This window comes from Paraplanobispora takensis, from assembly GCF_016863195.1.
Taxonomy (GTDB): domain Bacteria; phylum Actinomycetota; class Actinomycetes; order Streptosporangiales; family Streptosporangiaceae; genus Planobispora; species Planobispora takensis.
This window is the reverse complement of the sequence record NZ_BOOK01000040.1, coordinates 56,705-113,034: the sequence shown is the minus strand read 5'-3', so window position 1 is coordinate 113,034 and position 56,330 is coordinate 56,705. Positions and strand designations below refer to the sequence as shown.

Annotated in this window: 51 protein-coding genes (2 of these 51 running past the window's edge); 29 read left to right on the top strand and 22 right to left on the bottom strand. The window is 72.3% G+C overall.

What is annotated here, in order from left to right:
* A protein-coding gene (locus Pta02_RS28045; protein ID WP_203877951.1) for a WD40 repeat domain-containing serine/threonine-protein kinase crosses the window boundary here: on the bottom strand, positions 1 to 2,217 show its 5' portion. It extends 1,254 nt beyond the left edge of the window; 2,217 of the gene's 3,471 nt are visible here — the first part of the coding sequence; the start codon lies at positions 2,215 to 2,217; its stop codon lies beyond the left edge, outside the window.
* A gap of 267 nt (positions 2,218 to 2,484) precedes the next feature.
* Positions 2,485 to 2,757, bottom strand: coding sequence for a hypothetical protein (locus Pta02_RS28040; RefSeq protein WP_203877950.1), 273 nt, complete (start codon positions 2,755 to 2,757; stop codon positions 2,485 to 2,487).
* Positions 2,758 to 2,874: 117 nt separating this feature from the next.
* Here Pta02_RS28040 and Pta02_RS28035 point away from each other — a divergent pair, with 117 nt between their 5' ends.
* From Pta02_RS28035 to Pta02_RS28015, 5 genes are all read left to right on the top strand, one after another.
* The gene (locus Pta02_RS28035; protein WP_203877949.1) at positions 2,875 to 3,267 is read left to right on the top strand and encodes a ChaB family protein; all 393 of its coding nucleotides are present in this window, start codon (positions 2,875 to 2,877) and stop codon (positions 3,265 to 3,267) included.
* A 141-nt stretch (positions 3,268 to 3,408) separates the two neighbouring features.
* Entirely contained in the window at positions 3,409 to 5,067 is a 1,659-nt protein-coding gene (locus Pta02_RS28030) for a catalase (RefSeq protein ID WP_203877948.1), read from the top strand.
* 368 nt (positions 5,068 to 5,435) lie between these two features.
* On the top strand, positions 5,436 to 6,857 hold the full coding sequence (locus tag Pta02_RS28025; RefSeq protein ID WP_203877947.1) for an extracellular solute-binding protein: 1,422 nt from the start codon (positions 5,436 to 5,438) through the stop codon (positions 6,855 to 6,857).
* A 55-nt stretch (positions 6,858 to 6,912) separates the two neighbouring features.
* Positions 6,913 to 7,956 (top strand): carbohydrate ABC transporter permease, encoded by a 1,044-nt coding sequence (locus Pta02_RS28020; RefSeq protein ID WP_203877946.1) that lies wholly within the window; start codon positions 6,913 to 6,915, stop codon positions 7,954 to 7,956.
* Positions 7,953 to 8,864, top strand: coding sequence for a carbohydrate ABC transporter permease (locus tag Pta02_RS28015; protein ID WP_203877945.1), 912 nt, complete (start codon positions 7,953 to 7,955; stop codon positions 8,862 to 8,864). The genes Pta02_RS28020 and Pta02_RS28015 overlap by 4 nt, the downstream gene beginning before the upstream one ends.
* Before the next feature lie 135 nt (positions 8,865 to 8,999).
* Here the strand turns inward: Pta02_RS28015 and Pta02_RS28010 are convergent, their stop codons facing one another.
* On the bottom strand, positions 9,000 to 9,416 hold the full coding sequence (locus Pta02_RS28010) for a CBS domain-containing protein (protein WP_203877944.1): 417 nt from the start codon (positions 9,414 to 9,416) through the stop codon (positions 9,000 to 9,002).
* A gap of 100 nt (positions 9,417 to 9,516) precedes the next feature.
* Here Pta02_RS28010 and Pta02_RS28005 point away from each other — a divergent pair, with 100 nt between their 5' ends.
* Both Pta02_RS28005 and Pta02_RS28000 read left to right on the top strand, forming a co-directional pair.
* Complete coding sequence (locus tag Pta02_RS28005) at positions 9,517 to 10,059, top strand: cysteine hydrolase family protein (protein WP_203877943.1); 543 nt, start codon at positions 9,517 to 9,519, stop codon at positions 10,057 to 10,059.
* Positions 10,060 to 10,089: 30 nt separating this feature from the next.
* On the top strand, positions 10,090 to 11,556 hold the full coding sequence (locus Pta02_RS28000) for a DUF2254 family protein (protein WP_307837506.1): 1,467 nt from the start codon (positions 10,090 to 10,092) through the stop codon (positions 11,554 to 11,556).
* A gap of 160 nt (positions 11,557 to 11,716) precedes the next feature.
* On the opposite strand, the gene Pta02_RS27995 is transcribed toward Pta02_RS28000, so the two are convergent.
* From Pta02_RS27995 to Pta02_RS27980, 4 genes are all read right to left on the bottom strand, one after another.
* A complete protein-coding gene (locus Pta02_RS27995; RefSeq protein ID WP_203877941.1) occupies positions 11,717 to 12,391 on the bottom strand; it encodes a DUF6766 family protein in 675 nt (224 codons plus the stop codon).
* Between the two features lie 93 nt (positions 12,392 to 12,484).
* Positions 12,485 to 12,874 carry a hypothetical protein gene (locus Pta02_RS27990; RefSeq protein WP_203877940.1) on the bottom strand — a complete coding sequence of 130 codons (390 nt, stop codon included), beginning with the start codon at positions 12,872 to 12,874 and terminating at the stop codon, positions 12,485 to 12,487.
* 56 nt (positions 12,875 to 12,930) lie between these two features.
* Complete coding sequence (locus Pta02_RS27985; RefSeq protein WP_239131276.1) at positions 12,931 to 13,890, bottom strand: glycosyltransferase; 960 nt, start codon at positions 13,888 to 13,890, stop codon at positions 12,931 to 12,933.
* Positions 13,887 to 14,459 (bottom strand): D-glycero-alpha-D-manno-heptose-1,7-bisphosphate 7-phosphatase, encoded by a 573-nt coding sequence (locus tag Pta02_RS27980; RefSeq protein WP_203877939.1) that lies wholly within the window; start codon positions 14,457 to 14,459, stop codon positions 13,887 to 13,889. The genes Pta02_RS27985 and Pta02_RS27980 overlap by 4 nt, the downstream gene beginning before the upstream one ends.
* 195 nt (positions 14,460 to 14,654) lie before the next feature.
* Here Pta02_RS27980 and Pta02_RS27975 point away from each other — a divergent pair, with 195 nt between their 5' ends.
* The 10 genes from Pta02_RS27975 (at position 14,655) to Pta02_RS27930 (ending at position 26,002) form a co-directional block, all read left to right on the top strand.
* Positions 14,655 to 16,295, top strand: coding sequence for a carbamoyltransferase family protein (locus tag Pta02_RS27975; protein ID WP_203877938.1), 1,641 nt, complete (start codon positions 14,655 to 14,657; stop codon positions 16,293 to 16,295).
* Positions 16,292 to 17,302, top strand: coding sequence for a glycosyltransferase family 2 protein (locus tag Pta02_RS27970; RefSeq protein WP_203877937.1), 1,011 nt, complete (start codon positions 16,292 to 16,294; stop codon positions 17,300 to 17,302). Before Pta02_RS27975 ends, Pta02_RS27970 begins: the two co-directional genes overlap by 4 nt.
* Positions 17,299 to 18,333: a glycosyltransferase family 9 protein gene (locus Pta02_RS27965; protein WP_203877936.1), complete on the top strand. Its 1,035-nt coding sequence runs from the start codon at positions 17,299 to 17,301 to the stop codon at positions 18,331 to 18,333. Before Pta02_RS27970 ends, Pta02_RS27965 begins: the two co-directional genes overlap by 4 nt.
* Complete coding sequence (locus tag Pta02_RS27960) at positions 18,330 to 19,538, top strand: glycosyltransferase (protein WP_203877935.1); 1,209 nt, start codon at positions 18,330 to 18,332, stop codon at positions 19,536 to 19,538. The genes Pta02_RS27965 and Pta02_RS27960 overlap by 4 nt, the downstream gene beginning before the upstream one ends.
* Positions 19,539 to 19,541: 3 nt before the next feature.
* Entirely contained in the window at positions 19,542 to 20,207 is a 666-nt protein-coding gene (locus Pta02_RS27955; protein WP_203877934.1) for a D-sedoheptulose-7-phosphate isomerase, read from the top strand.
* Complete coding sequence (rfaE2, locus tag Pta02_RS27950) at positions 20,204 to 21,709, top strand: D-glycero-beta-D-manno-heptose 1-phosphate adenylyltransferase (protein WP_203877933.1); 1,506 nt, start codon at positions 20,204 to 20,206, stop codon at positions 21,707 to 21,709. Before Pta02_RS27955 ends, rfaE2 begins: the two co-directional genes overlap by 4 nt.
* A gap of 87 nt (positions 21,710 to 21,796) precedes the next feature.
* The gene (locus Pta02_RS27945) at positions 21,797 to 22,477 is read left to right on the top strand and encodes an SDR family oxidoreductase (protein ID WP_203877932.1); all 681 of its coding nucleotides are present in this window, start codon (positions 21,797 to 21,799) and stop codon (positions 22,475 to 22,477) included.
* A 37-nt stretch (positions 22,478 to 22,514) separates the two neighbouring features.
* Positions 22,515 to 23,507 (top strand): glycosyltransferase family 9 protein, encoded by a 993-nt coding sequence (locus Pta02_RS27940; protein WP_203877931.1) that lies wholly within the window; start codon positions 22,515 to 22,517, stop codon positions 23,505 to 23,507.
* Positions 23,507 to 24,475 carry a UDP-glucuronic acid decarboxylase family protein gene (locus Pta02_RS27935; protein WP_203877930.1) on the top strand — a complete coding sequence of 323 codons (969 nt, stop codon included), beginning with the start codon at positions 23,507 to 23,509 and terminating at the stop codon, positions 24,473 to 24,475. The genes Pta02_RS27940 and Pta02_RS27935 overlap by 1 nt, the downstream gene beginning before the upstream one ends.
* A gap of 165 nt (positions 24,476 to 24,640) precedes the next feature.
* The gene (locus Pta02_RS27930; protein ID WP_203877929.1) at positions 24,641 to 26,002 is read left to right on the top strand and encodes an FG-GAP repeat domain-containing protein; all 1,362 of its coding nucleotides are present in this window, start codon (positions 24,641 to 24,643) and stop codon (positions 26,000 to 26,002) included.
* Between the two features lie 63 nt (positions 26,003 to 26,065).
* Here Pta02_RS27930 and Pta02_RS27925 read toward each other — a convergent pair whose 3' ends face one another.
* Positions 26,066 to 26,965: a DUF72 domain-containing protein gene (locus Pta02_RS27925; protein ID WP_203877928.1), complete on the bottom strand. Its 900-nt coding sequence runs from the start codon at positions 26,963 to 26,965 to the stop codon at positions 26,066 to 26,068.
* A 137-nt stretch (positions 26,966 to 27,102) separates the two neighbouring features.
* Here Pta02_RS27925 and Pta02_RS27920 point away from each other — a divergent pair, with 137 nt between their 5' ends.
* Positions 27,103 to 27,549 (top strand): DUF4383 domain-containing protein, encoded by a 447-nt coding sequence (locus tag Pta02_RS27920; RefSeq protein ID WP_203877927.1) that lies wholly within the window; start codon positions 27,103 to 27,105, stop codon positions 27,547 to 27,549.
* Positions 27,550 to 27,632: 83 nt separating this feature from the next.
* Here Pta02_RS27920 and Pta02_RS27915 read toward each other — a convergent pair whose 3' ends face one another.
* From Pta02_RS27915 to Pta02_RS27905, 3 genes are all read right to left on the bottom strand, one after another.
* Positions 27,633 to 29,702 (bottom strand): catalase, encoded by a 2,070-nt coding sequence (locus Pta02_RS27915; RefSeq protein ID WP_203877926.1) that lies wholly within the window; start codon positions 29,700 to 29,702, stop codon positions 27,633 to 27,635.
* Positions 29,703 to 29,801: 99 nt separating this feature from the next.
* Entirely contained in the window at positions 29,802 to 30,851 is a 1,050-nt protein-coding gene (locus tag Pta02_RS27910; RefSeq protein WP_203877925.1) for an NAD-dependent epimerase/dehydratase family protein, read from the bottom strand.
* Between the two features lie 97 nt (positions 30,852 to 30,948).
* A complete protein-coding gene (locus Pta02_RS27905; RefSeq protein ID WP_203877924.1) occupies positions 30,949 to 31,320 on the bottom strand; it encodes an STAS domain-containing protein in 372 nt (123 codons plus the stop codon).
* Positions 31,321 to 31,600: 280 nt separating this feature from the next.
* Between Pta02_RS27905 and Pta02_RS27900 the strand changes: the two genes are divergently transcribed.
* The 3 genes from Pta02_RS27900 to Pta02_RS27890 all read left to right on the top strand — a co-directional run bounded on the left by Pta02_RS27900 (position 31,601) and on the right by Pta02_RS27890 (position 34,342).
* The gene (locus tag Pta02_RS27900; RefSeq protein WP_203877923.1) at positions 31,601 to 32,554 is read left to right on the top strand and encodes a TIGR03557 family F420-dependent LLM class oxidoreductase; all 954 of its coding nucleotides are present in this window, start codon (positions 31,601 to 31,603) and stop codon (positions 32,552 to 32,554) included.
* A gap of 62 nt (positions 32,555 to 32,616) precedes the next feature.
* Complete coding sequence (locus Pta02_RS27895; RefSeq protein ID WP_203877922.1) at positions 32,617 to 33,798, top strand: zinc-dependent alcohol dehydrogenase; 1,182 nt, start codon at positions 32,617 to 32,619, stop codon at positions 33,796 to 33,798.
* A 70-nt stretch (positions 33,799 to 33,868) separates the two neighbouring features.
* Positions 33,869 to 34,342 carry a hemerythrin domain-containing protein gene (locus Pta02_RS27890; RefSeq protein ID WP_203877921.1) on the top strand — a complete coding sequence of 158 codons (474 nt, stop codon included), beginning with the start codon at positions 33,869 to 33,871 and terminating at the stop codon, positions 34,340 to 34,342.
* A gap of 114 nt (positions 34,343 to 34,456) precedes the next feature.
* Here Pta02_RS27890 and Pta02_RS27885 read toward each other — a convergent pair whose 3' ends face one another.
* Together Pta02_RS27885 and Pta02_RS27880 are read right to left on the bottom strand one after the other, a co-directional pair.
* A complete protein-coding gene (locus Pta02_RS27885; RefSeq protein WP_203877920.1) occupies positions 34,457 to 35,719 on the bottom strand; it encodes a GAF domain-containing sensor histidine kinase in 1,263 nt (420 codons plus the stop codon).
* Positions 35,720 to 35,845: 126 nt separating this feature from the next.
* Positions 35,846 to 36,589 (bottom strand): DUF2470 domain-containing protein, encoded by a 744-nt coding sequence (locus Pta02_RS27880; protein WP_203877919.1) that lies wholly within the window; start codon positions 36,587 to 36,589, stop codon positions 35,846 to 35,848.
* 87 nt (positions 36,590 to 36,676) lie between these two features.
* On the opposite strand from Pta02_RS27880, the gene rpsD reads away from it, so the two are divergent.
* Entirely contained in the window at positions 36,677 to 37,291 is a 615-nt protein-coding gene (gene rpsD, locus Pta02_RS27875; protein WP_203877918.1) for a 30S ribosomal protein S4, read from the top strand.
* Positions 37,292 to 37,310: 19 nt separating this feature from the next.
* Here the strand turns inward: rpsD and Pta02_RS27870 are convergent, their stop codons facing one another.
* From Pta02_RS27870 to Pta02_RS27860, 3 genes are all read right to left on the bottom strand, one after another.
* Positions 37,311 to 38,189, bottom strand: coding sequence for an ion transporter (locus tag Pta02_RS27870; RefSeq protein WP_203877917.1), 879 nt, complete (start codon positions 38,187 to 38,189; stop codon positions 37,311 to 37,313).
* 80 nt (positions 38,190 to 38,269) lie between these two features.
* A complete protein-coding gene (locus tag Pta02_RS27865) occupies positions 38,270 to 38,758 on the bottom strand; it encodes a nitroreductase family deazaflavin-dependent oxidoreductase (RefSeq protein WP_203877916.1) in 489 nt (162 codons plus the stop codon).
* A gap of 174 nt (positions 38,759 to 38,932) precedes the next feature.
* A complete protein-coding gene (locus tag Pta02_RS27860; RefSeq protein WP_203877915.1) occupies positions 38,933 to 39,586 on the bottom strand; it encodes a TetR/AcrR family transcriptional regulator in 654 nt (217 codons plus the stop codon).
* A 74-nt stretch (positions 39,587 to 39,660) separates the two neighbouring features.
* Here Pta02_RS27860 and Pta02_RS27855 point away from each other — a divergent pair, with 74 nt between their 5' ends.
* The 3 genes from Pta02_RS27855 to Pta02_RS27845 all read left to right on the top strand — a co-directional run bounded on the left by Pta02_RS27855 (position 39,661) and on the right by Pta02_RS27845 (position 42,213).
* A complete protein-coding gene (locus tag Pta02_RS27855) occupies positions 39,661 to 40,551 on the top strand; it encodes an ABC transporter ATP-binding protein (RefSeq protein WP_203877914.1) in 891 nt (296 codons plus the stop codon).
* Entirely contained in the window at positions 40,548 to 41,279 is a 732-nt protein-coding gene (locus tag Pta02_RS27850) for an ABC transporter permease (RefSeq protein ID WP_203877913.1), read from the top strand. Before Pta02_RS27855 ends, Pta02_RS27850 begins: the two co-directional genes overlap by 4 nt.
* Before the next feature lie 82 nt (positions 41,280 to 41,361).
* Positions 41,362 to 42,213, top strand: a complete 852-nt coding sequence (locus tag Pta02_RS27845; RefSeq protein WP_203877912.1) for a hypothetical protein — start codon at positions 41,362 to 41,364, stop codon at positions 42,211 to 42,213.
* A gap of 29 nt (positions 42,214 to 42,242) precedes the next feature.
* On the opposite strand, the gene Pta02_RS27840 is transcribed toward Pta02_RS27845, so the two are convergent.
* Together Pta02_RS27840 and Pta02_RS27835 are read right to left on the bottom strand one after the other, a co-directional pair.
* A complete protein-coding gene (locus tag Pta02_RS27840) occupies positions 42,243 to 42,476 on the bottom strand; it encodes a hypothetical protein (RefSeq protein WP_203877911.1) in 234 nt (77 codons plus the stop codon).
* A 10-nt stretch (positions 42,477 to 42,486) separates the two neighbouring features.
* Positions 42,487 to 43,839, bottom strand: coding sequence for a S8 family serine peptidase (locus tag Pta02_RS27835; RefSeq protein WP_203877910.1), 1,353 nt, complete (start codon positions 43,837 to 43,839; stop codon positions 42,487 to 42,489).
* A gap of 171 nt (positions 43,840 to 44,010) precedes the next feature.
* Between Pta02_RS27835 and Pta02_RS27830 the strand changes: the two genes are divergently transcribed.
* Positions 44,011 to 46,059, top strand: a complete 2,049-nt coding sequence (locus tag Pta02_RS27830) for a spermine/spermidine synthase domain-containing protein (protein WP_203877909.1) — start codon at positions 44,011 to 44,013, stop codon at positions 46,057 to 46,059.
* 111 nt (positions 46,060 to 46,170) lie between these two features.
* Here Pta02_RS27830 and Pta02_RS27825 read toward each other — a convergent pair whose 3' ends face one another.
* A complete protein-coding gene (locus Pta02_RS27825; RefSeq protein WP_239131279.1) occupies positions 46,171 to 48,222 on the bottom strand; it encodes an LCP family protein in 2,052 nt (683 codons plus the stop codon).
* 148 nt (positions 48,223 to 48,370) lie between these two features.
* Positions 48,371 to 49,369 (bottom strand): neutral zinc metallopeptidase, encoded by a 999-nt coding sequence (locus tag Pta02_RS27820; protein ID WP_239131275.1) that lies wholly within the window; start codon positions 49,367 to 49,369, stop codon positions 48,371 to 48,373.
* Positions 49,370 to 50,299: 930 nt separating this feature from the next.
* On the opposite strand from Pta02_RS27820, the gene Pta02_RS27815 reads away from it, so the two are divergent.
* From Pta02_RS27815 to Pta02_RS27805, 3 genes are all read left to right on the top strand, one after another.
* Complete coding sequence (locus Pta02_RS27815; protein ID WP_203877907.1) at positions 50,300 to 51,169, top strand: LysR family transcriptional regulator; 870 nt, start codon at positions 50,300 to 50,302, stop codon at positions 51,167 to 51,169.
* 84 nt (positions 51,170 to 51,253) lie between these two features.
* Positions 51,254 to 52,120 carry a dihydropteroate synthase gene (gene folP / locus Pta02_RS27810; RefSeq protein WP_203877906.1) on the top strand — a complete coding sequence of 289 codons (867 nt, stop codon included), beginning with the start codon at positions 51,254 to 51,256 and terminating at the stop codon, positions 52,118 to 52,120.
* The gene (locus Pta02_RS27805; RefSeq protein WP_203877905.1) at positions 52,113 to 52,775 is read left to right on the top strand and encodes a potassium channel family protein; all 663 of its coding nucleotides are present in this window, start codon (positions 52,113 to 52,115) and stop codon (positions 52,773 to 52,775) included. The genes folP and Pta02_RS27805 overlap by 8 nt, the downstream gene beginning before the upstream one ends.
* A gap of 214 nt (positions 52,776 to 52,989) precedes the next feature.
* Here Pta02_RS27805 and Pta02_RS27800 read toward each other — a convergent pair whose 3' ends face one another.
* Together Pta02_RS27800 and Pta02_RS27795 are read right to left on the bottom strand one after the other, a co-directional pair.
* On the bottom strand, positions 52,990 to 54,774 hold the full coding sequence (locus Pta02_RS27800) for a S8 family peptidase (protein ID WP_203877904.1): 1,785 nt from the start codon (positions 54,772 to 54,774) through the stop codon (positions 52,990 to 52,992).
* 162 nt (positions 54,775 to 54,936) lie between these two features.
* A protein-coding gene (locus Pta02_RS27795) for a pyridoxal phosphate-dependent decarboxylase family protein (RefSeq protein ID WP_203877903.1) crosses the window boundary here: on the bottom strand, positions 54,937 to 56,330 show its 3' portion. Its footprint extends 25 nt past the window's final position; only the last 1,394 of its 1,419 coding nucleotides appear in the window; its start codon lies beyond the right edge, outside the window — the gene reads right to left on this strand; the stop codon is at positions 54,937 to 54,939.

Here is a 56,330-nt window from a genome sequence, read left to right as displayed (position 1 = left end):
GCCGTCGGCCACCGCGAGGGTCCCGCCGTCGGGGCTGAAGGCGGCCGCATATCCCTTCGCCGGGTCCGCGCCCCCCGGCGGGGTGAGCGGTCCCCGCCGGTCGCGGAGCCGGTACCTCCCGTTCTGGAGGATCTCGACCATGGTGCGGCCGTCGTCGGACACCTTCAGGTCGAACAGGTCGAGGTCCGACCTGACGAGCGGCGGGGCCTGGGCGTCGGTGAGATCCCACACCTCCCACTCGCCGGGGACCCTCAGCGCGACCAGCGCGGTGCCCGTCCGGTTGAAGGAGAGCCGGAGGGCGCCCTTCCCGAACCAGTCGGTCCGGCGCCCGGTGGTGAGGTCCCAGACGTCGATGGACGTCTTCGTGCCCACCGCGAGCCTCCTGCCGTCCGGGCTCAGGGCGATCGAGCGGGCTCCGCGGCCGACGCCGTCGGCACCGCCGAGCCGCCCGCCACCGGGGACCCTCATCAGTGTCGCCGTGCCGCCGTCGAGCGTGACCAGCGAGGTGCCGTCGGCGCCGAGGTCATAGTGGGTCTCGCCGTCCGGCTTGGGAGGAATGAACACGTCGATCTCCCGCTGGGCCAGCGCGCTGTAGAGCGCGCCCACCGCCGCGGGCTCCTGCGGGGCGAGCTTCCAGGCGGCCACGCTGAGCAGCATCGCCTCCCGCGGCCTGCTCGCCCGCAGGCCGTCGGCGAGGCGGGCGGTCCGCACGGCCGCGTTGAGGTCCCGCCGGCGCGCGTCGGAGCCGCCGCGCACCACCGCCACCCCCGTGGCGGTCAGGGCCGCCATCGTGAGGACGGCGACGCCCGCCTTGAGCTGCCGGCGGCGCCGGTCCTGGAGCCGCTCGTGGGCGGCGGAGGCGTCGAGGAAAGAACGTTCCAGGAGGTTGAGGGTGAGGAAGCCGCCGCCCGCCTGCTCCGCCCACGCCAGCGCCGTGCGCAGGGCCGTACCCCGGTAGAGGTCCGCAGGCCGGCGGCCGTTCTCCGTCCAGGTCCTCGCGGCCTCGCTCAGCGGTCCGTGGACGCGCAGGTCCTCCCGGCCGGTCTCGATCCACTCGCGCATCCGGGGCCAGGCGCGCAGCAGCGCGGCGCTGGCCACGCTCAAGGTGTCGCCGTCGCGGACCAGCAGCCCCTCGGAGACGAAGTCGTGCAGCACGCGTTCCACGCTCAGCGGGTCCAGGGCGCCGCCGACCAGGTCGTCCCGGCGCGCCTTGCGGAGCGCGTCGTCCGCGCCGTCGCCGGGCAGCACCAGACGCAGCAGGAGCTTGGGAACGAGGGACCGGTCATCCGGGCTCAGCCGGGCGTAGAGCTGTTCGGCCACCTCGCCCAATGAGCGTCCGGCCATGTCCGGGGGCATGCGGACGCCGCGGGCCGCGTCGCTGCCCGCCCTGAGCAGGGGGATCGCCTCGTCTCCGCCGCCGACGAGGCCCATCAGGAGCGATCGGGCACCGGGACGGTCTCGCGGATCGGCGGAGAGCGCCATGCCCACGAGCGCCCTGAGGGTGCCCTCCAGCGGTGACAGGTCGGGCCTCGCGTTCAGGATGCGGTGATAGACGGCCCCGACGTTCTCGGCGGCGAACGGGGCCCTCCCGGCGGCGGCGAACAGGATCGTGGCCCCCCAGGCCCACACGTCGGAGGCCGGGCCGCCCGGTCCGAGGTTCACCTGTTCGGGAGACATGTACGCCGGTGTCCCCAGGGGTCGCCCGGTCTCGGCGGTGAGGGTCGTGCCCTCGATGCGTGCGATGCCGAAGTCGATCACGCGGGGGCCGTCGGGACCGAGCACGACGTTGTGCGGCTTGAGGTCGCGGTGGGTGACGCCCGCCTCGTGGATCGCGGTCAGCGCGGTCGCCACCGCGGTGGCCAGGCGGTACAGCTCGCCGCCCCGGTAGGGGCCGCGCTCCTCCACGGCCCGCTGCAGCGTGGGCCCCTCGATGTACTCGCTCACGATGTACGGCAGCGCCTCGTCGAGCTCCGCGGTGATCACCCGGGCCGTGCAGAACGGCGAAACCCTGCGCGCGGCGGCCAGTTCCTTGGCGAACCTCGCCCGGAGGTCGGCCTGACCGGCCAGGCCGGCCTGGAGGACTTTGACCGCCACGCGGTCGCCCGAGGGGTCGTAGGCCTCGTAGACGATTCCCTGGCCGCCCGCCTCGATCCGCCGGACCAGCCAGTACTCACCCAGCTGGCGTGGGTCTGCGGGAGAGAGGAGCGGCATCGCCATCAGCCCTTCGGCGGTCGCGCCTGTAGTCCTCCCGATACTGGACCCCACGCTCGCGGAAGCCAACAGGCCGGGCTGTTTCGGGCCCCCGCTTCCGGTCTTATGTCGCCCGGCCGACCTCCGTCATGCCGTGTCCGGGAGGCCGCCCCCGCCGTGGGCGAGGACGGATGATCCCAGGCTGCCCGGCCTCCGGCCGGAGGCCGGGCGCTCACTTCCCGTCATGGAGTGGACGCACCGGGTTCGCACCGTCGTCGTGCGGTGAGGGCCACCTCAGCCCGCCTCCGTCATGCCGCCGCGCGTTCTGCGGTTCTGGTTCTGACGGCGGATCGCCATGGCGATGTCCACGGCCGCCACGATGGCGAGTACGAGCATCACGACGGTCAACCAGGTCATGCCTCCGGCGAAGGCGAGCACGCCGATGGCGAGCGCGGCGATCAGCGCGAAGGAGCCCAGGCGGATATGGACGACGTCACGGGGCGTCGCGGGGACCATGGGCTTGCCGGTCCTGGACGTCTGTTCCGGCTGCTGTGGTTCGGAAGTCATGTTTCCCTCCTCAGTTCAGGCCTCACCTACCCCTTCGGATCTGCCCCATGCACGGGTGCATGATCCGTGGCGGAGGGGGCAGAAGGCGCCGACGAGCGGAAACGAGGTGATTTCGATATGCCGGCACGTGAAGAGCTGCCGTCGACCCTGCGCCGTTCCCCCAAGAAGGCGCAGGAGACCTGGATCAAGGCCCATGACTCCGCGGTGGAGACCTACGGAGAGGGCGAGCGGGCGCACCGTACGGCATTCGCCGCGCTTAAGCACTCCTTCGAGAAGGTGGGCGACCACTGGGAGGAGAAGAAGGCCAAGGGTCCTTCCGACAAGCAGGCGGAGAAGAGCACCCCCAAGCGGGGCGAGACCGCCGAGGGCGTGGACGCCAACGCCTCCAAGGAGCACCTGTACGGCCTGGCCAGGCGGCTGGACGTCAGGGGACGCTCCAGCATGACCAAGGGACAGCTCGTCGAGGCCATCAAGAAGGCCAACCAGCGGGCCACGGCCAAGGCCAGGTGACCTCCGGCGGCCTCTCCCGGCCGGGTGTGAGCCGGGAGAGGTGTCCGTTTTGATGAAAATTCTCTTCTCCTGAGCTATAAGCGGCGCCCTTCCGGATAAGGAACGGCCGGAAGCGAACGCCGCACGGAGGGAGACGTCACTGTGACGGACGTGTCGAGCAAGGGCCCGCAGCCGGGCGACGAGCGCCCGGTGCTGACCAACCGGCAGGGACACCCGGTCTACGACAACCAGAACCAGCGCACGGTGGGCGCCCGGGGCCCTGCCACGCTGGAGAACTACCAGTTCCTGGAGAAGATCAGCCACTTCGACCGCGAGCGCATCCCCGAGCGGGTGGTCCACGCCCGGGGCGCGACCGCCTACGGCTACTTCGAGGCCACCGGCATGCTGGGCGATGAGCCGATCAGCCGCTACACCCGGGCGAAGCTGTTCCAGGAGGCGGGCAAGCGCACCGACGTGGCCCTGCGCTTCTCCACCGTGATCGGCGGCCGGGACTCCTCGGAGGCGGCGCGGGACCCGCGCGGGTTCGCGGTGAAGTTCTACACCGAGGACGGCAACTGGGACCTGGTCGGCAACAACCTGGCCGTCTTCTTCATCAGGGACGCCATCAAGTTCCCGGATGTGATCCACGCCCTCAAGCCCGACCCGGTGACGTTCCGCCAGGAGCCCAACCGGATCTTCGACTTCATGTCGCAGACGCCCGAGGCCATGCACATGCTGGTCAACCTGTTCAGCCCGCGCGGCATCCCCGCCGACTACCGGCACCAGCAGGGGTTCGGGGTCAACACCTACAAGTGGGTCAACGAGCAGGGCGAGACCCACCTGGTGAAGTACCACTGGATGCCCAAGCAGGGCGTGCGGAGCATGACGGCCGCGGACGCGGCGGCCGTGCAGGCGGGCGACCTCGGGCACGCCACCAAGGACCTGCGCGACGCCATCGACCGCGGCGACTATCCCGAGTGGGAGCTGCTGGTCCAGATCATGACCGACGAGGAGCACCCCGAGCTGGACTTCGACCCGCTGGACGACACCAAGGTCTGGCCCGAGGACCGGTTCCCGGCCCGGTCGGTCGGCAGGCTCGTCCTGGACCGGAACGTCGGGAACAACTTCGCCGAGAACGAGCAGATCTCCTTCGGCACCGGCGTCCTGGTCGACGGCCTGGACTTCTCCGACGACAAGATGCTGGTCGGCCGTACCTTCTCCTACAGCGACACCCAGCGCTACCGGGTCGGCCCCAACTATCTCCAGCTCCCGGTGAACCGGGCCAAGAACGCCGACGTGCGCACCAACCAGCGCGACGGCCAGATGACCTACTTCGTGGACGGCGCTGGGGAGAACCCGCACGTCAACTACGAGCCCTCGATCACCGGCGGTCTGCGCGAGGGCCGGTACCCCACGCACGACGAGCAGGGACCGGTGATCAACGGGCGGCTCACCCGCAAGCGCATCCCGCGCACCAACGACTACAAGCAGGCCGGGCAGCGCTTCCGGCTGATGGAGCAGTGGGAGCGCGACGACCTCGTGCACAACTTCGTCACGCTCCTGTCGCAGTGCGAGCGGCCCATCCAGGAGCGCATGGTCTGGCACTTCCTGCTGGTGGAGGACGAGCTCGGGCTGCGCGTCGGGGAGGGCCTGGGCATCGGCCCGGAGGACGTCGCCCACCTGGAGCCGCTGGCCAGCCAGGACCTCACCGACGAGGACCGCGAGCGCCTGTCCCGGCTGGGCAAGAACGGGCCGCGCGACGTCACCGGCCTGAAGATGACCCACTGCGTGCCCAACGAGCGGGCCGTGATGACCTCGTGAGCGGTTGAGCGGGCGGCGGGGCCGCCCGTCCCGGCGCCCGTGCGGTGGACCACACCGCGCGGGCGCCGGCGTTTCCGCGCTCCGGTGGCCTCACCCGTGACGTCTCTCCCCATGCGGCCTCGCCGGTGACGTCCCTCGTCGTACACCTCGCATGTCCTCCTGTCCTGACAGCAAGTCATAACTCGTCTTGACGGGAAGCGGTTCTCCGGAAAACGTGGATTCAACCGCCCCTATCGGGGAAGTCGGGTGCTCCCAGCACGACTGATCCGCCGGGAACGGCGGCCCTGCGGCGCTCTCTCCGCGACGGCCCCCGCGCCGAGATCGAGCCCCCGGCGGGCTGGGTGGACGAGGTGGAGGAGAGGACGACCATGCCCAGACGCCTGGTGGACGCGCGCCGTACCGCGAAGGTGAGAGGCGGCGCCGCGAGAGGCCGGTCGGGCCGCGCCGCGACGGCGGTCCTGGCCGCCGCGCTGGCCGCCACCCTCGCCGCGTGCGGCGGGGTCGGCTCGGGCGGCGGGGCCGGGGGAGGGGACGGCACGACGGGAAGTCAGTCGTCGCTGACCACCATGGGCTTCGGCCTGCCGGACGAGATCGCCACCGTCCGCGTCGACGCGTTCAAGAAGGCGCGCCCCGACGTCGCCCTGCGGATCAACGAGGGGCAGTTCGACGAGCAGGCGTTCCTGTCGGCGGTGGCCAGCGGCAACGCGCCGGACGTCGTCTACCTCAGCCGCGACCGCATCGGCAGCTACGCGGCGCGCGGGGCGATCCAGCCGCTGGACGGCTGCGTCTCCGAGCAGAACATCCCGACCGGGGACTTCTATCCGGCCGCGCAGCAGCAGGTGAAGTACGACGGCAAGTGGTACGGCATCCCGGAGTTCTACAACTCGATCGTCCTGGTGGTGAACAACAAGGCGGCCAAGGACGCGGGAGTCGACCCGGCCGCCGTGGACACCTCCGACTGGGACGGGCTGGCGAAGCTGGCCGAGAAGATGACGCGGACCGACGGCGGGAAGATCGAGCGCTTCGGCTTCTATCCCAAGCTCCCGGAGTTCCTCCCGCTGTGGGCCAAGGCCAACGGCGCCGACATCCTGTCGGCCGACGGGCGCGTCTCGAAGCTGAACGACCCGAAGGTCGCCGAGGCGCTGGACTACGCGAGCCGCCTGGTGGAGTCGCAGGGCGGCTGGACCAAGCTCAAGGCCTTCACCGAGACCTTCGACTACTTCGGCGAGGGCAACCCGTTCGTCAAGGACCAGATCGGCGCGATGCTCACCGAGCAGTTCGTGGTCACCGCGATGGCCGGGACCACGCCGGACGCCGACATCACCGTGCTGCCGTTCAAGGACCGGCAGGGCAACCCGGTCAACAACGTGGGCGGCAACGCCTGGGTGATCCCGAAGGGGGCCAAGAACCCCGACGCCGCGTGCACGTGGATCAAGACCATGACCGCGGCCGACACCTGGGTCGCGGCGGCGCGGGCCCGGGCGGACAAGCGCGCCAAGGAGGGCAAGGCCTACACCGGCACCTACACCGGCAACGCCGAGGCCGATGAGGTGATCTTCTCCGAGCTGGTGAAGCCGAGCGGGAAGAAGGCGTTCGACGACGCGGTCAAGGTGATCCGCTCGGTGCAGGAGGCGGGCTTCGTGGTGCCGCAGTCCGCCGCGGCGGCGGAGTTCAAGAAGGCCTGGGAGGACGCGGGCACCAGGGTGCTGCAGGGCTCCCAGAACGCCGCCGAATCCCTGGCCCGGGCGCACACCGAGGCGCAGAAGGCCATCGACGAGGCGACGTCGTGACCCGCGCGCCGTACGACGCCGTCGTCGTCGTGACGGACGGGATCGGCGGGCTGTCGTGAAGAAGGGCGCCGAGGAGAGGACCTCAGGAGAGAAGGGCGCCGCGGAGAAGGGCGCTGCGAGCGGCGCCGCCGGGGGAGAGGCCGTCGCGGGGAAGGCCGCCGCAGAGGGCGGGAGACGGGCCGGGCGGGCCGGGAGGGTGCGGCCCGAGACCCGCTGGGCGTACGTCTTCCTGCTGCCGTGGCTCATCGGCCTGGTCCTCTTCCAGGCCGGGCCGATGCTCGCCAGCCTGGCGCTGTCGTTCACCGACTACGACCTGATCGGCGCCCCGGAGTTCGCCGGGACGGCCAACTACGCGCGGATGACGGAGGACCCCAAGGTCGCCCGCGCGATCGGCAACACCGTCGTCTACACGCTGCTGCACGTGCCGCTGGCGATCATCCTGGCGCTCGCGCTGGCGCTGGTGCTGAACCGGATCACCGGCCGCGCGGCCGGGGCGTTCCGGACGATCTTCTATCTGCCCTCCATGACGCCCTACGTCGCGGTGGGCGTGCTCTTCCTGTTCCTGCTCAACGGGCAGGCGGGGATGGTCAACGCCTTCCTCGCCCTGTTCGGGGTCGAGGGGCCGCAGTGGACCACCGACCCCGACTGGATCCTGATGGGCATCGTGCTGATGTCGCTGTGGAACCTGGGCTCGACGACGATCATCCTGTTCGCGGCCCTGCGCAACGTGCCGCGTGAGCTGAGCGAGGCCGCGATGATCGACGGGGCGGGGGCGTGGCAGCGCTTCCGCGCGGTGACCCTGCCGATGATCAGCTCGGCGCTCTTCTTCGTGGTGATCATCAACACGATCAGCTCGCTGCAGATGTTCGACCAGGTCTACACGATGTTCTTCGGCAACCAGATCGCCCAGCAGTCCTACGGCGACGCGGCGCTGTTCTACGTGATCTATCTCTTCCAGCAGGCCTTCCAGTTCCTGCACATGGGCTACGCCTCGGCGCTGGCCTGGGTGCTGTTCGTCGTGATCGCGATCATCACGCTGATCCAGGTGAAGGTGGGCAACCGGCTGGTCTACTACGAGGCCGAGGAGCACGCCGGATGACGACCACCGAACCGATCACCTCCGCGGGCCGGCCGGGGAGTGAGCGGGCGGCGCGGGACCCGGCCCCCGACCCGGCGGGCCGGGGGACCGGGAAGGTCTTCTTCCTCACCGTCCTGGCCGCCGCCTCGGTGATCTTCCTCTATCCGTTCGTCTGGCTGGTGGTCGCCTCGCTCAAGCCCCGCGACCGGACGTTCACCGACCCGTTCCTGCCCTGGCCGGTCCCCTTCCGGCCGGAGAACTACGTGGCCGTCTGGGACGCGGCCCCCATGCTGACCTGGCTCGTCAACACGGTGGTCGTGGGCGTCGCGGCCGCGCTGACGGTCACGCTGTCCAGCGCCTTCGTGGCCTTCGGCTTCGCCTACTTCCGCTTCCCCGGCCGGGGGATCGTCTTCGGCAGCGTGCTGGCGACGATGATGCTGCCGGCGGCGGTGACCCTCGTGCCGACCTTCCTGATCTGGAACGCCGCGGGGCTGACCGGCACGCAGGTGCCGCTGTGGGCGGGCAACCTGTTCGGGTCGGCGTTCTACATCTTCCTGCTGCGCCAGTTCCTGCTCGGTGTGCCGCGCTACGTCTTCGAGGCCGCGCGCGTCGACGGCGCGTCGTACTTCGACCTGTTCTGGCGGATCGCGCTGCCGCTGTCGCGCCCGGCGCTGATCATCGCCTTCGTCTTCGAGCTCAAGGCGAGCTGGTTCGACCTGATGAAGCCGCTGATCTATCTGCAGGACCCGGCGCTCTACACGCTGCCGCGCGGCCTGAAGGCCGTGGTCGACCAGTTCTACCAGGGCGGCGACCCCAAGTGGGAGATCGTCCTGGCGGCGAGCGTGGTGACCACGCTCCCGCTGATCGTGATCTTCTTCCTCGGCCAGCGCTACTTCGTCCAGGGCATCGCCACCACCGGCCGCCGCTGACGGCCGCCTGAACGCGACGCCCGGAAGACGCCCGGAGCGTGGGGCGCGGAAGACGCCCGGAGCGGGGGCCCGGAGAACGCGCGGGGCCGCCTCCCCGAAAAGGGAGGCGGCCCCGGGTGTGCGGGGGACGGAGACTCAGGCGGCGCTGATCGCGTCGAGCAGGTCACCGACCGGCCGGTCCGGCAGCGCCCTGGCCACGTCGGCCAGCGCCACGATCCCGACCAGCTTGTGGCCGTCGATCACCGGCAGCCTGCGCACCTGGTGCGAGGCCATCGTCCGGAGGATCTCCGCGGCGTCGTCGTCGGCGCCGATGGTCACGGCCTCACCCTGGGCCAGCTCGCCGGCCAGGCAGGTGTTCGGGTCCTTGCCCTGGGCGAGCACCTTGACCACGATGTCGCGGTCGGTCAGCATGCCCTTCAGCCGGTCGTCCGTGCCGCAGATGGGCAGGGACCCCACCCCCAGGCGCGCCATCTTCCTGGCCGCGTCGAGAACCGTCTCGTCGGCGTTCACGCATTCCGCGTTCGACGTCATGATGTCGCGTGCGGTCGGCATTCTCGCTCCTTTCGGTGGTTGTGGACTTCTGCGGCTGCCCGCGGAAGACGGGACGAAACCGATCGGGCATGAACCGGGATAACCGGGAAACGGGAGGTGTATGGGGACCACCGCATTGATCGTTGTGGACATGCTGAATCCGTACGACCACCAGGACGCCGAGCCGCTGATCGAGAGCGCGGAGCGGATGGTGGGGCCGCTGGCCGACCTCGTCGAGCGGGCGCGCGGGAGACCGGACGTCGAGCTGATCTACGTCAACGACAACCACGGCGACTTCGCGGCGACCCGGCAGGACATCGAGGAGGCGGCGCTGCGGGGCCGGCGGCCCGACCTGGTGCGGCCGGTGCTGCCCCCGCCCGGCAGCGCCTTCCTGGCCAAGGTGCGTCACAGCGCCTTCTACGGCACCTCCCTGGAGTACCTGCTGCGCCGGCAGGAGGTGGAGACGGTCATCCTGACCGGCCAGGTGACCGAGCAGTGCATCCTGTACAGCGCGCTCGACGCCTACACCCGGCACTTCGCGATCCGCGTCCCGCACGACTGCGTGGCGCACATCCACGCCGACCTCTCCGAGGCCGCGCTGCGGATGATGGAGCGGAACATGGGGGCGGAGATCGTCGCCGGGAAGCAGTGCCTGGAGGGCTGACCAGCGGTGATCGAATGAACCGTTTGCCCGGTGGGGCAGGGGGTAGCGAGCGGCGTGTCAGAAATATCGCGATTACGGCGTTATGTTCCCGAGCGCCAGGATCTCCGGGTCCGCTGGCGGCTTTCGGTCACCGAATTCCTCTTCACCCCCCTGCTCATGGTCCTGGGGTCGGTCGCGCTCGCGGTGGGGGCGGTCCTGATCGACCTGTCCTCGCCCGATTGGCCGGCCGGGCTCCGCGGGACCTTCGTACGGCTCTTCCCGCACGAGAACCTCGTCAGCACGCTGCGGGTGATCGCCACCGGCCTGGTGACGGTCACCACCCTCACCCTGTCGGCGCTGATGGTGGCGATCTCGCACACCGCCACGACCGTCGCCCCCGTGGTGTTCGACCAGTTCCTGCGGCGCAGGGCCAACCAGGCCTACTTCGGCTACGTGGCGGGCTGCGCCACCTACACCTACCTGGTGATGGCCGTCATGCGCCCGCACTGGGCCGGGGTGGGGGCGCTGCTGGCGCTGGTCCTGGCCGCCGGGGCGCTGGTCCTGCTGGTCTTCATGGGGTACGTCATGATCGACCAGATGCGTCCCACCTCCGTGGTGCGCTCGATCCAGGAGCTCGCCTTCCGGGCCCGGCTGCGCCAGCTCCCCCTGCTGGCGCGCTCGCGCACCGGGCCCCGGCTCACCGGGGACTCCGTCCCGGTGACCACCCAGGCGACCGGCTACGTGGTCGACATCAGCACCGCCCGCCTGCAGGAGCTGCTGGCCCCCACCGGCGAGGAGGTCGAGGTCGCCTTCCAGGTGCGGATCGGGGACCTGCTGGCCTACGGCGACACCGTCGCGCGCATCCGCGGCGGCACCGAGCAGCAGCGCCGGCACGTCGCCGACCGGGTGCTCGGCTGCGTGACGATCGACCGCATCCGCAACGCCGACGTCGACCCCGACCACGCCGTCGAGCAGCTGGGCAACGTCGCCTGGGCGGCCACCTCCACCCGGCAGAACCCGGACGTCGCCCTGGCCTCCGTCGGCGCCCTGCGCGACCTGTCGGCGCGCTGCGCCGCCGCGGGGGTCCCCGACGCCGAGGTGTACGGCGGGCCGCTGCCGGTGGTCTACGACGACGCCATGCAGCGGCGGATCGTGGCGGCCCTGGTCGACCTCGTGGTGGTCAGCACCTCCTCCCGCCAGCACCAGACCTGCGCCGTGGCGCTGTCCACCCTGGCCGAGATCCTGCCCCAGCTCGACGACCGGGACCGGGACGTGGCGGTCCTGAGCCTGCAGCGGGCGCTGCCGGCCACGCTGTCGCACGTGGCCAGCGTGGAGATGGGCCGCGGCCTGGCCAAGCTGCGCGCCGCCTTCGACGCGATCGGCCGGGAGGAGATGGCCGACCAGGTCCGCGACATGGGCCCCCGGCTGGTGCGGGAGAACGGCCTGGACGAGGGCGACCTCATCGACCATCTCGACGATCTCGACATCACCGGTCCCCGGCCGTTCCGCTATCGCTGAGAGAGGTGTCGCCGAGGGACGTGTCGCGGAAGGACGCGGCGCGGAAGGACGCGGCGCGGAAGGACTCCGCGCGGAAGGACTCTGCGCGGAAGGACTCTGCGCAGAAGGACGCGCCTGCGGGCACCGGGGTGACCGGTGCCCGCAGGCGCGTCCAGGCCGCTCAGCCCTCGACGCCGGTGGCCGTGTGCGCCGCGCCGACCGGCTTGGACTCCGGTGACCCCCGCTGGCGCAGATAGATCGACAGCACCACCATCGACAGCACCGCGAGGAACTCCGACTGCCAGTTCTGCAGGGTGCGGTTCCAGAAGTCGGCCGAGACGACGTACTCGCCCCAGCTGACCGGATCCTGGAGCTGGGACAGCTGCTCGCCGTTGTAGGCCGCCCGGCCCGCCACCGACTGGGCCAGCCACGACAGGGCGAAGATCAGTCCCATCAGCAGGCCGAGGGAGTTGCCGTACAGCTTCAGCCGCGCCCCGCCCGCCTTGGCCCAGGACGGGCTGTCCGGCTCGATGTAGCGGCCGACCTGCTGGTCCTCGTCGCTCTCCCGGCCCTCCTTGCCCGGCTCCTTCGACTCCGGCGAGCCGCGCTGCACCAGCCAGACCGTGGCCAGGATGAACAGCAGGAACTGCAGGTACTCCGACTGCCAGTTCTCGGCCACGTCGACGGCGAAGTCGGAGGAGACGACGTACTCCGCCCAGGAGACCGTCGCCCCGCCCTGCGCCAGCTGCCGCGCGTTGTAGTCCGCGGTGCCCGCCATCGACTGGCCTGCCAGCGAGAGCACGAACAGCACCAGGAAGAACAGGCTCAGCGCGTTGTCCCTGACGAAACGCTTCACGATCCCTCCTAGCGGCCGATCAGGCCGATGGTCAGCACGTAGGCCAGCCCGGTCACGATGACGGCGAGCGTCGTGACGAACATGACACGCATCTCAGCCCCCCACTTCACAGTCGTAGGGCAGCTCGCCGTGCGGGCGGCAGCCCGCCGCCCGCACCAGCCAGCCCTGCGGGAACCGGTGGAGGAAGACCGTGTCGCGCGCCAGCCGTACCTGGGCGTCGTCCCCCCAGACCTGCGCCCCGCGGACCTCGCCGCCCGGCATGACGAGTGTGGTGACGGCCTGCGCGCACGTCTCGCCGCCGGACTCCACACTCTCGGCGGCCCGTGGCGTCAGCAGCGCGCAGGCCTGCTCACCCCGGCCTCCCGATATCGCCGAGTAGAACCGTTCGGCCGCCTGCCCGGCGGCGTCCCCCTCGGCCGATGCGCACCCCGCCAACCCGGTGACCAGGGCCACCGCGGCGGCACACATGATTGGCTTCCTCATCGGCACCTCCTACCCCGGCGGCCGCGAAAGTCACACGGGAGATCGTTGAAGCGTTCTCAGCCCCCGGTGAGTTCGGCGATCAGACGGTCCCAGTCGGCCAGGAACCGGTCCAGGCCGTAGCGGGCGAGCGCGGCGGCGCGGGCGGTCTTGCCGACCTGCCGGGCCAGCTCCGGCTCCCCGACGAAGGCGTCCAGCGCGGCGGTCAGGACGCCCACCCGGGTGGAGACCACGCCCGCCTCCGGCGGCACCGCCTCCACGGCCTCGGTCGCCGCCAGCGCCACCACCGGCATGCCGATCATCATCGCCTCGATCAGCGACAGGCCGAGCGAGGTCCACCGGTAGGGATGCACGTAGACGCGCCGCCGGGCCAGCTCGGCGTGCATCGCCGCCTGCGGCAGGTCCTCGAAGACGCCCACCGGGATGCCCAGGTGGCCGGGCAGGCCGGTGACCTTCATGCCGAACACGTCCAGCGGCGCCTCTTCGGCGAAGCGGGGCAGCAGGTCGGTGCCCGCGACCCGCTCGCGCCGGATCGGCTCGTTGACCACCACGGCGGCCCTGGGGAGCTCGCCGGTGTAGAGGTGGCCGGGGTCGACGACGCCGTGCTCGATCACCCGGGCGGGCGCCCGGCCGCAGTCCCAGAACAGGCTGTTGAAGTGGGTCACGTGGACCACGGGGATGTCCTCGCGCTCGGCCAGCGGGTGCAGGGTGGCCGGGACGTCGCCCTTGGGGGTGTTGTGCTCGACGTAGACGGCGGGCACGTCCTTGCCGGGACGGCGGCCCAGCCACTCGGCGGCCAGCTCTATCTCGTCGGGGCGCTGCAGCACGACCAGGTCCACGTCCTCCTCGCGGAGCCGGTCGGCGGGCACCTCGCGCGCCGCCTGCGGCCACGGGTAGGTCTGCGCCCGCCCGCGTCCGTCGGGGCCCCTGTCCGGGGTGAGCGGGACCAGATAGTCATGGGCGCCGTGCACGAACGACGTCATCCAGGAGCCGTGCACGTGCCAGGCCAGGATCCTCACGACGGCACCTCCCCGGAGACCGCGGCGACGGCGGGGACGGCCGTACCCGGGACGTCGCCGAGCACCAGGGAGACCGCGGCGGCCAGGTCCGGGGCGACCTCGGCGGCGGCGGCGACCTCCTCGGGCAGCGTCACCTCCGTGGGCACCAGGATGCCCCGGGCCCCGGCGGCGCGGGCGGCCTCGACGTCCCTGCCGATGTCGCCGATCACCACGCAGCCGCCGGGATCCACGCCGAGGGTCCGCGCCGCGTGCAGGACGAGGCCGGGGGCGGGCTTGCGGCACCCGCAGCCGTCGGCGTCGCCGTGCGTGCAGACCGCCCACACGTCGAAGGGGCCGAGAAGCTCCTCGACGCGGGCGTTGACCTCCGCCAGCTCCGCCGCGGCGATCAGGCCCCTGGCCACCCCGGACTGGTTGGTGACGATCCCGACCGGCACGCCCGCCCGGCGGACCCGGTCGAGCGCCTCGCGGCTTCCAGGCAGGGGTTTCACCCTGTCTGCCTGGTTGTTGTAAGGAACGTCGTAAATGAGAGTCCCGTCCCTGTCGAAAAGCACCGCCGCGGGCTTTTCCATGTATGGCACATGCACCTCCGGAGCGATTGTTCGCCAATCTGTCCAGCTACCCGGGCATCTTGATGTTAACCATTAAAAAACTACTTAGAGTGACAATCTGCACTACAGAGGCCTCTCTAGCTGCACTTCTACCGGACCGATTGTTTGAGAAGCGCTCCTCTCGGTAGTGATGAGACGTCTGCGGGAGGCGAATGCATGAAATTCCTAGGGTTAAATGCGATTTTTCATGACCCGGCGGCGGCCCTCGTGGTCGACGGCCACGTGGTGGCGGCCGCCGAAGAGGAGAGGTTCAGCCGCCGTAAGCACGGGAAACGTCCTGTTCCCTTCTCCGCGTGGGAGCTGCCCGAGCAGGCCGCGGCCTGGTGCCTGGAACAGGCGGGCCTCGGACCGGAGGACCTCGACGCCGTCGCCTACTCCTACGATCCCGCCCTCGTACGGCCCGGCCAGAAGGGCCTGGACGAGCGCTGGGAGGACCTGCGCACCACCTACGCCCACCGGGCCCCGGCCTTCCTGGCCACCGCCCTGCCCGGTCTGGACCCCGCCCAGGTCCGCTACGTCCCCCACCACGTGGCGCACGCCGCCTCGGCCGGGCTCGCCGCGCCGTACCGCGACTCGGCGGTCCTGGTGTGCGACGGCCGCGGCGAGGCGGTCTCACATCTGGCCGGTCACTACCGCGACGGCGAGCTGACCGTCCTGGCCACCCAGGAGCTGCCGCACTCCCTCGGGCTGATGTACGAGGAGGTCACCGAGCACCTGGGCTTCATGCGCTCCAGCGACGAGTACAAGGTCATGGCGCTGGCCTCCTACGGCGAGCCCCGCTTCCTGGGCGAGCTGCGCGAGCTCATCCACGCCACCGATGACGGCGGGTTCCGCGTCGAGCCGATCGACTGGGGCGGCTACGCCAAGGCCCTTGGCAAGGGCGAGGCATGGTCCTCCGAACACGCCGACCTCGCCGCCAGCGTGCAGAAGCGGCTGGAGGAGGTCCTGCTCGACCTCGCCCGCTGGCTGCACGGGCGCACCGGCGAGCGCTACCTGACCATGGCCGGGGGAGTGGCGCTCAACTGCGTCGCCAACACCCGCCTGCTGGCCGAGGGGCCCTTCGAGGAGATCTGGGTGCAGCCCGCCGCGGGCGACTCCGGGACCGCGCTCGGCGGGGCGCTGCACCTGGCCCAGGCCTTCGGGGAGCCGGCCGCGCCGATGCCCGGCGCCGACCTCGGCCGGGGCTGGACCGACGAGGAGCTGGCCGCCTGGCTGGACGTGGCGCGGGTGCCCTACGAGCGCCCCCGCGACCTGGCCGCCGCGGTCGCCGCCGAGCTGGCCGCCGACCGGATCATCGCCTGGTTCCAGGGGCGCAGCGAGTACGGCCCGCGCGCGCTCGGGCGCCGCTCGCTGCTGGCCCACCCCGGCCGGGCGGACAACACCGAACGGCTCAACGACGTCAAGGGCCGCGAGCAGTTCCGCCCGATCGCCCCGATGGTCCTCGCCGAGCGCGCCGGTGAGATCTTCGAGCGCGGCCCGGTGCCCAGCCCCTACATGCTCTTCGTCCACGACGTGCGGCCGGAGTGGCGCGAGCGCATCCCCGCCGTCGTGCACGTCGACGGCACCGCCAGGATCCAGACGGTGGACCGGGCCGACCATCCGCTGATGGCCAGGACCCTGGAGGAGTTCGAGGCCAGAACCGGGATCCCGGTGGTGGTCAACACCAGCCTCAACACGGCCGGGCGGCCCATGGTCGACGACCCCCGCGACGCCCTGGAGTGCTTCGGGTCGGCCCCGGTGGACGTCCTCGTGCTCGGCCCGTACCTGATCCGGCGGGGGCGGGTGTTCGCATCATGATCACCGTGGTCATCCCGACGATCGGCCGTCCCACGCTCGCCGCGACCCTCGCGGCGCTCGACCCCGGGACCGAGGTCATCGTGGTCGACGACCGCCCCGACACGATCATCGACCCGCTGCACGAGCCCGCGGTTCCGGAGGGCCCGCCCGTGGTGTCCCCCGCGGCGATGGAGGACGACGCCGACCTCCTGGGGGTGGTCGGCGCGGCCGGCGGCCGGGTGCGGATCCTGCGCTCCGGCGGCCGGGGACCCGCCGCCGCCAGGAACACCGGATGGCGCGCGGCCGAGACCCCGTGGGTCGTCTTCCTCGACGACGACGTGATCCCCGAGCCCGGCTGGGACAAGGCCGCCCGCGCCGACCTGGAGGACCTGCCCGCCGAGGTGGGCGGCAGCCAGGGACGCATCGTGGTCCCGCTCCCGCTCGACCGCAGGCCCACCGACGCCGAGCGCAACACCGCCGGCCTGGCGACCGCCGAGTGGATCACCGCGGACATGGCCTACCGCCGCGCCGCGCTGGAGCGGGTCGGCGGGTTCGACGAGCGCTTCCCGCGGGCCTACCGGGAGGACGCCGACCTCGCGCTGCGGGTGCAGGCGGCGGGCTACCGGCTGGTCAGGGGCGAGCGCCTCACCCGGCACCCGGTCCGCGACGACGGGTTCTGGGCCAGCCTGCGCTTCCAGCGCGGCAACGCCGACGACGCGCTGATGCGGCGCGTCCACGGTCCCGGCTGGCGGGCCGCCCTCGGCGGCGCGCCCGGCCGGTTGCGCCGCCACGCGCTCGTCACCGCCTCGGGCCTGCTCGCCATCGGGGCGGGCCTGACGGGCAGGGGACGGGTCGCCGCCGCCGCGGGGACGGCGTGGGCACTGCTCACGGCCGAGTTCGCCTGGGCGCGCATCGCCCCGGGGCCGCGCACGAAGGAGGAGATCCGGCGGATGATCGTCACGAGCGCACTCATTCCGCCGGTGGCCTGTGCGCACCGCCTCCGCGGGGAAATGCGGGTCCGCAGGTGATCGGCACCGTCCTCGTGGCGCGCGTCGACAACGCCGGTGACGTCCTGCTGGCGGGGCCGGCGATCCGGGCGGTGGCCGCCGGGGCGCGGGAGGTCGTGCTCCTGGCGGGGCCGCACGGCCGGGCGGCGGGCGAGCTGCTGCCGGGCGTGTCCCGGGTGCTCGAATGGCGCACGCCGTGGATCGACCCCGAACCGCCCCCGGTGAACGAGGCCCACATCGCGCGCCTCGTCGAGGACGTGCGGCGGCTGGCTCCGGAGCAGGCGCTGATCCTGACCTCCTTCCACCAGTCGCCGCTCCCGCTCGCCCTGCTGCTGCGGCTGGCGGGCGTGCCCAGGATCAGCGCGATCAGCACCGACTACCCCGGTTCGCTGCTCGACGTGCGCCGCGTCGTCGACGAGGACGCGGACGTCCCGGAGGCCGAGCGCATGCTCGGCCTGGCCGCGCAGGCCGGGTTCGGCCTGCCGCCGGGCGACGACGGCCGCCTGGCCGTACGGCGCCCGCTGCCCGAGGTGGGGCACCTGACCGGGCCGCCCGGCTACGTGGTCCTCCACCCCGGCGTGTCGGCGCCCGCCAGGGCCTGGCCCGCCCAGAGCTGGATCAGGCTGGCGGCGGAGTTGTCGGCCGCGGGGGAGCGGGTCGTGGTGACCGGCGGTCCGGGCGAGCGCGAGCTGACCGCGCGGATCGCCGCGGCCGGGGACGCGCCCGACCTGGGCGGCGGCACGACCATGGCGGAGCTGGCGGCGGTGCTCGACGGGGCGGGCGCGGTCGTGGCGGCCAACACCGGCCCCGCGCACCTGGCCGCCGCGGTCGGCACTCCCGTGGTCAGCCTCTTCGCCCCGGTCGTCCCCGCCGCACGCTGGGCGCCGTACGGCGTGCGCTCCGCGGTGCTGGGAGATCAGAACGCCCCGTGCCGGGGCACCCGGGCCAGGGTCTGCCCCGTGCCCGGTCATCCCTGTCTGTCGTCGGTGCCCAGTCAACGGGTCGTCGAGGAGGTCCGTCGCGTGGCCGCACCCAAGGAGGCAGTCGTATGAGGATCGCTCTGGTATCCGAGCACGCCAACCCGCTGGCCGCCGTCGGCGGGGTCGACGCCGGCGGCCAGAACGTGCACGTCGCGGCCCTGGCCTCGGCCCTGGCCGACCGGGGGCACGAGGTCGTGGTCTACACCCGGCGCGACGATCGCGACGTGCCCGACGTCGTGGAGATGCATCCCGGCGTGACGGTAGAGCACGTCCCGGCGGGGCCGGCCGTGCCGGTCTCCAAGGACCTGCTGCTGCCGTACATGCCCGCCTTCGCCGAGCACCTGCGGCGGCGCTGGGCCAGGTGGCGGCCCGACGTCGCGCACGCCCACTTCTGGATGAGCGGCGTGGCCGCGCTCGGGGCCGCGCGCGGCCTCGGGGTGCCGGTGCTGCAGACCTTCCACGCCCTGGGCACGGTCAAGCGCCGCTGGCAGGGGTCGGCCGACACCAGCCCGCGCGAGCGGATCGACATGGAGACCAGGATCGGCCGGCGGGCCCGGGCCGTCGTGGCCACCTGCGGCGACGAGGTGGACGAGCTGCTGGCCATGGGCGTGCCGGGCGAGCGGATCGCGGTCGTGCCGTGCGGAGTCGACCTCGGCCACTTCCGCCCGGACGGTCCCGTCGCCCCCCGCGGGGAGCGGCACCGCATCCTCAGCATCGGCCGCATGGTCCCCCGCAAGGGGATCGGCACGGTCGTGGAGGCCCTGCGCCACCTGCCCGGCACCGAACTGGTCATCGCCGGAGGAGCCCAGGACGACGAGGAGAGCCGGCGCCTGGCCGCCCTGGCCGCCTCGCACGGCCTGTCGGACCGGGTCAGCCTGGTGGGCAGCGTCGGCCGCGCCGGCGTGCCGGCCCTCATGCGCTCGGCCGACGTGGTGGTCACCGTGCCCTGGTACGAGCCGTTCGGCATCGTGCCGGTGGAGGCCATGGCCTGCGGCGTGCCCGTGGTGGCCTCCGCCGTCGGCGGCCACCTCGACACGGTCGCGGGCTGGGGCACGCTGGTCCCGCCCCGCCGTCCGCGCGCCCTGGCCCGGGCGCTGCGCGACCTGCTGGACCGCCCGGACCTGCGGGCCTCCATCGGGGCCGCGGGCGAGCGCCGCGCCAGGAACCTGTACGGCTGGCCCCGGATCGCCGAGCGAACCGAGGCCGTGTATCTCGACGTGATCGCCGGTCGGCGCGATCACGACCGCAACCGCATCATCGTCACGGCCGGAGGCTGAACCATGCATCCGCACCTGTCACGCCTGCGTGCCGCGCTCGCCGCGGTGGACGCCGACACTCCGACGATCTCCGCCTGGGGCCGCAAACTCGCGGCCGTGCTCGCCGGCGGGGGCAGGTTGCTCGCCTGCGGCAACGGCGGCTCGGCCGCCGAGGCCCAGCACCTGACCGCGGAGCTGGTCGGCCGTTTCCGCGACGACCGCCGCCCGTACGCCGCCATCCCGCTGCACGCCGACACCTCGACCGTCTCCGCCATCGGCAACGACTTCGGCGTCGAGGAGATCTACGCCCGCCAGGTGCGGGCGCACGGCAGGCCGGGCGACGTCCTGCTGTGCCTGTCGACCAGCGGGACCAGCCCGAACGTGCTGGCCGCGGCGATGGCCGCCCGCGAGGTCGGCGTCACGACCTGGGCGCTGACCGGCCCGGCGCCCAACCCGCTGGCCGAGATGTGCGACGACGCCCTGCCGATCGACGCCGGGGAGACCGCGACCGTGCAGGAGGTCCACCTCGCCGTGATCCACATGCTCTGCGCCGCGCTGGAGGCCGCGTGCGGGCACGCGCCGGAGGAGACGGAGCAGCTGAGGCCGGTGCCCCGCGAGCCGCGGCGACAGACACGGGGGGAGACACCGGAGGGGACACGGCAGGAGCAGCTGGAAGGAGTGCGCGGATGAGGCCGGGCCCCCTGGTGGTCGTCGGCGACACCCTGCTCGACGTGGACGTCGAAGGCGAGGCGGATCGCCTCTGCCCGGACGCGCCCGTCCCCGTCGTGGCCGGGGCCAGGGAGAACAGCCGCCCCGGCGGGGCGGGCCTGGCCGCCCTGCTGGCGGCCGCCGCCGGCACCGAGGTGGTCCTGGTCACCGCCGCGGGCGACGACGAGTCCGGGCGGCGCCTGCGGGAGCTGCTGTCCGGCCGGGTGGAGGTCGTACGGCTGCCGCTGAGCGGCGGCACCCCCACCAAGACCCGCATCCGGGCACGCGGCCAGACGCTGCTGCGGCTCGACACCGGTGAGGGCCGGGCCGTGACCGTCGCGGACGGCCACCGGCCGCGCGGGACCGCCTCCCGCCTCGGGTCCGCGCCGTACGTGCCCGGGGCCCGCGGGAGCGGCTCCGAGCTGCGGCGGGCGATCGCGGCGATCCGGGGCGCGGGCGCGATCCTGGCCTCCGACTACGGCCTGGGAACGGTGGAGGTCATGCGCGGCGCGCTGGCCGAGGCGACCGCGCCGCTGGTGTGGGACCCGCATCCGCGCGGCCGGGCCCCGATCCCCGGCTGCGCGCTCGTCACCCCCAGCGAGGCCGAGGCCCGGCTGCTGTGCGCCGGATCGTACGGCTCGCCCGAGCAGGCGGCCCGCCGCCTGCTGCACGACCTGGACGTCGAAGCCGTGGCCATCACCCTGGGCGCGCGCGGCGCCGTGCTCGCGCGGCGGGGAGAGCGGCTCCTGGAGATCGCCCCGCCCTTCCCCGTGACGGGCGCGGACCCGTGCGGGGCGGGCGACCGTTTCGCCGGCGCCGCCGCCCTGGCGCTGGGCGGGGGCGCCAGGGCCGAGGAGGCCGTCAGGCACGCGGTCGAGGCGGCCACCGGCTTCGTGCGGGACGGCGGGGCCGCCGCCGTCCGGCTGTCCGCCTGCGGGCCGCGGGAGCGGTTCCTCCTGGAGACGGGCGGACGGCCTGCCGCCGGGGAGGACGGCGGGCGGTTCCTCCCGCCGGAGCTGGGCGAGCGCCCGCGCACGCCCCTGGAGCTGGCCGAGGCCGTCCGCGCCGAGGGGGGCCGGCTGGTCGCCACCGGCGGCTGCTTCGACCTGCTGCACGCCGGTCACGTCAGCCTGCTGCGCCGGGCCAGGGCGCTGGGGGACGCGCTCATCGTCTGCGTCAACTCCGACGACTCCGTCCGCGGGCTGAAGGGATCCGGGCGCCCCGTGGTGAAGGAGGAGGACCGGGTCGAGGTGCTGCGCGCGCTGGAGTGCGTGGACGCCGTCGCGGTCTTCGACGAGGACACGCCGATCTCGCTGATCGAGCGCCTGCGGCCCGACGTGTGGGTCAAGGGCGGCGACTACGCCGAGTCGGACCTGCCGGAGACCGAGACGGTGCGCCGGGCCGGCGGCGAGGTCGTGATCCTGCCGCTCGTCCCCGGCCGCTCCACCACCGATCTGATCGCCGCCGCCCGCGCGGCGCTGTGAGGGGAGCGCGATGAACCGCTCCCACCGCGGCCGCCCGGACGGCGCCCCGCCGTGCTCCCCTCTCCCGCACGACCCCGAAAGGACATCATGCTCGGAAACATCCTGATCACCGGCGGCGCGTCCGGCCTGGGCCTGGCCACCGCCGAGGCCGTGGCCAAGGCCGGCGGGCGGCCCCTGGTCGTCGACGTCAACGCCCCCGCCGCCGGGATGGACCACGTCATCGCCGACCTGGCCGACCGGGAGCAGGCCGAACGGGCGGTGACCGAGCTGGCCGGGCGGGCCGGCGGACTGGACGGCGTCGTCACCGCCGCGGGCATCGACGCCTGCGGCCGCCTGGAGGACGTCCCCGCCGACCGGTGGGAGCGGGTGGTCCAGGTCAACCTGTTCGGCACCGTCTCGGTGGTCCGCGCGGCCCTGCCGTACCTGACCGCCTCCCGGGGGCGGGTCGTGACCTGCGCCTCGACCCTCGGCCTGCGGGCGGTCAGCGACGCCACCGCCTACTGCGCCTCCAAGTTCGGCGTGGTCGGCTTCACCCGGGCGCTGGCGACCGAGCTGGCCGGTCAGGTGGGGGTGACGCTGCTGGTCCCCGGCGGCATGCACACCCACTTCTTCGACGACCGCGACGAGCAGTACAAGCCGGGCCCCGACGCCAAGCTCAACAAGCCCGAGAACGTGGCCGCGACCGTCGTGTTCGCGCTCAGCCAGCCGGCGGGCTGCGAGATCAGGGAGCTGCTGGTCTGCTCCTCCACGGAGACCTCGTGGCCATGACCGGGAGCGAGATCGGGACCGGGACGGCGGCGGTGCGGTGAGGACCGGCGGGGACGGGCGTCCCGCGGTGCTGGCCCTGCGCGGGCTGGCACTGGGGGACCTGCTCACCGCGGTGCCCGCGCTGCGGGCGCTGCGGCGGGCCTTCCCCGGCCACCGGCTCGTGCTGGCCGCCCCGGCCGCGCTGGCGGACCTGCTGCCGCTGATCGGCGCGGCCGACGAACTGCTGGACGTCTCCGGGCCGGGCCCCGTGCCGTTCGACTCACCCGAGGTCGCGGTCAACCTGCACGGCCGCGGCCCGCAGAGCGTCGAGGCGCTGCGCCGTACCCGCCCGGGAAGGCTCATCACCCACGCCCACCCCGGCTTCCCCGAGGTGCCCGGCCCGCCGTGGCGGCAGGACGCGCACGAGGTCCGGCGATGGTGCGACCTGCTCGGCTGGTACGGCATCCCGGCCGACCCCGCCGACTTGAGGCTGTCCGAGCCCGCGGGAGCAGACGGCTCCGGTCCGGACGGCGCGGACGGTTACGGCCCGGACGGCGGCGCGGCGCGCGGCGGTCCCGTGGTGGTGCATCCGGGGGCCGCCTACCCGGCCAGGCGCTGGCCGCCGGAGCGGTTCGCCCAGGTGATCGACGGGCTGCGGCGGGCAGGACACGAGGTGGTGGTCACCGGGGGGCCGGCCGAGCGGGACCTCGCCGCGACCGTGGCGACCCTGGCCGGCCTGCCCGGCGAGCGCGTGCTGGCCGGGCGCACCGGGCTGCGGGAACTGGCCGCGCTGGTGGCCCGCGCCCGCCTGGTCGTCTGCGGCGACACCGGGGTGGCCCATCTGGCCAGCGCGTACGGCACGCCGTCGGTGGTGCTGTTCGGGCCGGTCGCGCCCGCCCTGTGGGGACCGCCGCCGGCGGGCCCGCACATCGCCCTGTGGGCGGGGACGTCGGGAGACCCCCATGGAGGAGAGACCGACCCCGGCCTGTTGCGGATCGGCGTGCCGGAGGTCCTCGACGCAGCACTGAGATCGCTGGAGGTGAAGGTGTGATGGACGCACGACGCGCGGTGGTGACCGGCGGAGCCGGTTTCCTGGGCTCCTATCTGTGTGAGCGCCTGGTGGAGCGGGGGACGGAGGTGATCTGCATGGACAACTTCCTCACCGGCTCGCCCGACAACGTCGCGCACCTGATGGGCGGTCCCGCCTTCAGGCTCGTCGAGTGCGACCTCACCGGATTCGTCCACGTGCCCGGCGACGTCGACCTGGTGCTCCACTTCGCCTCGGCCGCCTCCCCGGTCGACTATCTGCGGCACCCGATCGAGACGCTCAAGGTGGGCAGCCTGGGAACCCTGCACGCCCTGGGCCTGGCCAGGGAGAAGGGCGCGCGCTTCGTGCTGGCCTCCACCAGCGAGGTCTACGGCGACCCGCTGGAACACCCGCAGAAGGAGAGCTACTGGGGCAACGTCAACCCGGTCGGGCCGCGCAGCGTCTACGACGAGGCCAAGCGCTTCGCCGAGTCGCTGACCACGGCCTACCGCAACTCGCACGGCACCGACACGGGGATCGTGCGGATCTTCAACACCTACGGGCCGAGGATGCGCCCCCACGACGGCCGGGCCATCCCCACCTTCATCCGCCAGGCGCTGTCCGGCGAGCCGATCACCGTGACCGGGGACGGCACCCAGACCCGCTCCATCTGCTACGTGGCCGACACGGCCGAGGGCATCCTCGCCATGGCCGGCAGCGACTTCGAGGGCCCGGTCAACATCGGCAACCCCGCGGAGCTGACCATGCTCGAACTGGCCGGGACCGTCCGCGACCTGACCGGCTCGTCCTCGCCGATCGAGTTCATCGACCGCCCCGCCGACGACCCGGCCGTCCGGCGCCCGGACACCTCCCTGGCCGCCTCCCGGCTGGGCTGGAAGGCGCAGGTGGACGCCGAGGAGGGGCTGCGCCGCACCATCGCGTGGTTCGCCGACAAGCTCAGCCAGACGCCGCAGGCCGTGGCCGGCCGCTGACACCGGTCCCGGCGGGGCGGCACCGGGGCCGCCGCCCCGCCGGTGTCCCCGCGCTATTCCTCACCTGGGAGCCGGACCCGCCGATGGGAGGCAGTCACGTCCGGGGCGTGGACGGCCCGGGACGGGCCGTGCGCCGGGCATCAACGGCTCACGGAGGAGCTTCCCTTGACCACATCCCATCTGCCGCCGTCCGGCCGGCCCGGCCCGCGCCGCGCCGCCTCGCTGCTGGCGGCGATCGCCCTCACCTCCGGCGGCCTGGTGGCCGCCACCGCCACCGCACCCGCGTACGCCGCCACCGCGAGGTGCACGGCGCCCGGGTTCGCCGCCGCGGCGGACTATTCCGTCGGCGCCGGTCCGAAGGCCCTGACCGTGACCGACCTCAACGGCGACGGCAGGCGCGACATCGTCACGGCCGGCTACGGCGCCGGTTCCCTGTCGGTGCTGCTCGGCAGGGCCGACGGCACCTTCCAGGCGGCCGCGGGCGTCGTGGCCGGGGCGAACCCGTCCGGTGTCGCCCCGGGCGACTTCAACGGCGACGGCGACACCGACCTGGCCGTGGCGAACGACAACGCGATAACCGGAGGTGTCTCGGTTCTCATCGGCAACGGTGACGGCACCTTCCGGCCGGCCGTCTCCGCACTGACGTCGGGCGCCCCCAACGGCGTCGTGGCGGGCGACATGGACGAGGACGGCGACGCCGACCTGGTGTACGCCGCCACCAGCGGTCTCATGGGCCACATCCAGGTGCTGACCGGCACCGGCGACGGCACCTTCACGCGGGGCTCCCTCCAGGGCACCATGGGGACCCATCTCTCACCCGTGGCGGGCGACTTCAACGGCGACGACCACCTCGACGTGGCGTTCGTCAAGGGCAACGCCGTCCAGGTGATGCTCGGTGGCGGCAACGGCGCCCTGGGCTCCCGCCTCGACGCCGCCCCGGGGGTGAGCGCCACGCAGGTCACCGCCGGCGACGCCGACGGCGACGGCGACACCGACCTGGTCGCGACCACGCTCGACGGGGGAGTCTCGGTGCTTTTCAACTCCGGCAACGCGGCCTTCACCGCCTCCGGCGTCCACGTCACGGGCGTACCGGCCGGGAGCCCCGCCGTGGGCGACGTCACCGGCGAGGGCAGGCCCGACCTGATGGTCGCGGAGACGGGCATGCCCGGAACGGTGTCGGTGCTGCCGGGCAACGGCGACGGCACCTTCGGGGCGGCCGTGCGGTTCGCCGCGGGAGGCGACCCGGCGCGGACCGTGACGGGCGACTTCAACCGTGACGGCAGGACCGACCTGGCGGTGACGGGCTACACCTCCGGCACCGTCTCGGTGCTGCTGAACACCTGCGTGCCCGCCGCCACGCCCGCGGTGAAGCCGAAGCCCACGGTGAAGCCGAAGCCCACGGTGAAGCCGAAGCCCACGGTGAAGCCGAAGCCGACGGTCAAGCCCAAGGCGAAGGTCGAGCCGGCGCCGGAGGCCAGGAAGAAGCTGAAGAAGCTGAAGAAGAAGTACGGCGGCGGAGCCGCATGACCACCGGCCCGGCCGGGCGTCCGGGTGACCGGACCGCCCGGCCTCCCGGACGACGCGGCGGCCTCAGGAGGACCGGGCCGGGACGGCGAGATCGCTGAGGATCTCCGCCATCCGGGCGGCGTTGCGCTGGGCGTTGTCGCGGCAGCAGTTGTTCATCAGGACGTGCACGGTCTCCGCCTCCCGCGAGAACTCGCCGATCCTGGCGGCCCAGCGCTCCAGCTCGGCCTCGGAGTAGTAGTAGGCGAACCGCTCCTCGATCCGCTTGCTGGCCCACTTCTCCGAATGACCGTGGAAGCGGACCACCGCCAGGTCGGCGGTGGCGGCCAGGACGGGCGGGACCGACGAGGGGTGGCCCTGCGGCATGTCCACGCTGACGTAGGGGATGCCGTGGGAGGCCAGGAAGTCGAGCGTGCGGGCGCGCTCGTCCTCCTCCATCCAGGTGCGGTTGCGGAACTCCACGCACGCCCGCATCGGGGCGCAGCGCCGTACGCACTCCAGCACGTGACGCCGGTTGCGCTCCCCGGCCGGCAGCCACGGGGGGAACTGCAGGAGCACGGCGCCGAGCTTGCCCGCCTCGTGCAGGGGCGTGAGCGTGGCGAGGAATCGCCGCCACACCTCGTCGAGGATCTCCGGGCCGACGTCGCGGGCGTACAGGGAGCCGTCCGGGTCGCCGAGCGCCGTGCGCAGGTCCTTGTACAGCGAGCGCGCGCGGGTGGGGTGCCCGGTCAGCAGGGAGAACGCCTTGACGTTGAAGGTGAAGCCCGCGGGCGTGCGGTCCCGCCAGGCCTGCACGGTCTTGAGCGAGGGGGGATGGTAGTAGGTGGCGTCCACCTCCACCAGCGGGAACCGCCGCGCGTAGTAGGCCAGCCGGTCTGCGGGGGTCGAGGCCTCCGCGGGATACCAGCCCGAGTCGAGCAGGGACCGGTCGGTCCACGAGGCCGTGCCCACCAGGATGTTCGCCATGCCCCGCCCCCTGCCCCGGCGGGCGGGGCCCTCACCTGCCGGTCACCTTCACGGTATGGACGCACGCGGGAGTGATTACCTCCCCCCGCCGGGGGTAGCGGAGACGATCACAACCGAACCGAATATTGGGAGGCGTCATGAACGCAGCGCACCCCCGTACCGCACGCACGCCGGTGCAGCTCGCTGCGCTGATCGTCGGGGTCGTATTCCTGCTCGTCGGCATCCTGGGGTTCATCCCCGGCATAACCACGAACGTCGACCAGCTCGAGTTCGCCGGTCACCAGTCGGACGCGATGCTGCTTGGGATCTTCGAAGTCTCGATCCTGCACAACATCGTCCACCTCCTGTTCGGAGTGGCGGGCGTCGCGCTCGCTCGGACGTGGTCGGGAGCCCGTAGCTACCTGATCGGCGGCGGGGTCGTCTACCTGCTGCTCTGGCTGTACGGCATGGTCGTCGGCCACGACACCGCGGCCAACTTCGTCCCGGTCAACAACGCCGACAACTGGCTGCACCTGGTGCTCGGCCTGGGCATGCTCGCCATGGGCTTCCTGCTCACCCGCCGTCCCGTCTCCTCGCGGATCTGACGGGCGGCCGACGGAGAGGACGCCGAAGGGGCCCGGCCGCCGGATGCGGCCGGGCCCCTTCGCGTCCGCGCGGGCCGTACGGGTCAGGCCGGGACGGAGTGGATCGCACGCTCCGGGTGGCGGTGGGCGGCGACCGCGGCGGCGAAGGCCTTCACGAACCCGTCGACATCGTCGCCGTCGTCGGTGACCACGCCGGGGTGCCGGCCGGGACCGAGCCGGGCGATCTCCAGCAGCCGGCTCCCGGAGCCGAGGGCGCCGATCGCCTTGCCGTGCTTGAAGGCCTCGGCGACGTAGTGCACGGCCAGGCCGTCCAGGCTCAGCTCACGCGCCGACTCCTGTCCGCCGGGCACCAGCACGGCGTCGTAGAGCACCGAGGCCGTCGTGTTCATCGCGTGGGTCACCGGCAAGGGGTCGCCCTCGCCGTCCCGTACGGCGCCGCCTCGCGGGCCCAGCACCTCGCAGATCGCCCCCATGCCGGTCAGCGCCGAGCGCACCGCCTTCACCTGGGCGGAATCGGCGCCGTCGGCCACCAGGATCGCGATCTTCCGGGTGGCGACGCCCTGGACCGGGGCGTGGGCCTGGCTGAGCGCGGGGGAGAGGCGGCCGTGGTTGGGGGCGGCGGGCGGCGGCGGCTCGACGCCGATCCCCGCGGCCACCGAGACGGCCAGCTCGTGGTCGACGTTGGCGAGGTTGCGGACCACGCCCTCGCGGATGTGCACGTTGACCACCTTGCCGAGCTCGAAGCGGAAGGCGTCGACGATGTGCTGCCTCTCCCAGGCGGACATGCTGTTCCAGAACAGCGTCGCCTGGCTGTAGTGGTCGGAGAAGCTCTCGCTGCGCTTGCGGATCTTGTGCCCGTCCACCCGCTCCTGGTAGTGCCGGTAGGCGCCGGGGGAGCCGGGCACGGGGCAGCCCCCGCCCAGGGAATTGGGGTGATAGCTCACCTGTCCCCGGGGGATCGCCGTCTGGTGATAGCCGTCCCGGTGGTGGTTGCGCACCTCGGCCAGGGGCCGGTTGATCGGGATCTGGGTGAAGTTGGGCCCGCCGAGCCTGATGAGCTGGGTGTCGAGATAGGAGAACAGGCGGCCCTGCAGCAGCGGGTCGTTGGTGAAGTCGATGCCGGGCACGACGTTGCCGATGTGGAAGGCGACCTGCTCGGTCTCGGCGAAGAAGTTGTCGGGGTTGCGGTCGAGCACCAGGCGCCCGACCGGCCGTACCGGGACGACCTCCTCAGGGATGATCTTCGTGGCGTCGAGCAGGTCGAAGTCGAAGGCGTGCTCGTCCTCCTGCGCCACGAGCTGGACACCGAGCTCCCACTCGGGGAGGTTCCCGCTCTCGATCGCCTCCCACAGGTCCTTGCGGTTGAAGTCGGGGTCCTTGCCGGCGATCTTCTGGGTCTCGTCCCAGACCAGCGAGTGGATGCCCAGCTTGGGCTTCCAGTGGAACTTCACGAAGGTGCCCCGGCCCTCGGCGTCGACGAACCGGAAGGTGTGGACGCCGAAGCCCTGCATCATCCGGTAGCTGCGCGGCAGGGCCCGGTCCGACATCAACCACATGATCATGTGGGTGCTCTCCGGCTGGAGCTGCACGAAGTCCCACAGGGTGTCGTGCGCCGAGGAGGCCTGCGGGACCTCGTTGTGCGGCTCCGGCTTCACCGCGTGCACGAAGTCGGGGAACTTGATCCCGTCCTGGATGAAGAAGACCGGCATGTTGTTGCCGACCAGGTCGAAGTTGCCCTGCGGGGTGAAGAACTTCACGGCGAAGCCGCGCACGTCGCGCACGGTGTCCGCCGAGCCGCGCGAGCCCGCCACGGTGGAGAAGCGCACGAACACGGGGGTGCGCACCTTCGGGCTGGTCAGGAACTGCGCGCTGGTGAAGGGGGCCAGCGAGTCGTCGTAGGGCTCGAAATACCCGTGGGCGCCCGCGCCTCGGGCGTGCACCACCCGCTCGGGGATCCGCTCGTGGTCGAAATGGGTGATCTTCTCCCGGAAGTGAAAATCCTCCATCAGGGTCGGGCCCCGCTCGCCCGGGCGCAGCGAGTTGTCGGTGTCGTCCACCGGGACGCCCTGGTCGGTGGTGAGGGCGGTGTCCTCGTAACCGACCCGGACATCGTCGAGTTGCTTGTCCTTGTCCGTGCGGCGGTCGCCGAGCATCGGTCTCCTTCGGGTGTGCGATCGGGCGGGGAGATCTCCGCCTCGAAAAGCGCCATACCCGGGAGGTGTCACCGAAACGGGAAAGGAACGGTCTGGCTTCTACGGGCGTCTGCCCACCCCGGTCGCCAGCTCGCCGATCCGCAGCGGCCCTCCGGTGCTCGCCGACAGCGGCGGTGTGGCCATGCCCGAGGTGGTGCGCATGCCCTCCATCAGGTCGCGCAGCGCGTCGACCGCGGAGTACCGGGGCTGCCAGCCGAGCTCGGCGCGCGCCCGGGAGACGTCCATGATCGGTACGGCGAGCAGCATGTCGAACAGGTCCGGGGCGGCCGGCACCAGGCGCGCGTGCCAGGCGGCCGAGACCGCGCCCCGCAGCAGCCGGCCGGGGACGCGCACCCGGCGGGCGCCGAGGAACTCGGCCAGGACCGCGGGGTCGATCACCGGGTCGGCGGCGATGTTGAAGGCGCCCGACACCTGCGAGGTCACCGCCCGGTGGAAGGCCTGGCCGATGTCGTCTCCGTGCACCGCCTGGAAGCGGAGACCGGGGACGTCGGGGACGACGGGGATCAGGCCGGGCCGTACCAGCCGCTGGGGCAGGAAGGGGCCGGCGAACAGCCGCCGCTGCTCGGTCGCGGCCTCCCGCTTGAAGACGAAGCCGGGGCGCAGCCGTACCACCCTGATGTCCGGGTGCTCGTGCTCGAAGAGGTCCAGCGCCCGCTCGACATAGGCCTTCTCCCGCCCGTAGGCGGCTCCGGGCCAGCCGTGGGTGGGCCAGTCCTCGGAGACCGGTCGGTCCTTCGGGCCGGGGGAGTAGGCGCCCACGGAGGAGGAGTACACCAGGGCGGGCACCTTGGCGCGGGCCGCCGCCGCGAAGACCCGCATGCTGCCCAGCGCGTTGACGCGCCAGGTCGTGATCGGGTCGCGGGTCGGCTGGAACAGCCAGGCCAGGTGCACGACCGCGTCGGAGCCCTCGAAGTGCGGGGCCAGATCTCCGGAGGAGACGTCCACGGAGCGCCATTCGGTCTTCTCTGGACGCCAGTCGGGCGGCCTGCGGGCCAGGCCGAGAACGGATGTGACGCTGCTGTCTGCCACCAGGGAGGACACCACGCTGGTGCCGAGGTTTCCGGTGGCGCCGACCACTGTTACACGCATACCTCCCGGATGCCCTCACAGCCGGGGGTGAACCGGCGGGGGTGTGATTTTCGGCGTATGCGGCTTCACGGGGTACGCGGGCGATGCATGCGGATGATCAGACGAGCTTGACCGAGGCGACGCTCTCGGGCCGTCCGTGCAGGAGGGCCTCCTGGAGCGTCGGATAGACGTCGAAGGCGGCGTCGAGGCCGGTCAGCCGCATGATGCGGCGGGGCACGGGGTTCAGGCAGCACAGGGCGCAGGTGCCGCCGCAGCGGTGGGCCCTGCTGGAGGCCTGGACGAGGAGCCGGAGCCCTGAGGAATCGATGAAGTCCATAGAGGAAAGATCGAACAGCAGTCGAGGCCGGGTGACCGTGAGCGCCTCGTTGATCTGCTCGCTGAGCAGCGCCTCCTCCGTCTTGTCGACCTCACCGATGATCGTGATGATGGTGAAGTCGTCGTGGCGCTCCCTGTTGATCTTCAGCGGCATAGGTGACTCCAGACCAGCGCCATGATGGCAGCGGTCCTGGAATCTCCTGGCCCGCTCATGCGCCTGGTCCCCTCAGTCTCGCCCCTCGGAGGGCGAACACACAAGGCGGGCGCCGGTTGTGCGGTGATCCGGCTGATTTGTTATGCGCCTTTCCGGAGGGCCGGGGGAGGGAGGGGTGTCGGGTCGACCTCCTGTGTGAGTGGTTCGGCGGTGAGTGCCCTGTTTGGCCTTTACGCCATGGGTATGGAGAAGTCCATGCAGCTCACGCCAGGGAGGCAACATGGCTAAATTCGGATATTTCCTGTCGAGTGAGGAGCACGGGCCCAAGGAGCTGGTGCGCCAGGCCAAGCTCGCCGAGCAGGCGGGGTTCGAGGCTCTGTGGATCTCCGACCACTTCCACCCCTGGCTGGACGAGCAGGGCCAGAGCCCGTTCGTCTGGTCGGTGATCGGCGCCATCGCCGAGGCGACGTCGCTGCCGATCACCACGGCGGTGACCTGCCCGCTGGTCCGCATCCACCCGGCGGTCATCGCCCAGGCCGCCGCGACCACCGCGGCGCTGACCGAGGGCCGCTTCCGGCTCGGCGTCGGCACCGGTGAGGCGCTCAACGAGCACATCATCGACTCGCACTGGCCTCCGGCCGAGGAACGGCTGGAGATGCTGGAGGAGGCGATCGAGGTGATGCGCGAGCTGTGGAGCGGCAAGCTGGTGACCCACCGCGGCACGCACTACGACGTCGACACCGCCCGCCTCTACACGCTGCCCGACGAGCCGCCGCCGGTCTACATCTCCGGCTTCGGCGAGAAGTCGGTGCAGCTGGCCGGGCGCATCGGCGACGGCTACATCTCCACCGGCCCCTCCGCCGACATGGTGAGCATGTTCCGCACCTCCGGCGGCGGGGACAAGACCGTGCAGGGCGGCCTGAAGGTCTGCTACGCCGCCGACGAGGACACCGCGCGCAAGACCGTGCACCGGCTCTGGCCGACCCAGGGCATCCAGGGCGAGGCGGCCCAGCTCCTGCCGCTGCCCCGGCACTTCGAGCAGCTGGCGCAGATGGTCTCGGTGGAGGACGCCAGTCAGGGCTCGCCGTGCGGCCCCGACCCCGAGGTCCACGTCAAGGCGGTCAAGGAGTACCTCGACGCCGGTTTCGACGAGGTCTACATCAGCCAGATCGGCCAGGAACAGGACGCCTTCTTCGACTTCTACGCCAAGGAGGTCCTGCCCCGTCTGCGCTGACCGTTTGCCGGCCCGGGTACGGGTAGACGCCATACGTCGGATCGGAGAGGAGACAAGAGACTATGAAGGCCGTCACCTGGCACGGCAAGCGCGACGTACGGGTCGAGGAGGTCTCCGACCCCGCGATCAAGGAACCCACCGACGCGATCATCAAGGTCACGACGACCGCGATCTGCGGTTCCGACCTGCACCTGTACGAGGTCCTCGGCCCCTTCATCGAGCCGGGCGACGTGCTCGGCCACGAACCGATGGGCATCGTCGAGGAGGTGGGCGCCGACGTCGGCCACATCAAGCCGGGTGACCGGGTCGTCATCCCCTTCAACATCTCCTGCGGTCACTGCCACATGTGCGGCATGAACCTCTTCGCCCAGTGCGAGACCACCCAGGTCCGCGAGCACGGCATGGGCGCGGCGCTGTTCGGCTACACCAAGCTGTACGGCGAGGTCCCCGGCGGCCAGGCGGAGTACCTGCGCGTCCCGCAGGCCCAGTTCGGCCCGATCAAGGTCCCCGAGGGCCCGGCGGACGAGCGCTTCGTCTACCTGTCGGACGTGCTGCCGACCTCCTGGCAGGCAGTGGACTACGCCGGGATCCCCGAGGGCGGCAGCGTCACGGTCTTCGGCCTCGGCCCGATCGGCCAGATGAGCGCCCGCATCGCCAAGCACCTCGGATACCGGGTGATCGGCGTCGACGGGGTGCCCGAACGGCTGGAGATGGCCCGCCGGCACGGGATCGAGGTACTGGACAGCGAGGTGACCGACGACGTCCCCGAGGCGGTCCGGGAGCTGACCGGCGGACGCGGCACCGACTCGGTCATCGACGCCGTCGGCATGGAGGCGCACGGCTCGCCGGTCGCGAAGTTCGCCCACACGCTCACCGGCATGCTGCCCGACGCGATCGCGGCCCCGCTGATGACCAACGCGGGCGTGGACCGGCTGGCCGCGCTCTACCAGGCCATCGAGACGGTACGGCGCGGCGGGACGATCTCCGTCAGCGGCGTCTACGGCGGCATGGCCGACCCGATGCCGATGCTGAGGATGTTCGACAAGGGCGTCACCGTGCGGATGGGCCAGGCCCACGTCAAGCGCTGGATCGACGAACTGATGCCGCTGGTCACCGATGACGCCGACCCCCTGGGCGTCATGGACCTGGCCACCCACAGGATGCCGCTGGACCGGGCGCCGCACGCCTACGAGATCTTCCAGAAGAAGCAGGACGGGGCGATCAAGGTCCTGCTCAATCCCTGAGGCCCCTGAGGCGGGGGCCGCCGCCCCCGTCTCGGCTTCCAGAACCGCTCCATCGATAGAAAGGGAACCCGTGGACGCCATCGTTCTCCTGAGGGAAGACCACAAGACGGTCGAGAAGCTGTTCAAGCAGTTCGAGAAGGCCGGTGAGGACGCCTACGACGAGAAGCGCAAGCTCGTCGACCAGATGATCGAGGAACTCACCGCCCACGCGTACATCGAGGAGGAGGTCTTCTACCCCGCCGCCCGCGCCGCCGCGCCGGAGACCGTGGACCACGTCCTGGAGAGCGTGGAGGAGCACCACGTGGTGGTCTGGATGCTCTCCGAGCTCAAGGACATGGACCCCCGGGACGAGCGCTTCGACGCCAAGGTGACCGTTCTCATGGAGAACGTCCGCCACCACGTCGAGGAGGAGGAGAACGAGTGGTTCCCCGAGGTGCGTAAGGCGATGGGCCGCAACCAGCTCCAGGAGCTGTGCGAGGAGATGGTCAAGGCCAAGGGCAGGGCGCCGAGCGAGCCGCTGGCCGTCTCCAGCGCCCGGCAGTAGGCCGGGAGCCGGACGGGCGCGCCGCCGTGCGGGAGGGCGCGCCGTACCCCCGGAGCCCGGACGCCCGCCGTACCCCGGCGGCCGTCCGGGCTCCGCGCGTAGCGGGCCGGAGGATCACCGGGGTCCGTCGCGGTCCTGCGGGTCCCGGTGATCCTCCGGCGGGCCGGCGGCCGGCGCCTCGGGGAGGGTGACCCGGACGCAGGTCCCCTCGTGCAGCGTGCTGCGCAGCTCGACGGATCCTCCGTGCAGCTCGACGATCCTGCTGACGATGGACAGGCCCACGCCGGTCCCGCCGATCGCCTGCTCCTCGGCCTCCCGGGAGCGGTAGAAGTCCTCGAAGACGTGCTCCACGTCCTCCTCCCCGATCCCGATCCCGGCGTCGTGGATCTCCACGGCCGGGGGGACGGCGGTGACGGTGACGTTGATGACGCCCGCGGCGGGCGTGAACTTGATCGCGTTGTCCAGCAGGTGGACCAGCGCGTACCGCAGCCGGTCCGGATCGGCCCACACCGGCGCCTCCGTCGCGATGCGCAGGCGCATGTCGTGGTCGCGCCCGGCGCTCTTGGCGACGGCCTCCTCGACCGCGCGGCGGGTGAGGCCGGCCAGGTCGACCCGCTGCGGGGAGAAGGCGGCGGTGTGCGCGCTGAGGCTGGCCATCAGCAGCAGCTCGTCCAGCCGCTCCAGCAGGCGGTCGCTGTTGCGCTCGATCACCTGGAGGAAGTCCCGCTCGGTGTCCTCCTCCAGCCCGCCGTCCTGGAGCAGCTGCAGATAGCTGCGGATCGAGGTCAGCGGGGTGCGCAGCTCATGGTTGATGTTGCGCAGGAACTGGTGCTTGAGGTCGGCCACCTCCTCCAGATGCCGGGCGACCTTCTCGCCCTGCCGGGCATGGTGGCGCAGTTCCAGCATCGCGGCGGCGTGGCAGGCCAGCAGGCGCAGGGCGCGCTTCTGCTCCTCGGCCAGGAGCCGGGGCCGGTGGTCCATCACGCACACCGTGCCCAGGACGTGCCCGTGCCCGCCGATCACCGGCGCGCCCGCGTAGAAGCGCAGGTACGGCTCCCCGGCGACCAGGGGATCGTCCCGGAAGCGCGGGTCGGCGAGCGCGTCGCGGACCTCCAGCAGTTCGCGGCCGGAGACGACGTGGGGGCACAGGCCCGTCCTCCGGCCCACGACGACGTCGCCGGCGACGCCCACGCGGCCCCGCAGGTGCTGCAGCTCACCGCCCACCAGGTTGACCAGCGCGACCGGCGTGCGGCAGATGGAGGCGGCGAGTTCGGCGACGTTCTGGAAGTCCCTGTCCAGCGGGGCGTCGAGCGCCTCCAGCTTGTGCAGTTCCCGTAGCCGGTCGTTCTCGTCGGGCGGTACCGGACCCTCCGCCATTGCCACCCACTCATCAGCTCGCCGAAGTTCTAGGCCACTTGTATCCGCTGGGCGGGTCCCCATGCCCGGGAAGCGGGTAAACGGCCGGTCAGGAGAGGGGAATTCACGCCGCCGGCGGCGGCGCCGTCAGTGGTGGCACAGCAGGCAGTGCAGGGCCGCCTCCAGTGAACCCGCGTCGGCGACGGGGGCGGGCCAGGGCAGGCGGATCAGGGTGGGCCGGTCGAGGCCGCCCGATCGCACGGTGACGCCGAAGCGGTCCAGCTCCCAGAGCCAGGGGTCGGTGACCCCGGAGGGCAGCAGGGAGCACAGGGCCCTCTCCAGGCGGTCGCGGTGGGCCTCGTTGACGTGGTGGACGATGCGCTCGGCGTCGGCCGTCAGCGGATCGGGGGCCGCGTCGAGATACTCCTCGGCGTCCAGGACGCCCGACTCCGGGCCGGTGAGATAGATCACCTGGCCGACGTCCACGCGCAGCAGCCGCGGCCCGTCCGGGCCCGCCGGGTCCTCCACCGCCTCGAACAGCGCCTCGTCCGGGCAGCGCTCGGCGATGTCGACCGCGGTCCCGCGCAGCTCGCCGGCCGGTACGGCCTGCAGCCAGCCCTGCACCTTGAGCAGGCCCCGGGAGAGCTCGACGCCGCCCAGCGAGCGGCTCGCGGTCAGGTCCACCGTGACCACCGGCTCGAGGCCGGCCGCGCCGTGCAGCGGCTCGCCGGGCTTGACCAGCAGGACCGGGCGTCCCGAGCCGTCCACCCCGCCCCTGACGGGCATGGCGGGCCGGGTCGTGCCCGCGAGGGAGAGGTGGGTGGGGGCGGCGGTCGCGGCGAGGGTGCGGACCCGCTCGGGAACGGGCGGGGCGGTGACGGGGCGCTGCATGAGCCGGCTCTCCTTGAGATCGGGCGGTCATTGCGTCTAAGGTAAGCCTTACCTCAGTAAGGCAAACCTAACCACAAGGGAGCGACTGTGCGCTACACCGGACCCAAGGTGCGGCTCTCCCGCCGCGCCGGAGTCCCGCTCACCCGCAAGGCCGTGCGCTACTTCGAGGAGCGCCCCTACCCGCCGGGCGAGCACGGCCGCAAGACCAACCGGCGCCAGACCGGCGACTACGGCCTGCGGCTGATGGAGAAGCAGAAGCTGCGCTGGTACTACGACGTCTCCGAGCGGCAGATGCGCCGTTACTGGGACATGGCGCTGCGCAGCCCCGGCCGCTCCGGCGCCGAGCTGGTGGTGCTGCTGGAGAGCCGCCTGGCCTCCCTGGTCCTGCGCGCCGGTCTGGCCCCGTCGATCTACGCCGCCCGCCAGTACATCTCCCACGGGCACATCACCGTCGACGGCCGCAAGGTGGACATCCCCAGCTACCTGGTCAAGCCCGGCCAGGTGATCGCGGTGCGCGAGAGGTCGCGCCGGATGCAGCCGTTCGTCGCCGCCGCCGAAGGCGTCTACGCCGACGAGCGCATCGCCTCCTACCTGGACGTCAGCCACGCCGACCTGCGCTTCACGGTGGTCAGCCGGCCGCTGCGCGAGCAGATCGCGGTCCCGGTGGACGAGCAGATGGTCGTGGAGTTCTACTCCCGCTGACGCGACGCCGCGCGGGGCCCTACCCCCGCTGACGTGACGCCGTCCGGCCGCCGGAGCGCCGCTTGCGGCCCGGCCGGACGTCGGAGGGCCGGGCCGGGCCGGGCCGGTCGCCGTCGGGCGCGGCGGCGACGCGGTCCCGCAGTTCCCGCACCTCGGCCCGCAGGGCGGCCAGCTCCGCCAGGACCACCGTGCCGAGCTCCTCGGTCGCCTGCACCGACTCCTCGGCGTGCTCCTCCTCCATCGCGCTGACCACCACGGCGATGAACAGGTTGAGCACGACGAAGGTGCACACCAGCATGAACAGCACGAAGAACACCCACGCCCACGGGTGCCGGTCCATCACCTCGCGGGTGATGTCGGACCATCCGTCCCCGGTCATCATCTGGAACAGGGTGAACAGCGAGGTGGGCAGGTCGCCGAAGTACGCCGGCGCCGTGGTGTGGTACAGCTTGGTGCTCATCACGGCCGCGACGTAGAGCACCAGGCCGAGCAGCAGCACGATCGACGTCATCCCGGGCACCGCGGTCAGGAGCGCGGTGACGACCTTGCGCAGGCTCGGCACCACCGAGATCAGCCGCAGCGCCCGCAGGATCCGCAGCGCCCGCAGCACCGACAGGCCGCCCGCGGTGGGCAGCAGGGACACCAGCACGATCGAGGCGTCGAAGAGGTTCCACGGATCCCGGAAGAACCGGCCGCGGTAGGCGTAGACCTTGGCCGCCAGCTCCGCCACGAAAACGTAGAGCGCGACGTGGTCGACGATCGTGAGCGCCGTGCCGTACCGCTCGACGACGCCGGCGGAGGTCTCCAGCCCGAGGGTCGCCGCGTTGATCACGATGACAGCGATGATCATCTGCTGGAAGCGTGAGGTCTCCAGGACGGCGCGAACGCGCTCACGCACCGGAACTCCCGGGGGCGGAGGGTCGTGGACAGCGCAAGATCATAACGGATGTCCGGGGCCCTGCCCGCCGGCGGGCGCGGTCAGGACTCGGGGGACAGGCGGAAGACGCGCAGCTCGCGGCCCGACTTCTCGGTGTAGCGGTCGTAGACCGGCCACATCCGCACCAGGCGGGGCCAGACCTCGGCCCGCTCGCCGCCCTCCAGGAGCCGGCCGGTGACCGGGACCCGCCGGCCGCGGAAGGAGACCTCGGCCCGGGGGTCCTTGAGCAGGTTGCCGCTCCAGGCCGGGTGGTGCTCGCGGCCGAAGTTGGAGCCGACGACCAGGAAGGACCCGTCCTTCTCCGGCAGGCAGGCCAGCGGGGTGGGGCGCGGCAGGCCGCTCTTGGCGCCGGTCGTGGTGAGCACGAGCGTGGGGAGCATCTGATCGCTCATGACGCTCTTCCCGCCGGTGAGGCGGTGGACCGCCCGGTCGAGCCGGGGGACGATCACCGGCCCGGCCTTCATGAACGCGTCGGTCGCCGCCAGCCACTGGAAGAACGGCTTGAGCCGCGCGATGAGAGGTGCACCCACGGTGGACTCCTGGTGTGCTTCTGGTGTGCGGGACTCCCGCGACCGGACGGCCGCTCGACACTGATCGTAGCAAGCGCTAGGTAGACTCCCGGCCGTCGCCGCTCTCGCATCGCCCGCGGTTCCCCGTGCCCTGTGGCCGTCACCGCTCTCGCATCGCCCGCGGTTCCCCGCGCCCTATGACCGTTGCCGCCCCTCCCGCCGGGCGCCGTAGTCGCCGATCCCCTTCTCCAGCAGTGCGAAGGCGTGCTCGGCCTGCCGCCGCAGGTCCGGCGCGATGGCCTCGACGGTCTCCCCGGCCAGCATGCGCCGTACGGCGTAGCCCACGACCGTGCGGAGCGTGGCGCCGATCTGCGCGGCGACCACGGCGGGGGTGAGATCGTCGGGATCGGCGTCGAGTTCGTCGGCGACGGCCTCGGCGAGCCTGTGTTCCCGGGTCTCGTTCATCTCCCGGACCCGGGCGCTCAGGGACGGGCTGGCCTCGATGATCCGGATGAAGACGTCGCCGCCCTCGTGGAACCCGTAGCGGTAGTGGCCGGCCCCCAGTGCCTCCAGGAAGTCGCGGCGCACGGCCTGCAGCACGCTCTCGCCCGGCCCGCGCTCCAGGAAGACCCGCACGAGCAGTTCCTCCACCTCGGGGGTCCGGTCCAGGAGCAGATCCTCCTTGGTGGCGAAGTAGTTGAAGACGGTGTTGACCGAGACGTCGGCCGCCCTGGCGACCTCGGCCACGGTCACGTTGTCGAAGCCCCGGGCCATGAACAGTCCCGTCGCGATGTCGGAGATGCGCAGGCGGGTCTCTCTCTTCTTGCGTTCCCGCAGGCCTTCGCTCATGTCCCCATCCTAGTGCCGGACAAATTTTGCAGTGACTTAAAAATTAGTGTTACTGTAAATATGGAGGCGATTAAATGATCAAGACATCGGGTCTGGCCAAGACCTTCAAAGGCGGCGTCGAGGCCGTCAGGAGCATCGACCTGACCGTGGAGGCGGGGGAGATCGTGGGTTTCCTCGGTCCCAACGGCGCGGGCAAGACGACCACCATGCGGATGCTGACCACCCTGCTGCGCCCCACCGCGGGCACCGCCACGATCGCCGGGCACGACCTCGTGACCGACCCGCAGGGCGTGCGCCGGCGCATCGGCTACGTGTCCCAGGGCGGCGGGGTCGGCCCGTCCGCCCCGGTGGGGGAGGAGATCGAGCTGCACGCCAGGCTGTACGGCATGGGCGCCGCCGAGGCCCGTGAACGGGTCGCCGGGACGCTGGAGCGCCTGGGGCTGACGGCCCTGGCCGGACGTCCCGGCGGGGCGCTCTCCGGTGGCCAGCGCCGCCGCTTCGACCTGGCGTTCGGCCTGGTCCACCGGCCGTCGCTGCTCTTCCTGGACGAGCCGACCACCGGCCTCGACCCGCAGAGCCGGGCGAACCTGTGGCAGCACATCCGCCGCCTGCGCGAGGAGGACGGTCTCACGGTCTTCCTGAGCACCCACTATCTCGACGAGGCCGACACGCTGGCCGACCGGCTGGTCGTCATCGACCACGGCACGGTCGTCGCCGAAGGCACCCCCGCCGAGCTCAAGGGCGGCGCCGGCACTCTCGACGACGCCTTCCTGGCCATCACCGGCCGATCCCTGAGGGAGGACGGCGAGGCGGCGGAACCGGGCTCACCGCCCGGGCGGCCCCATGGAGAACCCGGTGTCCCGGACGGGCGGGCCGACGAGGTCCCGGCGGCCGGACGGACCCTCACGCGATCCGGCGCCCCGGGCGGGCGGGCCGCCGCGGCGGGGAAGCGGGGGAACCGATGAACGCCGTCCGCGACACCTGGCTCGTCACGCGGCACAACGTCCGCATCGCCCTGCGGCAGAAGGCCGGGATCGTCTTCGGGGTCCTGCAGCCGCTGCTCTACCTGGCGCTGTTCGGCCCGCTGTTCGCCACGATCGGCACCTGGGAGACGCTGGTCCCCGGCCTGCTGGCGCAGGTCGGCCTGTTCAGCGCGGGCCTGTCCGGGATCGGCATCGTCTTCGACGCGCGCTCGGGCGTGCTGGAGCGGTTGCGGGTCACCCCGGCCCGCCGTACGGCCCTGCTGCTCGGCCGGGTCCTGGGCAGCTCCCTCACCGTGCTGATCCAGTCGGTCATCCTGATAGCGGCCGGTTACGCCTTCGGCCTGCGCGCGCCGCTGCCCGGCGTGCTGGCCGGGCTGGCCCTCATGACGCTGCTCGGGGTCGGCCTGGCCGCGCTGTCCAACGCGATCGCCCTGGTCATGGACCCCGACGCCTTCGCGCCGATCGTGAGCACCGCGGTCATCCCCCTGGTCCTGCTCTCCGGGGCGTTCCTGCCGATGTCCATGGCCCCCGCCTGGCTGGACGTGATCTCCCGTCTCACCCCGTTCCGCCACGTGGTGGAGGCGATCCGCGACCTGTTCGCCGGTCACTACGCGACCTGGACGGTGGCGGCGGGCGTCGCGGTGACCGCGATCCTCGCGGTGGTCTGCGTGGCGGTCGGAACGCGCGTCTTCAACCGCGAGAACGCCTGACGAAACAGGGCCTACCCCTGTCAACCGGACGCCCTCACGCGCCGTCTTCCCTGTGCCACCGTCTGTCGCATCAGGAGCCGTCTTGCGCGTCCGTCTCATCCTCCCGGCCGTCACCTTGACCCTTCTACCGCATCAGCAGGCGCACGCCGCAGGCGCCGCGGTCGTCGTCACCGAGATCGTCGAGTACGAGTGCACCACGAAGGCCACGGGGGACAAGCAGGACGTCGAGGTCAGGGTCCAGCTGACGATGCCGACCGGGGCCAGGGCGGGCGAGCAGCTGAGCATCGGCTGGCGCGGGACGTACGTCGAGGGCGCCGAGCTGTCGGCGCCCGCCGGGGGACTGGCCGCCGGCACCAAGCTGTACGCCTATGCCTCCATCAGCGACTTCCCCGGCCTGACCTCCGGCACCGGGGTGGGCGAGCTCGGCACGCCGGAGGCGGGCGAGATCATCCCGCTCCCGGCGGGGGTGGTCCCGGTGCTGACCACCCCGAACGCCGCGGGCACCGGGACGGTACGGCCGGCCGCGATCAACTTCGGGACCACGCCCTCCGAGCGGGCGATCGAGTGCGAGGTGCTCAACGAAGACGTCCTGACGACCCACGCCCTGCGGGTCGCCGCGGCGTCCGGCGAGCCGGGTGACGACCCGGACCCGACCGGCCCCGTCCCGGCGCCCGTGAACCCGCAGCCGACCCGTACCGTCACCGCGACCGCGACGGCGACCGCGGTGGAGACGGCGCAGGAGGACGCGCCGGGGAACGGGGTGATGAGGACCCCGAGGGGCGGGGCCGCCACCGGAGGCGGCGGCGAGGCCGGCCCGGACGGGAGGACCTTCGTGGCGAGCGGGCTCCTGCTCGTCCTGGCCTCCGCCACCGGTCTCCTCCTGCGCCGGCGGCGCGGTGCCGGCCCCCGCCCGGATTCGGCCCCCGCACGATGAGGCCCTCCCGGTGATCCGGGAGGGGGTTCCTAGCGGGGCGGGCCGAAGGGCTCGATGGGCGGGTCGGAGTAGACGCCGGTGCCCGTCGCCGGGTCGATGCGCCGGGCGGCGGACTCGGAGACCCGCAGGACGTACAGCCCGTGCGCGGGGTCGATCGACACCAGACCGTAGCCGATGTCGACCTCCTCCTGCGAGAGTCCGAGGCTTTCCATGGCGTCCGTCAACGTCGCGTCAGGCGGAAGCCGTACCGTCACGAGAAGCATGCACCCTACGCTACGCGGCTCCTTTCCGGCGCAAAGCGGTGCGTATCCCCTCCGTGGCGACGATGCCGTAACCGTAGTCGTAGTCGAATCCGACGGTGCTGCGGTCCTCGGCGGTACGGCGCAGCAGCACGCGCAGCTGGCCGGGGGTCAGGCGGGTGGCGGGCCAGCGGGTGCGGACGGCCGCGACCACGCCGGCGGCGACCGGGCAGGCCGCGGAGGTGCCGGAGTCGGGCGCGTCGTCGCCGAAGGCCTTGGAGCCGGAGAAGTGCGTGTAGGCGCACAGGTCGGGCTTGCGCTGGGACAGGCGGCCGGGGCCCTGGGAGGAGTAGCCCACCCGCTCGTTGCGGACGTCGACGCCGCCGACGGACAGCACCCGGGAGTGGGAGTTGGCGCCCACGATCGGCCGGTCGGGGTAGGCGCACCGGCCGTCGCGGCAGTCGCGCCCGCAGTTGCCCGCGGCGAACAGGATGTCGGCGCCCTCCTGCTCCAGGCCGGCCACGATCACGTTGAACGGGTGGGCGGGGTTGTCGGAGTAGTTGCCGGGGTGTCCCACGGGAAAGTCCCAGCGCGGGGAGAACGAGCCCCAGCTGTTGCTGACGACCAGGGCCCGGCTCTCCTCCGGCTGGGCGGTCAGCACGTCGCGCAGGTGGGCGTAGGCCGCCACCGCGTCGGAGAGCAGGCCGTCCAGGGCCGAGCCGCCCTGGCGCCGGGAGAGCAGCACCGGCAGATCCAGCAGCGTCGCCCGGGGCGCGGCGACGAGCGTGTCGAAGGCGCACATCGTGCCGTGGTCGACCTCGAAGGCCCCCGGCGTGCCGTCCACGCCGCCCGGCACCCAGCTGCGCTCCTTGTCCAGCAGCGCCTCCCGGCCGATGTGGCGCACGACGTGCTCGAGGTTGATCCCGGTGTCCACCACCGCGAGCGCCACCCCGGTGCCGTCCAGGCCGTCCTCGGCCAGCCCGTCGACGTCCAGCAGCCGCGCGACGTCGCGCCAGTCGCCCACCGGCGGGTCGCCGCCGCAGGTGATGTTCGGCTCGATCACCGGGTCGGAGAAGACGCCGACGACGTCGCGCCGGGACGCCGACAGCAGGGGCAGGCGGGTGGACAGCTCGTCGTCGGAGATCTCGCCCCGGACCAGGACCGAGGCGTCCTCGGCGGCCAGCGAGAACGTCAGGGGCTGGTTCATCGTCAGGGGGTCGCCCCCGGCGGCCGGCACCGGGCGCGGCACCGCCACGGGTGCGAAGGAGGGATCGAGGACGACTCCGGGCAGGCCGTCGGCGACGTCGGCGGGGGTCGTGGTCACGCCGGGGTCGATCACCGCGGCGACGATCTCGGGGGAGGGGCGGAGCTGGATCAGGACGCGCATGCTGCACCACCGGGGTCGGAGGGGAACGTGCTCCACCACATTCCTGCATCTCCGCGATCACGTCCACCCCTGCAAACCCATCCCGACCAGCCCGCATACCCGCAAAGCCCCGCGAACCGTCGATGCTGGTTTTCCTTCCCCGAAAGGGCAGGGATCACTAGCTTGGACGCCATGACCGCAGCGGCGCAGACCACGCCTCCCCCCCGTCCCGACGTCCCGTCCGCGCACTGGCTGAGCACCCGGCCGAGACTGGTCGTCGCCAGCGCGTTCATGCTCTTCCTGGAACTGGCGCTGATCCGGTGGACCGGCTCGAACATCGTGCACCTGAGCTACTTCACCAACTTCGTGCTGCTCGGCTCGTTCCTGGGCATCGGGCTGGGGTTCCTGCGGGTGGGCCGGACCACCCGCCAGCCGTACTACTCGCCGATCACGCTGGCCGTCCTGGTGATGGTCGTCCTGATGTTCCCGGTCACCGTCGACCGGCAGACCGAGGGCGTGCTGTACTGGACCAGCCTCAGCACCGCCGGGCCGCCGCCCTGGGCGATCCTGCCGGTCATCTTCGTGGCCGCGGCGCTCGTGCTGATGGGCCCGGCCGAGCTGGTCGGGCGCTGCTTCCCCGAGCTGGACCGGCTGGAGGCCTACCGCTACGACCTGATCGGCAGCCTCACCGGCATCGGCCTGTTCACCGCGCTGTCGTTCCTCAGCGCGCCCCCGGTGGTGTGGGGCGTGATCACCGCGGTCGCCTACGCCGTCCTGCTCCAGCCGAGGCGGGCCTGGTCGCGGGTGGCGGTGGCCGTGCCGTCGCTGGTGGTCGTCGCGGCGCTGGCCGCCGAGACGCTGACCGCCGGGGCGCTGTGGTCGCCGTACTACAAGGTGACCCACACCCACTTCGACCAGGAGGGGGTGCGGGTGATGGACATCCAGGTCAACGGGATCCCGCACCAGCGGGCCGTCCCCGCGGCCAACCGGCTGGAGTGGGAGCGGCAGTACGCCCTGCCCTACGAGCGGTCGGCCGTCGGGCGGCTGGACGACGTGCTGATCGTGGGCGCGGGCAGCGGCACCGACGTGGCGATCGCGCTGTCGAAGGGCGCCGGCCGGGTGGACGCGGTGGAGATCGACCCCAAGCTGCGCGAGCTGGGCGGGATCTACCACCCGGACCGGCCCTACGCCGACCCCCGGGTGAGCACGCACGTCACCGACGGCCGCGCGTTCCTGGAGCAGACCGACCGCAAGTACGACCTGATCCTGTTCGCGCTGCCCGACTCGCTCACCCTGGTCTCCGGCGCCAGCTCGCTGCGGCTGGAGAGCTATCTGTTCACGCGGGAGGCGATGGAGGCGGCCAGGGACCACCTCAAGCCCGGCGGCACCTTCTCGATGTACAACTACTACCGGGAGAACTGGCTGGTGGACCGGCTGGCCTCCACCATGCAGGCCGCCTTCGGCCACAAGCCGTGCGTGGACGTCGTCAGCCAGGCCGGGCAGCAGGCCGTGATCACCGCCGGGCTCGCCGCGGGCGACCAGGCCTGCGGCGGGGAGTGGGCCGGGGCGAGCGCCCAGACCCCGCCGCCCTCCGGCGACGACCGGCCCTTCCTCTATCTGAAGGACCGGACGATCCCGCAGATCTACGTCATCACCCTGGGCCTGATCCTGCTGGTCAGCATGCTCGCGGTGCGCGCGGTGGCCGGGCCGTACACGCGCATGCGCCCCTACGCCGACCTGTTCCTGCTGGGCGTGGCGTTCCTGCTGCTGGAGACCAAGAGCGTGACCGGGTTCGCGCTGCTGTTCGGCACCACCTGGGTGGTCAACGCGATCGTGTTCGCCGGGGTGCTGGTCGCGGTGCTGGCCGCGGTGGAGGTGACGCGCCGCTTCCGGACCCCGTCGCTGCCCGTCATGTACGGCGTGCTGCTGGCGGGACTGGTGCTGGCCTGGCTGGTGCCCACCTCCTGGCTGCTGGGCCTGCCGGTGCCGCTGCGGGCGCTGGTCGCGGTGGTCGTGGCCTTCCTGCCGATCTTCGCGGCCAACGTGGTGTTCGCCAAGCGGTTCGCCGACTCCGCCGACGGGACCACGGCCTTCGGCGCGAACCTGCTGGGCGCGATGGTGGGCGGCTGCCTGGAGTACCTGGCGCTGCTCGTCGGCTACCAGGCCCTGCTGGTCATCGCCGGACTGCTCTATCTGGGGGCGTTCGCCCTGCTGCCCAGGGCCGCCCGGCCCGCGGCCTGAACCGTGCCCCGAGCCGCCGCCCTCGACGGCGCGGGCCCCGCGGGACGCTCTCCCGCGGGGCCCGCGCCGTCAGAGGCCACCGGTCACGGTCCGCCCGTCACAGGCCGCCCGTCACAGGCCGCACAGCTCGTCGAGCCCCCGGGCGTTCTTGTTGTTGGCCGTCGGGGTACGGCTCGGCGTCGCCGAGGGGGGAGCGCTCATCGACGGCGAGGGTACGGCGGTGCCGCTGTCGCCGGGGGAGGGGGTCGCCCGGCCGGCCAGGGCGCGGCGGGTGGGCCGGGTCGACTGGCTCAGGGCCCGGGCGGTCGCGGCGCGGATCTTCTGCCAGTCGGGGGAGCCGGAGTAGAACTCCGGCGGCACGAACTGCAGGCTGGTGATCCTGGCGTCCTTGACCTTGAGGGCCAGGTCGGTCAGGTGCTCCAGCATGTCGCGCGGGATGTTGGTCTGGGCGGCCCGCTTGGCCACACTCGCGATCTTGGTGAAGTTCGTCAGGACGACGCTGGGGGTGGCCTGCTGGGCGAAGGCGCCGATGACGCAGCGCTGGCGGGCCATCCGGGAGAAGTCGTCGCTGCCGACGCGGGAGCGGCCGTACCACAGGGCCTCCTCGCCGGAGAGCGTGCGGTAGCCGGCCTTGATCGTGCCGGCGGTGCCGAAGCTGCCGCCGAACTTCACGTCCTGCTCCACCTTGATCTTGAGTCCGCCGATGGCGTCCACCAGGTGGGCGAAGCCGTACATGTTGATCAGGGCGTAGTGGTCGATCTTCAGGTTGAGCGTGTAGCCGATCGCGTCCATGAGCGCGCGGGGGCCCTGGTGCCTGCGGCCGCCCATGACCTCGGGGTGGTCCTCGGCGTACTGCCAGACCTCGTTGAGCAGGCCGCCGTTGGGCAGCTCCCGCATGAAGCCGTCGGGGAACTGCTTGGCCAGCGGGCTGGTGGGCGGGAACCGCACGTGCTGCAGGTTGCGGGGAAGGCTGAACATGACCGTGTTGCCGGTCTTGATGTGGATGCTGGCCACGTTCATGCTGTCGGTCCGCACGCCCTCCCGGTTGCCCGCGCCGTCGCCGCCGATGAGCAGGAAGTTGATCCGTTCCTGCCCGTTCCACGGGTCCTCGGGCTTGAAGGCGGGTACGGCCGGGTCCTGCGGATCGCTGGGGAAGATGTCGTTGACCGTCTCCTTGATGGTCAGCACCGTGCTGGCGGCCAGCGCGAAGGGCGCCATCACCGTCACGCACAACGTGCCGACGACGACGCCGGAGATGATCTGCCCCGTGCTGTTGAGCCGGTTGGGCCCGAGCGTGACGTAGGAGGACAGGACCAGCAGGAACCAGCCGAGCGCGCCGAGCCCGGCCAGGCCCACGCCCAGGCCGAGCACGCCGTCCCGGGTGGCCAGGCCGGTGTTGTCCTTCAGCATGAGCCCGGCGACCGCCGCGGAGACCAGCAGCAGGACGAAGACGCCGAGGATGACGGAGCCGGCGCGCCGGCGCCCGGCCCGCAGGTGCGCGGCACCGGGCAGGATCGCCGACAGGGCGGTCCAGCCGATGAGCGCGCCGGCGGTCAGCGGCCGGGCGAACCGCGGCCGCTTCGGGGAGCCCGGGTCCTCGCCGGAACCCGGGGGGTCGGCGGCGGGCCGGGGGTTCGGCACCAGGAGGGGGACCTCGCGCTCCCCCGGGGACCTGTCCTCCGGCGCCGTCCCGTGCTCCCGGGCGGCCCGTCCGTCTCCGGAGGCCACCATGCGCTCGTGCGGGGTCCGCCCGTCTCCGGAGGCCACCATGCGCTCGTGCGGGGTCCGCCCGTTCCCCGAGGCCACCATGCGCTCGTGCGGGCCCCCGGCGGGGGCGACCTTGCGCTCGCGCACCGTCTCCCGATCCTGGCCGGCCCCCGCCGCCATGATCTGGGCGACGGCCATCTGGCCGGTCTGGGGACCGTCCACGGCCTCGGCCGGGGCGGGCGCCTGCCCCGCCGGGGGTCCCGCCGCGGGGTCCGCGGGGATGGCGGCCATCTGGCCGGTGTGCGGACCGCTCTCGTCCTCGCTCGGCAGGCCCGGGGCCCGGCCGGCGTTCCGGTCCGGTGCGTCGCCCGGGCGGGGTGCGCGACCACCGCGCCGTCGAGGACGTCGTTTCCCGCCCTCGCCGGTGAGATCCCCCGAGTCCTGCCCAAGGTGCATCGTCACACCGCTTCCTACTTCGTCTTCGTCCCGGTCCACCTGGCAAAATGGCCGAGGTCCCCCGATTGCACAGAATTGCCCTGGATTCTAGCCCCCATACCTGGACATGACAGACAGATGGCCAAGCTCACATGAACAGGGGCCGAACCTAGGAGGTCGTGGAGGAGGAGGCCCGCCAGGTGTTGCACTGGAAGGTCTTGTTCTTCTCGAACCCCTGGCGGAACCAGCGGTTGTTGTTGATCGGCTTGCCGTGGTCGCGGGGGTAGCCGGGGTGGTCGCCGACGCGCGAGTAGAAGTAGTAGAGCGTGTTGCGTTGCGTGGGGGTGACCGGATAGCTGGCCGAGGCCGCGCGCATGAACATCCCGCCGAAGCAGGTGGCCTGGAGCTCGAACCTGCGGCTCAGCGCGAGCTTGCCGCTCTGGCTGGTGGAGCGCAGCGACTGCTCCCACCAGGTGTTCGACAGGCCGGTCAGCTGCTGGACGTGGTGGCCGTACTCATGGGCCATCATGCTGATGATCCCGCCGTTCCAGCTGGTGAGCTGGCCGTAGCCCAGCGAGTTGCCCGACCCCTTGGCCATGGCCGTGGTCGAGGCGTAGATCGTGGTGTTGCGCGGGCAGTAGTACGGCACGATGCTGCCGACCTGGGGGAAGTCCCCGCAGGCGCCGCGGCCCCTGGTGGCCGTGATGGCGTAGCCCGGCCGGTGCCACTGGATGCCCCTGTCGCGCAGCACCTGCGACCACGCCTTGTCCATGCACCGTGAGGTCTTCAGGATCAGGGCCTTGAGCTGGCTGTGGCTGTAGATGCTGGCCCCGCCCGCGGGGCAGTTCACCCGGGGCAGGCCCTGGGCGGCGTAGAGGGAGTTGTTCTTCAGGGACGTGTTGAGGGTCTTGGCCTTGCTCGTCTGCGGGTTGGAGGTGTCGTTGCTCTCCTTGCCGGAGTCCTGCTCCCTGTCGGAGTTCTGCTCCCTTTCGGACTCGCCGCTGGAGCGGTACGTCGGCCTGGAGGTGGGCAGGTCGGACGTGCTGTCGGTCGGCAGCGCGACCGGCGAGACGGTGTCCGACAGGCGGCTGGAGTTGAACATGGCGGCGACGAGCACGAGACCGACGAAGGTCAGCGCGAGCACGCCGAAGACCGTGCCGATGATCACACCCGCGCCGCCTCCCTGGCGGGGCCGCGGGGGCTGCCAGGCGGGTGGCGGGTAGAGGGGCGGTCCGGGCGGCGGGGGCGGCTGGCCGTACGGCATGCCCGTCTGCGGCGGGACCGCGGGCCCGGGCGGGGGGTAGCCGCGGTTCGGCGGGGGAGGGGGCGGCGGATAGCCCCGGTTCGGCGGCGGTGCCGGGTGGCCCTGCGGGGGCGCTGCCGGGTAGGGGTTGGCGGTGCCCGGCGCAGGCGCGGGCGGATAGGGCTGGGCGGTGCCCGGCGGGGGCGGCGGAGGGTATCCCTGTCCCGGCGGCGGGGCCGCGGGCCCGGGTGGCGGATAGCCGCGGTTCGGCGGCGCAGGCGGCGGATATCCCTGGCCGGGCGGCACGGGGGGACGGCCCTGGCCCGGCGGCGGGGCCGGGTAACCCCGGTTCGGCGGCGGTGCCGGGTAACCCCGGTTCGGCGGCGGTGCCAGGTGGCCCTGCGGGGGCGCGGGCGGGTAGGGGTTGGCGGTGCCCGGCGCAGGCGCGGGCGGATAGGGCTGAGCGGCACCCGGCGCAGGCGCGGGCGGGTACGGGTGACCGGAGGCGCCTTGCGCGGGAGACCAGGCCCCATGGCCTCCCTCGGGCATGGCGTCCGGTGCCGGCATCCGACGGGTGAACCCGTCGCTGGTCCCGCCCGGCGGCGCCGGATGCGGATATCCCTGAGGTGGAGGTGGCGGTGGAGGATATTGCCCGTTGGCTGTCACGCTGTCTCCCCGTAGGCCTTGGCGTCCGATATGGCCGATAGGCCCGGACGTTTGCCAAATTTGGGGCGTAAGCATACTGATTTATCACCCGTCACGGATGTGACTGCATTCGACTACGTTCCGAAATCATCCGAGGTGATCTCCGCGATGTACCGGACCAGGCGAGGCGCGGTGTCTTAGCTTCAAGCCATGAATCTGCAGCAGCTCCGCTACGTGGTAGCGACGGCGGAGCACCGCACCATGACCGACGCGGCCAGGTCTCTCTACATCGCACAACCGGCGCTTTCCCGTGCGATCAGAGACCTGGAACGAGAGCTCGGGATGACGTTGTTCGCCCGTTCCGGGCGCGGCGTGGTCGTCACGGCGCAGGGGCGCCGGGTGGTCAAGCTGGCCCGGGAGGCGCTCGACGCCGTTCATGAGATCGAGGCTCTGTCGACCCATGGCCATCCGTCCGAGGCGGAGCTCCGCATCGCCTCGACACCCAGCCTCGAGCCGGGACTGGCCGGTCGCATCCTCCCCGCCTACACCGCCGAGCATCCGGGGGTGCGTGTGCACATCGTCCGCTGTGACGGACGGGACGGCGTGGTGAGCGCCATCAGGAGCCAGAGGGCCGATCTCGGCCTGACGGACCTGCCCGTCCCCACCGATCTGATCAGCCATCCGCTGGAGCGTCAGGAGATCGTGCTGATCTCCCCGCCCGGCCTCGACCTGCCCGATCCGGTGCCGATGAGCAGGCTCAACGGCATGCGGCTGGTGCTGCCGACCCCCGGCAGCGCCCGGCGCAGGGAGTTCGACTCGTTGTTCGCCAAGTACGGCGTCGCCCCCGTGGCGGCGCTGGAGGCCGAAGAGCGCGGAAACTGGCTGGGGCCGGTCCGCGCGGGCACGGCCTCCCTGTTGTGGTACCGCGGGATGGCCGAGCAGGCCGCCCGGGCCGGGCTGGTGGTCCGGCCGCTCGATCCCTCGGTGCGCCGGGTGATCGCCATCGTCCACGCGAGGCGGCGTCTGCCCGCCATCGCGCAGGAGTTCCTGACCGTGGCCGAGGGTGGGTCGGCCGCGTAGTCAAGCACGTCGTTCAGCGAAACCCAGAGGCGGCGCAGGTGGGAGCGCCGGCCTCTCCGACACCGGGCGATAGGCTCGGTCTCGATGACTATCTTGCGCCTTCGCGGCCGTGAGTTCCGGCCGGGCGAGTTCGCGATCATGGCGGTGGTCAACCGCACTCCTGACTCCTTCTTCGACAGGGGGAGGACCTACGGCTTCGAGGCCGCCCTGGAGGCGGTGGACGGGGCGGTCGGCGCCGGTGCGGACATCGTCGACATCGGCGGCGTCAAGGCCGGTCCCGGTGACGAGGTGGACCCGGCAGAGGAGATCCGCAGGGTGGCCGATCTGGTCGCCGCGGTCCGCGAGCGCCACCCCCGTCTGATCATCAGCGTCGACACCTGGCGGGCCGAGGTCGGCGAGGTCGTGGCCGCCGCGGGCGCCGACCTGCTCAACGACACCTGGGGAGGGGTCGACCCCGATCTCGCCGCGGTCGCCGCCGCGCACGGGATCGGCCTGGTCTGCGCGCACGCCGGCCGCGTGGCCCCCCGCACCCGCCCGCACCGCATCGCCTACGCCGACGTGACGGCCGACGTCATCGCCTACACCACCGAACTGGCCGAGCGGGCGGTGGCCGCCGGCGTCCCCCGCGAGTCGATCCTCATCGACCCGGCGCACGACTTCGGCAAGAACACCTACCATTCCCTGGAGGTCAGCCGCCGTCTCGGCGAGATGGTGGCCACCGGCTGGCCGGTGCTGGTCGCGGTCTCCAACAAGGACTTCGTGGGGGAGACCCTGGGCGGGCTTCCCGTCGAGGAGCGCCACGCGGGTACCATGGCCACCCTCGCCGTCTCCGCCTGGCAGGGCGCCCGTGTCTTCCGCGTCCACGACGCGGCCTCGGCCCGCGCGGCCCTGGCCGTGATCACCCGCCTGCGCGGTCACGGGCTCGCACAGGAAAGGACGACCGTTGCCTGACGCCAGGAACGACCCGGTCGTGGTGATCGGGCTCGGCCGGTTCGGCAGCTCGCTGGCCGCGGAGCTGGTGCGCCGGGGCACCGAGGTGCTGGCGATCGACAGCCGCCCCAAGGTGGTGCAGAGCATGGCAGGCAAGATCACCCATGTGGTCGCCGCCGACTCCACCGACCCGGAGGCGCTGCGCCAGCTCGGTGTGCCGGACTTCTACCGGGCCGTGGTGGCCATCGGCACCGACATCGAGGCCAGCATCCTGACCACCTCCCTGCTGGTGGAGCTGGAGATCGAGGACATCTGGGCCAAGGCGATCAGCCGCGAGCACGGACGGATCCTGGACCGGGTCGGCGCCCACCACGTGATCCTGCCCGAGCACGACATGGGCGAGCGGGTGGCGCACCTGCTCAACGGGCGGATGCTCGACTACATGGAGGTCGACGCCAACTACGCGCTGGTCAAGACCCGTCCGCCCCGCGACTACATCGGCGTCCCGCTCGGGGAGACCAACGTGCGCCGCAAGTACGGCGTGACGGTGGTCTGCGTCAAGGGCCAGGAGGAGGAGTTCACCTACGCGGGTGCGGACACCGTCCTCGGCTACGGCGACGTGATCATCATCGCGGGGAAGATCAAGGACGTGGAGCGCTTCGCCGAGCTCCCCTGACCCGGACCGGCTCCCCTGACCCGGACCGGCTCCCCTGACCCGGACCGGCCACCGTGATCGGCCCGCCCGGACCCGGGAGAGGATCGGGCCACCCGTGGGGGGAACGGGTGGCCCGATCGTGAGGCGGGAGTGAATCGCCTCACCTGTTCTTCCGAGGGTCCTCGTCCTTGCGGGAGTGTCCTTTCGGGGCGTGCTCGCGGGGGTCCTTCCCCGCCTACCTGGCGGTGATCCTGACGTCGTCCACCCCGGCCTCGACCAGGCTGGCGCCCGAGGCGTCGGCGGCGTCCACCAGGATGCGGACGGTCTGGCCGGCGTGGCCGGAGATGTCGACGCTGGCGGTGGCGTAGGCGGCGGCGCGGTTGGCGGCCGATCCCGTCTGGTTCAGCGCGGTCGTGGTGGTCGATCCGACCACGCGGACCCGGATGTAGTCGGCGCTGCCGGCGTTGCTGAGGTGACCGAGGTACCAGGAGAACGACAGGGTCAGTGTGCCGCTCGCGGGAAGCGTGATGGCCGGTGACTGGGCGCTCGTCACGCCGCCGTCGATGTCGTTCTCGCCCGCGCTCGCTCCGGCCGCGGCCCCGCTGACCAGGGCGTTGGTCCCGCTGGGCGTGGTGCCCGGCTGCGTGACCGTACCGCCGCTGGTCACCTGCCCGGGATCGCCGCGCTCGAAGCGGCCGGTGACCGCGGTGTCGGAGCCGCCCGGGTTGACCGTCCAGCCGCGCTCGGCCTCGAAGTCGTCGGAGTAGACCACGGTCGGCTCGGGACCGCCGCCGCCGGCGCCGGTGTACAGCAGCCGGTTGGGGGAGCCGGTGCCCGGGTTGCCCACCACGCCGGTGGTCGCCGCGGCGATCATCGCGCCGGGCACCTGCGCCGGAGCGGTTCCGGCGTTCAGCAGCAGCGCCGCGGCCCCCGCGACGTGCGGGGAGGCCATCGAGGTGCCGCTGATGGTGTTGGAGGCCGTGTCGCCGGTGTTCCAGGCCGAGGTGATGGACGAGCCGGGTGCGAACAGGTCCAGGCAGGTTCCGTAGTTGGAGAAGGAGGAACGGGCGTCGGAGCTGGTGGTGGCGCCCACGGTGATCGCCTCGGCGACCCGGGCGGGGGAGCGGTTGCAGGCGTTGGTGCTCTCGTTGCCCGCGGCCAGCGCGTAGACGACGCCGGAGTTGACGGAGTTGCGCACGGAGGTGTCCAGCGCCGTGCTCGCGCTGCCGCCCAGGCTCATGTTGGCCACGGCGGGCTTGACCGCGTTGGCCGTCACCCAGTCCACCCCCGCGATGATGATCGAGGTGGAGGTGGTGCTGCCGCAGCCGAACACCCGGACGCCGACGAGTGAGACGCCCTTGGCGATGCCGTACTGGGTGCCGCCGACCGTGCCCGAGACGTGGGTGCCGTGGCCGTTGCAGTCGCTCACGTCGTTGTCGTTGTCGTAGACGTCGCGTCCGCTGGAGGCCCGCCCGCCGAAGTCCGTGTGGCCGATGCGGATGCCGGTGTCGATGATGTAGGCGCGCACGCCCGAGCCGTTGTTCGGCGGGGTGTAGGCGCCGTCCAGCGGCAGGTTGCGCTGGTCGACCCGGTCCAGGCCCCACGACGCCACGGCCTGCCGCGTCGCGGTGAGATCCTGCTCCACCAGGGTGAACTCCTGGTCCTGCTCGACGTAGGCCACGTCCGGCTGGGCCGCGACGGCTCTGGCCTGGGCCTCGGTGGCCTTCATCGCGAAGCCGTTGAGCGCGCTCTGGTAGACGGCGCTGACCGAGGCGCCCCGGCCGGCGGCGGTCTCCCGTGCTTTGCGGTCCCGGCCGGCCCGGGTGAGCCGGTCCTTGAAGACCACGATGTAACTGCCCGTGATCGCGGTGGGGCTGTCGGCGGCGGCGATCGCGGCCGGCGGGGACTCCTCGGAGGAGGGCGGGGCCGGATCGGCGGAGGACGGCGCGGCCGTCCCGAGGACGAGGGCCAGTGCGGCGGCGGTGAGCCCGGCTAATCGGGTGGTGGAGGTGGTGCTCATGGCGGTCCTCCTGCTGGGGGTGAACCCGGCGCCCTCGTGGGGCCGCGCGGGCGGAGGGTGAGCGTCCCCTATCGTGAACCGCCATCATATTTACTGCAATATTCTTACTGACGTAAATTGATTTGTTACATACTCCCGTACGGACGGAACTGCGCCGGTGTCCTAGCCGTAGATCACCGACAGGAAGCGGATGAGGACCGCCTCACGTCTGTCGGCCGGCAGGGCGTCGAGCACCGCGTTGACGACGGCCATCTCCGGCTGCCCGGAACCGCCCAGGTCCACCCCGACGGCGGCCGCCAGCTCGCCGAAGGCCGCGTCGTCCAGCGCCTCCAGCTCCAGCCCGGCCACCAGCTCCACCAGCCCTTCGGGCAGCTCCACCGGCCCCCGTTCCCGCGCCGCCGCGGCCGACTCGGCGATCACCTCCAGCATCGCGTCCACGCCCCGCAGGGTCACCCCCGTGACGGTGATGTGGATGTTGGCCGGGATGCCCGCGTAGGACAGCTGCGGCTGCAGGAACCAGCCGCGCCTCCTGGCCTCGTCGGACAGCACGAACACGTCGGCCTCGTCGGAGGTGAAGGCGACCAGCGACGACTCGGGATCGCCGAGCACCCTCAGGCCCGGGATCCGGGCCAGGCCCTCGCGCAGGCGGCGGGTCGCGGCCAGGGTGGTACGGCCCAGCTCCAGATAGCCCTCCCGGCCCAGGGACTGCAGGGTGGCCCAGGCGCCGCCGAGCGGCCCGGCGGACTTCGAGCTCTGCACGGTGGCGTTGATGACGGTGTAGCCGGGCCAGGACGCCGAGGCGAAGTAGGCCCTGCGGCGCATCGCCGGGTCGGCGAACAGCACGACCGAGGCGCCCTTGGGGGAGTAGCCGAACTTGTGCAGGTCGCAGGAGAGCGAGGTGACCCCGGGCACCGACAGGTCGAAGGGCGGGATCCGGGCCCCGGCCTCACGCAGCCAGGGCAGCAGCCAGCCGCCCACGCACGCGTCCACGTGGCACGGCACGCCGCGCGCGGCGGCGATCCCGGCGATCGGCCCGACCGGGTCGATCACGCCCTGCGGGTAGGAGGGCGCCGAGACGACCACCAGCACCGTGTCCCCGGTGATCGCCGCCTCCACCGCCGCGGCGTCCGCCCGGAACGTCACCGGGTCCACCGGCACCGCGTCCACCGCCACTCCGAGATAGTGCGCGGCCTTGTGGAAGGCCGGGTGCGCGGTGACCGGCACGACCATCCGGGGACGGCCCGCGACCCGCCGGAAGTCGCGCGCCGCCTTCACCGCCAGCATGATCGACTCGGTGCCGCCGCTGGTGAAGATCCCGGTGCCGCCGCCGAGCAGCTCCGCGACCGCGCCGACCACCTGCCTCTCCATCTCCACCACGCTCGGGAACGCGGTGGGGTCGAGGGTGTTGACCTCCAGCATCTCGACGTAGGCCCGGGTCGCCGCCTCGTGCACCTCCGGCCGGCCGGTGTCGTACACGTACGCGGTCACCTTCCCGCCCCGCACGGGCAGGTCGCCCTCCCTGAGCCCGGCGATCTCGGCCATCAGCTCGTCGATGT

Coding starts and splice junctions, on each gene's coding strand:
- Pta02_RS28015 (WP_203877945.1), top strand. CDS start 7,953: ATGACGACCACCGAACCGATCACCTCCGCGGGCCGGCCGGGGAGTGAG.
- Pta02_RS27835 (WP_203877910.1), bottom strand. CDS start 43,839: ATGCGCGTCCTGATCCAGCTCCGCCCCTCCCCCGAGATCGTCGCCGCG.
- Pta02_RS27855 (WP_203877914.1), top strand. CDS start 39,661: ATGATCAAGACATCGGGTCTGGCCAAGACCTTCAAAGGCGGCGTCGAG.
- Pta02_RS27960 (WP_203877935.1), top strand. CDS start 18,330: ATGAGGATCGCTCTGGTATCCGAGCACGCCAACCCGCTGGCCGCCGTC.
- Pta02_RS27880 (WP_203877919.1), bottom strand. CDS start 36,589: ATGCAGCGCCCCGTCACCGCCCCGCCCGTTCCCGAGCGGGTCCGCACC.
- Pta02_RS27885 (WP_203877920.1), bottom strand. CDS start 35,719: ATGGCGGAGGGTCCGGTACCGCCCGACGAGAACGACCGGCTACGGGAA.
- Pta02_RS27860 (WP_203877915.1), bottom strand. CDS start 39,586: ATGAGCGAAGGCCTGCGGGAACGCAAGAAGAGAGAGACCCGCCTGCGC.
- Pta02_RS27945 (WP_203877932.1), top strand. CDS start 21,797: ATGCTCGGAAACATCCTGATCACCGGCGGCGCGTCCGGCCTGGGCCTG.
- Pta02_RS27830 (WP_203877909.1), top strand. CDS start 44,011: ATGACCGCAGCGGCGCAGACCACGCCTCCCCCCCGTCCCGACGTCCCG.
- Pta02_RS28025 (WP_203877947.1), top strand. CDS start 5,436: ATGCCCAGACGCCTGGTGGACGCGCGCCGTACCGCGAAGGTGAGAGGC.
- Pta02_RS27915 (WP_203877926.1), bottom strand. CDS start 29,702: ATGCTCGGCGACCGCCGCACGGACAAGGACAAGCAACTCGACGATGTC.
- Pta02_RS28040 (WP_203877950.1), bottom strand. CDS start 2,757: ATGACTTCCGAACCACAGCAGCCGGAACAGACGTCCAGGACCGGCAAG.
- Pta02_RS27925 (WP_203877928.1), bottom strand. CDS start 26,965: ATGGCGAACATCCTGGTGGGCACGGCCTCGTGGACCGACCGGTCCCTG.
- Pta02_RS27815 (WP_203877907.1), top strand. CDS start 50,300: ATGAATCTGCAGCAGCTCCGCTACGTGGTAGCGACGGCGGAGCACCGC.
- Pta02_RS27895 (WP_203877922.1), top strand. CDS start 32,617: ATGAAGGCCGTCACCTGGCACGGCAAGCGCGACGTACGGGTCGAGGAG.
- Pta02_RS27850 (WP_203877913.1), top strand. CDS start 40,548: ATGAACGCCGTCCGCGACACCTGGCTCGTCACGCGGCACAACGTCCGC.
- folP (WP_203877906.1), top strand. CDS start 51,254: ATGACTATCTTGCGCCTTCGCGGCCGTGAGTTCCGGCCGGGCGAGTTC.
- Pta02_RS27800 (WP_203877904.1), bottom strand. CDS start 54,774: ATGAGCACCACCTCCACCACCCGATTAGCCGGGCTCACCGCCGCCGCA.
- Pta02_RS27955 (WP_203877934.1), top strand. CDS start 19,542: ATGCATCCGCACCTGTCACGCCTGCGTGCCGCGCTCGCCGCGGTGGAC.
- Pta02_RS27825 (WP_239131279.1), bottom strand. CDS start 48,222: ATGCACCTTGGGCAGGACTCGGGGGATCTCACCGGCGAGGGCGGGAAA.
- Pta02_RS27970 (WP_203877937.1), top strand. CDS start 16,292: ATGATCACCGTGGTCATCCCGACGATCGGCCGTCCCACGCTCGCCGCG.
- Pta02_RS27905 (WP_203877924.1), bottom strand. CDS start 31,320: ATGCCGCTGAAGATCAACAGGGAGCGCCACGACGACTTCACCATCATC.
- Pta02_RS27990 (WP_203877940.1), bottom strand. CDS start 12,874: ATGAGGAAGCCAATCATGTGTGCCGCCGCGGTGGCCCTGGTCACCGGG.
- Pta02_RS28035 (WP_203877949.1), top strand. CDS start 2,875: ATGCCGGCACGTGAAGAGCTGCCGTCGACCCTGCGCCGTTCCCCCAAG.
- Pta02_RS27910 (WP_203877925.1), bottom strand. CDS start 30,851: ATGCGTGTAACAGTGGTCGGCGCCACCGGAAACCTCGGCACCAGCGTG.
- Pta02_RS27920 (WP_203877927.1), top strand. CDS start 27,103: ATGAACGCAGCGCACCCCCGTACCGCACGCACGCCGGTGCAGCTCGCT.
- Pta02_RS28010 (WP_203877944.1), bottom strand. CDS start 9,416: ATGCCGACCGCACGCGACATCATGACGTCGAACGCGGAATGCGTGAAC.
- rfaE2 (WP_203877933.1), top strand. CDS start 20,204: ATGAGGCCGGGCCCCCTGGTGGTCGTCGGCGACACCCTGCTCGACGTG.
- Pta02_RS27840 (WP_203877911.1), bottom strand. CDS start 42,476: ATGCTTCTCGTGACGGTACGGCTTCCGCCTGACGCGACGTTGACGGAC.
- Pta02_RS28005 (WP_203877943.1), top strand. CDS start 9,517: ATGGGGACCACCGCATTGATCGTTGTGGACATGCTGAATCCGTACGAC.
- Pta02_RS27900 (WP_203877923.1), top strand. CDS start 31,601: ATGGCTAAATTCGGATATTTCCTGTCGAGTGAGGAGCACGGGCCCAAG.
- Pta02_RS27975 (WP_203877938.1), top strand. CDS start 14,655: ATGAAATTCCTAGGGTTAAATGCGATTTTTCATGACCCGGCGGCGGCC.
- Pta02_RS27980 (WP_203877939.1), bottom strand. CDS start 14,459: ATGGAAAAGCCCGCGGCGGTGCTTTTCGACAGGGACGGGACTCTCATT.
- Pta02_RS27935 (WP_203877930.1), top strand. CDS start 23,507: ATGGACGCACGACGCGCGGTGGTGACCGGCGGAGCCGGTTTCCTGGGC.